The following is a 53,537-nucleotide window of genomic DNA, read 5'->3' as shown; positions in this document are numbered from 1 at the left end:
GCGAACAGTTGCAGGAAGGTCCGGTGGGCCTGCAGGAGCGTGAACTCGGTCGACACGTCGCCACCGTCGGAGAGTCGCTGCTTGGCGATTTCGAGGTAGTCGTCACAGAACGTGTTCCAGAAAAAGGACCGGAGTTCGTTCCGGGCCTTCGAGAACTCGTAGTCCTCGAACTTCGTGGTGACTGACTCGACAGTCGCATCCAGTTCGGCCAGCAACCACTCGTCGACAGCGGCCAAATCCTCAGGCTCGTCGGGCTGACTCGCGGGCGTGAGTTGGTCGACCAGCCGCGAGGCGTTCCAGAGCTTCTGGAGGAGTCGCTCACCGGCTTCGAGGTCCCCCTCCTTGTACGGGAAGTCGTCGCCGATGGAGGTACCGGCGGCCCAGTAGCGGGTGGCGTCGACCGGGAACTTCTCTAAGACCTCGCTGGGCGGGATGACGTTGCCCTTGGACTTGGACATCGCCTCGCGGTTCTCGTCTAGCACCATCCCGTTTATCATCACGTTCTCGAATGGCACCTCGCCGGTGTGCTCGTAGCACTTGACGACGGTGTGGAACAGCCAGAAGGAGATGATGTCGTGACCCTGCGGACGCAGGTCGAAGGGGTACAGCTCCGGCAGTTCCATCGTGAATGACTCGCTGTCGGCGTCCCAGTCCCAGCCGGCATTCACCAGCGGGGTCAGCGACGAAGTCGCCCACGTGTCGAAGACGTCCTCCTCGGGCGTCAGCGAGTCGTGGCCACACTCGGGACAGCTATCGACCGGCGGGTCGTCCGACAGAGGGTCGACCGGGAGCTGCTCGCGCTCGGCCATCACGGGCTCGCCGCAGTCGTCGCAGTACCACACCGGGATCGGGATGCCCGAATCGCGCTGGCGGGAGATACACCAGTCCCATTCGAGCCCCTCGATCCAGTGCTCGTAGCGGGTTGCCATCTTCTCGGGATACCACTCCATCTGGCGGCCAGCCTCGATGTACTCCTCTTTCTTGTCGAGCAGTTCGATGTACCACTGCTCGGTGACGAGGTACTCGACTTCCTCTTCACAGCGCTCGTGGACCTGCACGGTGTGGTTGTGGTCGCGGCTCTCGAGCAGCGAGCCCTCCTCGCGCAGGTCCTCGATGATGGCCTCGCGGGCCTCGGTGGTGTGCATCCCCTGATACTCGCCGGCCACGTCCGTCATCGTCGCCGACTCGTCGATGGCGAGCCGCAGCGGTAGGTCGTGGGCCTGGTACCACTCGATGTCGTTCTGGTCGCCAAACGTACAGCACATCACGATGCCGCTGCCGGTCTCCATGTCGACGCGCTCGTCGGCGATAATGGGGACCTCCTGCTCGAAAAGAGGCACGCGCGCACTGCCACCGACGAGGTGCTGGTTCTCGTCGTCGTCGGGATGGACGAAGACGGCGACACACGCCGGCAGTAGCTCGGGCCGGGTCGTCGAGATGGTGAACGTCGCGTCCTCGTCAGCCGGCCCGTCGCCCGTCTCGACGAGGTCGAAGGCGATGTCGTTGAACAGCGTCGACTTGTCCTTGTCTTCCTGCTCGACCTGTGAGATGGCCGTTTCACAGTCCGGACACCAGATGGTCGGCGCGCGCTGGCGGTACTCCCGGCCCTGCTCGTAGAGGTCGAGGAACGACAGCTGGGAGACCCGCTGGACATCCGGCGCGATGGTCTTGTAGGTGTTGTCCCAGTCGATGGAGATCGCAAGCGACTGCACGTCCTCGGTGAACTCGTCCTCGAACTGCGTACACACGTCGCGGCACTTCTCCTGGAACTCCCGTCGCGGGTAATCCTGGTGTCGGATGTCGAGTTCGCGCTCGGTCAGTCGCTCCGAGGCGATGCCGTTGTCGTCGTAGCCGAATGGGAAGTAGACGGTGTCGTCGCGCATCCGGTGGAAGCGGGCGACGAAGTCCTGTAGCGTGAACTGGTAGAGGTGGCCCATGTGGAGGTTCCCCGACACCGTCGGCGGCGGCGTGTCGATGGTGAAGCGGGTATCAGCGTCCTCGTCGTAGGCGTAGGTCTTGTCCGCGACCCACTGGTCCTGCCACTCCGGCTCTACCTCGCGGGGGTCGTACTCCCCGTCGAGGGCGTTCTCTGATTCGTCTGCGGTCGGTTCGTCCTGCGGTGGGTCCTGTGTATCACTCATATTCAAGCGGTGGGTGTAACACCCGGATAGCATCTGACTGCGGCGTAGTTATCAGCGGTGCGTGCGTCGAGTGGTAGGGGTGATGTGGGGCGTGGGGGCCCCTACACCGACGGGCGCGAGAACCAGCGTTCGGGAGAGTCGACGCACCATCTGTACAATACTCGACCAACGGCAGGATTAATGACTTCGGTTTTCGCTGGCGTTCCAGCAGGCTCAGGACACCGCCACTCTTTACGGCAGGTCGGACTTGCGATGCTCGCGGTCCTCGGCGGAGTGGGCACGAACCCACAACTGCCCGATGCGCGAGAGCGTTGTCCGGTAGGATTTCCCGTGTTCCTCCTGCTCGATGTATCCTTTTCCGCCGGGACCAAGCCGGTCGACGTTGTAGATGACCTTCGAGCGGAAGGAGTCGGTGTACTCCTCACCCAGATCTCGGGCCAGCTGCTGTGCGAGTTCGGAGACGGACTCGAATTCACCGTGTTCGCCGAGGGTAAAGAGGATGACTTCCTCGAAGGGCTTGACATTCGAGAAGGAGGCGACGGGGAGCTCGACCACGTGGGAGCCGTCGATCTCCTTCGCGCCGATGGTCGTCCCGCGTTCGTCGAACTCCGCCAGCAGGTCCCGTGCGGTTTCGAGTCTGTCGTCGACACGTTCGTCGACATCCTCGCCCGTGCGCATGTCCTCCAGCATGTCGATCTGCTTGCGCAGTTCTTCGGCGAGTTCTGTCTCCAAGTACTTCTCGGGGACTGTGTAGTAGGTGTGGATGCGATCCCGGTCGCCCTCGCGCTCGACCATAATCGAGTGAGCCGCAGTCGCAAAGGCAAAGGAGACAGTCCGGGGCATCGCGGAGACGTTGACCCACACCTCGCTACCCGCGTCGAGTTCGGCGTTGATGAGTTCGAACGCCTGCTCGAAGGCCTCGTCGTAGTCGTACACGTCGGCGACGACGAATCGCTCGGTTTCGGCCCCGAGCAGGTTCTGGTAGTCCTTTTCCAGCTTCTCGGCGAGGTTGCGCGAGTACTCGACGTTGGCTTCGCTGCCGACCGCCCCCTCAAGGAGGATGACGCGGTCAACGTCGAGTTGCTCGCGCACCAGCGGCGCGATGAGCCGGTCGTAGTCGAACCCGACCGGGACGATGTGGGTCTGCATACGTGAATGACTGGGACGGTGATTATAAAAAGAACCAGACTCGGGCCGCTGAGCGGTCGGGGCCGACGTTACTCGCAGGTCTCGTGGACGATAGCGCCGTCGTCGTTCGGCCCACGGCGCTCACCGGGAACAATAGGGTCCTCACAGACGGCACAGGTCAGCTCGCCGCTGGCGTGACCGTTCGCGGCCTCGGTGTCGTCAGCGGAGGTAAAGTCGACACTCACGTCCGTCGACTGGTCGGCTGCCGACTCGTCGTCCATATCCGGCGCGAACACGTCGTCGTCGTCTTCACTGGCCGTCGTATCGATATCGAAGGTGTCGTTGAATCCACAGTAGCCCGTAGAAGCGTTGAATCCCAGGCCAAGCGCGCCGATGCCGGCGAGCAGGCCGCGCTTGCGCTTCCCGCTCCGAAGCCAGCGCAGGGAGACGATTGTCAGGACAGCTGCCAGCACCGCACGGATGAGGCGGTCGCGACCGCCGACGTTCTTATCGGAGTCCATACCTGCATATTGGGCTGGATGCTTTTGTAGGTTTACATGTCCGCCGGTGGCCGCTGTCCGGTGGTTGTCGCGGTGAACGGTCAGCACCTCTCAGTCGCTTTCGATGCCGGTGACGGCGTAGGCGGTGCGGTTCTCGGTCGCAGCGGGGGCAGTCACCAGCGAGACGCCGACCGTCAGCACGAGACCAACTAGGATGCCGACGATGCCGGGCGTCCAGCCCAGGTACGCCGTCGGCAGGGCGACATCAAGGCCGACAAGTCCGCCAAGTGTCGAGAGCACCGGGAAGACGTGCAGGCCATAGAACACTTGGCTGCCGATCACGCCGGCGTACATCCCCGAGCGCGTCGTTCCCTGCCAGTACAGCGCAAGTGCGACAGGAACCGTAAGCTGTGCGAAGCCGCTGAAGGCCGTGTCGCCGATCTGGACCAGTGTTCCCGGCGTGTAGAGACTCGAAACGAACGAGAGGGTAGCAAAGATGACGACGCCGATGCGGGCGACGAGCGCCTCGCGGCGGTCGGTCGCTTCGTCGCTAGCATCGCTGCGGCCAGTGAGCGGCCGGTAGAGGTCCCGCGTGAGGTACGACGAACCCGACAGCAGCATCGAGTCGCTGGAGGACATCATCGCGGCCATCGCGCCGGCAATGACCAGCGCGGTGAACCACGTCGGCGTGTACTCGCCAAGCAGCGCCGGGATGACGTTGCCGCCCTCCGGGACAGTGATGCCGAGCCCGGCCGCCCACGCTCCCAGCATGAACGCCGGAACGAACAGGAGCAGGACCAGCACCGGCCAGAGTGCAAACGTGCGCTTGAGCACTTTCTTCGAGCCGGCGGCGAAGAAGCGCTGATTGATCTGTGGGAACATCGTCACGCCGAAGGCGATGCTGACCGCGGTCGAGATGATGTACTGGGGCGTGTAGAGTCCGCCACCAAGGCCGACGAAGGCGGGCTCTTCGGACGCCAACAGGGCCGTTGCCTCGCCAGCGCCGCCAACGGCAGAGAGGACCCAGGCGACGGCGACCCAGATCAGCGAGAGCATGAACAGGCCCTGGAGCGTGTCGGTCCAGGCGACGCCGCGCATCCCCGAGAGCGCGACGTAGAGAATCATAAACAGCGTGATGCCGCCGGCTCCGACCCAGAACGGGACCGCGCCATTCGTGAGGCCGACGATGGCCTGGCCGGCCCCCTTCTGCTGGAGCATCACGTACGGGAACAGCCAGACCAGGCTCACGCCGGCGACGACGACCCGCAGCGCCGTCGACCCGAATCGGTCGCCCAGCATCTCACCAAGCGTCACGTAGCCGTGGCGCTTGCCGACCAGCCACTGCTTGTAGCCCAGTACGTACCAGAGGACAGCGAAGATAATGCCGTCCATGAGCCCCATCACGAGAATCCATTCGGGGCCGGCGCTGAACGCGAGATTCGGGCCGCCGAAGAACGTAAACGCCGACAGTAGCGTCGCGAAGGTCGTAAACAGCAGGACGACTGTGCCAAGCGTTCGGCTCGCGAGATAGTAGTCCTCGGCGGTCCGGTCGGTGAGGCGATAGGCGACTGCCCCCACCGCGAGTGCGACGATCATGTACGCGCCGACGATACCCAGTTGGAGTGCGGTGTCAGCCATCTCACCGCACCTCCTCGACGCCGAGGCCCCAGTCGGTACGCGCGAAGACCGCGAAGACGACGCTCGCAAGCACCATCCACCCGATATGCCACCACAGCCACACAGGCAGTCCGGCCGCGATCGTGCTGGTGTCCCAGAGGAACCATGGCACTGCCAACGCCATCAACACGAGCGCGACGACTGTCCACCCAGCGGCCCTGACCGTACTCATATTACGACAGTCTAGCCGCTGGCGGTACTAATGGGTAACGAACCTTCACTATCTCTTGTTGAAGAACAATCGCCTTCAATACGTCCACGTCACAGAATCATCTTCAATACACCCGCGTCCCCGGCTCGACCTCCCGTTCGGGCGTCAGGTGGACGACGCCGTCCTCGCTGTCGACGCCGGTCACCAGACACTCGCTCTCGAAGCCGGCGATAGAGACCGTCCCGAGGTTGACGACGGCGACGACCTGTGAACCGAGGAGGTCCTCGGGGTCGTACACGTCTGTCAGTCCCGCGGCGGATTGGCGTGTCTCGTCACCGAAATCTACGTCGAGCTTGTACACATCCTTGCGTGCTTCGGGAAACGGTTCGACGTCGACGATTTCGCCGATACGCATCTCTACGTCTTCGAGGAACCGTGCGGGGTCGATCTCGGTTTCAGTGAATCCCATGCCCCCCGATTGTCCGTCCAGTTATTTTATGACAGCGTTCGCAGCAACGGTATGCAGACAGCGATCCAGCTCTGGACGCTCCGTGAACTCCGGGAACCGCTCTCGGACGTGCTCGACCGCATCAGCGCCGCGGGCTACGACGGCGTGGAGTTCGCCGGTATCGGCGACCCGGGTGCGTCCCGGCGCGCGCTCGATGAAGCGGGACTCGGCATCGCCGGCGTCCACGTCCAACTGGAAGACCTGCAGTCCGACCCGCGCACCGTTGGCAATCAGGCCCGAACACTCGATGCGCCGTACATCGTCCTCCCGTATCTCGACGACGACCACTTCGCTAGTGAGCGGGCAGTCGAGTCCACGACGACCCTGCTCGAAATGCTTGCGGCGGACTTTGACCGACCGCTCCTGTACCATAACCACGACCACGAGTTCGTCCCGCTTGGCGACGGGACCGCCTTCGACGCGCTCGTCGACCAGACGACCATCGGCTTCGAGTTCGACGCCGGGTGGGCCCACGCTGCGGGGCAGGACCCCGTCGAACTGATCCGGCGACTCGACGGGCGTGTCCCCGTCGTCCACCTCAAGGATATGACAGCGGACGGGGAACCGACGGCGCTCGGCGACGGCGTGGTGCCGCTCCAGGCGGTAGTTGATGCGGCCCGCGAGGCCGGAACTGACTGGCTCGTCTTCGAACACGACGACCCAGAAGACCCGGTCAACGCCATCCGGGCCGGTGTCGACGGCATGAGTTCGTTACTAAACTGAGTGGCCGATCTGTCGGGAATGGAACGTTTCACAGAAGCGGTGTCGGGTCGCTGCGTCCCTGCGAGAAGGTTTGATCATCGAGTCGGGTGCGCAAGGTTATTCCGCTGTACTTCCCAACATCAATATAGTGACAGCAGTCCGTCGAAACACCGGGTGACGGGCTGGAAAACAGGACAATCATGCAAGATACGGCGAAATATCTAATACATGCCGACATCACGGCGGCGGGAGTCGTCGAGCGGAGCGACGTCGTCGGCGCGGTGTTCGGCCAGACGGAAGGATTACTCGGCGACGAACTGGACCTGCGGGACCTGCAGGACTCGAAAAAGGTCGGCCGCATCGACGTGGAGATACGCTCGGAGGGTGGACAGTCCTTCGGCGAGATTACCGTCGCGAGCGGGCTCGATAGGGTCGAAACGGCAATTCTCGCCGCGGCACTGGAGACCATCGAACAGGTGGGGCCGTGCCGCGCCGAGATCGAGGTCGCCGAGATCGAGGACGTGCGCAGCGCCAAGCGGCGCGAGGTCGTCGAGCGCGCGACGGAGTTGCTGAACGACTTCGAGGAAAAGTCCATTCAGACGGAGGATATCGTCGAAACGGTCAGACAGCAGGTCCGGGTCGCCGACGTGACCGACTACGAGGGGCTCCCGGCCGGGCCGCGGGTGGCCGACTCCGATGCGATTGTCGTCGTCGAAGGGCGTTCTGACGTGATGCAACTGCTGAAATACGGCATCAAGAACGCCGTAGCCGTCGAAGGCACGGATGTCCCGGATGCTATCGCGGACCTGACGGCTGGCCGGACAGTGACGTCGTTCCTCGACGGCGACCGCGGCGGGGACCTCATCCTGAAGGAACTCGCGCAGGTCGGCGACGTGGATTACGTCGCCGTCACGCCAAGCGGCAAGTCCGTCGAGGACCTCTCCCGGAGCGAGGTGATGTCGGCGCTCCGTGATAAGGTGCCCTACGAGACGGTCGCAAGCGCGAAGAGTCTCGACAGCATCCGCGAGGAGATGTCCCACGCTGGGGAGTCGACGACCGCCGACGGCGGTGCGGTGACCGCTGCGATATCGGACGACACCGCTGACAGCCAGCCTGCGCCCGATGCACAGACCAAGTCGGCGCAGACAGAGACAGCCGACGGAGCGACGAACGGCACGGACAGTCCGAACGCGGCCGCCGCGACGGATGCCGCGTCTGAAACGGAGTCGACGATGAGCGACGATGGAACGACCATCCCGTCGCTCTCGGACCACATCGAAGCCGTCATTCAGAACCACAGCGGGACGGCCAGACTGGTCGACGAGGACGCGACACTGCTCGCTGAGGGCGACGCCGACGACGTTGTCTCGTTGCTTGAATCCACCGAGGACGTTCCCAAAACTGTCGTCATCGATACCGACTGCTCGCAGAAGCTCCTCGACGTTGCCGCCCAGCGCGGCGTCGATGTCGTCGTCGCGGCCGGCCACGGCGAGTACGTCAAACAGCCGACGGCTGTGCAGGTCCGTATCGAGGGTTAGAGGTCCCGGACGAGCAATACCCCATCGCCGTCGTCGTAGTGATCGGGTAGCTCGTCAGCGACCGAGAATCCGAACCCGTCGTAGAAGCCGCGTGCCCGCTCGTCGTCCACGCGCGCCGTGAGTCTGATTGTCTCGAACCCGCCAGCCCGAAGCCTGTCCAGCAGCCCGTCCATCAGTGCTGTCCCGAGGCCCTGCCCCTGTTTCCCGGGTGCGATGGCGAACTCTGCTAAGTACGCGATCGGATGGTCCGGCACGACCAGCGCGTAGCCGAGCGGTTCGCCAATATCGAGCACCAGCACGAGCGGCGGGCCGTCGATTCCGACACTGAGTAGGTCCGGCCACGGCTCGTCAAGCGCGTTCGTCTGAATAGCCCGGAGCCGGGATTCATCCGCGGGACGGGCCTCGCGAATCATAGAAGACCAGCGACCAGCACGACGCCGACCCCGGCCAGTGCGGCCGCCAGGGTTGCGAGCATATTGACGCCCTGATTGCCGACGACTGAGCCCTCGACGGTCGCGCCAAGCAGGCTGTCGACGATCATCCCGACCAGCCCACACAGGAGGATGACGCCACTGCCCACTGTGGTGATGTCTTGCGTGAGCGCGGCGATACCGGCGATGATGCCTGCGCCGACGGCCCCAGCGGCCACACCCTGCCAGGTGACGCCGCCGTCAGTGCCCGGCTCGACGGGCTTGAGCGTCGTAATGAGCCGTGGGTTGTCGTAGAGCCCGCCGAACTCACTGGAGAACGTGTCGGTCATCGCGGCGGCGACAGCCCCGGCGAAGGCATAGAAGAACAAGAGCGGGTTGACAGCGATGTGGCTCGGACTCGCCGCCGCCGCGACGACGGCGAACAGCGCGACGATGGAGTTTGCGAGCACGTTCCCGCTTCCGCGTGCGCCCTCGTTCTCCTCGGCGATGCCGCGGTCCAGTTTCTCCTCGTAGCGGAACTTCGTCGAGAGGCCACCGAGCGCGAAAAAGGAAATCAGCATAGCGAACCAGCCGAAGCCGCCGAGTACGATGGTCAAAAAGGAGAGGAGAACGCCGGTGAGCATCCCCGGAAGGGATGCGGTGTCGAGCGCGTAGGAGAGATAGCCAAGCAGGACTGTCACGGCGAGCGCGATGACGACGCGCTGTGCCGTCACCGACGGGTCGAGTTCGAAAAACAGCCACAGTAGCAGTCCCACAGTGAGCATCACCAGCGGGTCGTCCCGTTCGAACAGTACCGACCGAAGCAGTGCGGCGACGAACGCGCCGCTGGCGGCGAGAAACAGCACGAGTGGAATATCGACAGCGGCCGCTCCTTCGCCGACAGCGGCCTGAATCTGCGTCCCGAGAACCTGCCCCGCGACGCCGGCGACGAAGCCGACGAGAACGAAGCCCGCAGTTGCGACGACTTCGTCTGAGCGGACGGTGTATGCGAGCCGCTGGCCGAGGTTGCCGTAGGCGACGATGACAACGACACCGACGAACACCGGCACCGGTAGACTGAAGCGGACGGCAAGCAGTGCGAGCCCGGCGGCGGCAAGCGAGAAGGCCGCTAGCCCGTACAGTTTCCCGTCCTCGTAGTCACCGGGGCGCGCGAACAGGTCGAACAACCGCGAGTCCTGCCCGATGACTGTGACGCCGAGCGCGGCGACGAGGACGAAGGGTGCGATAGCGGCGACAGTCGCGAGTTCGAGCGAGCGAAAGCCCGTTGCGGCCGGGACGGCGACCGCGAGGGTCCCCACGGCGGCAAACGCACCTGCCCGACGGACTGTGCCAGTCACGTCCCACCGGTATCCCCGAGAGGCACTTACCCTTTCCGAACTGTGGAGGCGACGGTACCGTGAGATTTACTGGGGCTGTCAGCATACCGGCGGACGTGGGACTATACGACCGATATCTCGCGACGCGCGTTCGGCGCAGCGACGCCGACCTGCCCGAGACGGTCGCGCTGGTGATTACGGAGCGGGATCTGCTGGGAGACGGTGCATACCGGACCTTGGAGCGATTTTTCGACTGGGCGGTCCAGTACGGAACCGATACCGTCGTCGTCTACGTGAGTGTTCTCGACGAGGAAGCGATTCCGACGCTGCAGCGCGAACTCGAAAGCGTCACCGCGCCACGGGAGATAGCGGTCAGAGTACCGGACGACGAGACGACGGCTGATGCCCCGATTCAGATTTCGATCGGCCTCGGCGGACAGTCTGAGTTCGCAACGGCCGTCCAGAAACTGGCAAAAGATGTCGATGCGGGCTCGCTCGACCCGAGCGACATCGACGAGGCCGCAGTAGAGGAGCATCTCGTCTTCCCGGCCGACCCGGATCTGGTCATCAAGACTGGAGCCGAACGGCTCTCCGATTTCATGATCTGGCAGTCCGTGTATTCGGAACTGTACTTCACAGACGTGAACTGGCAGAACTTCAGACTGCGGGATTACCTGCGAGCGTTACGGGATTATCAGGAGCGACAGCGCCGGTTCGGGCGGTAATCAGTCCGCGAGGTCGTACTCCTCGTCGAGTTGCTCGCGTTCGGTACTCGGGAGCGCGTCCCGGAACCGTCCGAGCATCCGTTTAGCCGTCGGGAGTTCCGACTGCTCAATAGCACGAACCAGTGCGAGCGAGCGCTCAGCGCGGGTCGTCCGCCAGGACTGCTCGCGGTTCTGGTACGTCCGGATCGCTCGCAGGAAGTCGACTTTCCGGAACTCGGGCCAGTAGGGGGTACAGAAGAACGTAGCGGCCTCGTTGCCGTTGGCGTGCCACGGCAAGAAGTTCGAGGTGCGTTCGTCGCCGCCGGTTCGGACGATGAGGTCGACATCGCGGGTCGGCCCCTCGTAGAGCCGTTCTTCGATGGTTTCCGCGGAGACATCCGTCGGGTCGAGGGCCCCGTCCTCGACGGCAGTAGCGACCTCGCGGGCCGCGCCGAGTAACTCGGCCCGGCCGCCGTAGGCTAGCGCGATGTTGAGGTTGAGCTGGTCGTACTGGGCGGTTCGCCCTTCAGCGTAGTCGATAGCGTCTCGAACCCGCTCGGGAAGCATCTCCGTCTCGCCGATGGCGCGGATACACACGCCGGCTTCGTGGACCCGGTCGGCGTCGGCAAACGTCCGGAGCTTCCGTTCGACGAGGTCGAAGATGTGTTCGCGTTCCTCGGGGTCGCGGTCGAAGTTCTCCGTCGAGAACGTGTACAGCGTCACCTCACGAACGTCGAGTTCGTCGCACCAGTTCAACAGCGCCTCCGTCGTTTGGGCCCCTTCTCTGTGGCCCTCCTGCTTTTTCGCGCCCTGCTTTTCAGCGTATCGTCGGTTCCCGTCCATAATGACTGCGACGTGGTCGGGCGTCCCTGACAGTTCCCACTGGAGCAATCGCTCGTAGGCTGCATATCCCAGTCGCTTCCCCCTCGATAGCATCGTTGTGTACATTTCAACCACTCAATAAGGGCTTTGTGGAAAGGATCGGGTACAGTTATTTCCCACCTAATCTATCGAAATATATGCGCATAGTTTTAATATACCCCGGCTTAACGTTCAAATTGCAATGGCGACCGGTACGGTAGACTTCTTCAACGACACAGGCGGTTACGGTTTCATCGATACCGAAGACTCCGACGAGGACGTCTTCTTCCACATGGAGGACATCGAAGGTCCTGACCTCGAGGAGGGGCAAGAAGTGGAATTCGAGATCGAGCAGGCCGACAAAGGCCCGCGCGCGAAAAACCTCACGCGGCTGTAACCATGGCGACAGGCACTGTCGACTTCTTCAACGATACGGGTGGCTACGGTTTCATCGAAACCGACGACGCCGACGAAGACGTGTTCTTCCACATGGAAGACGTCGGCGGCCCGGACTTAGAAGAAGGGCAAGAAGTCGAATTCGACATCGAACAGGCAGATAAAGGCCCGCGGGCGAAGAACCTCGAGCGACTGTAAGCGAGAACGGCTCGCTTTTCAACGGGTTCGCTACTGACCGAGCGGCGCGACTCGGCAGCGCGTGGGTTCCCACCGCTGTGGCCGCGCCGTCTCTCGATCCGAATATCTTCGGGTAGACGGATCAGCGCTCTGAATCCGAAGCGTCTTAGGGACAGCGACACCGACCGCAAGGTATGAGCGAGGCCGACGCACTCGACGATGACCTTTACCGGCGGACCAAGCAACTGCTCGAACCGGGCGAGATTCAGCTCAACGGCGCTGTCGTCCATACGGAGTACGACGGCAGCGACGAGATCGAGATGATGCAGGCCACCATCGAGGTCGGCGAACTCATCGCCGAGGGCGCTGGTCTGGACCCGACGGACACATTCGTCTACTCAGGGAGCGACGATTCCGAGTTCGCGTCGAACCAGCATCAGGGCCTCACGCTTGACGACGAAGAGTTCGTCTGGGAGTGCCAGCAACTCCTGCGAAACGGCTCCTTCGATCTGGTGTTCTACTACAAGGCGAGTGCCGACCACGACGGGATTCTCGACGCTATCGAGGACGCTGGCTACGCGGTCACTGGCGTCGAAGGCGAGTAAACGCATCAGTCGCTGGTGGCCAGCCGTTCTTGACAATTATGACAATACGTGTAGTCGGGGCCGTTCGCCGCGCCACAGATACGACAGTTTCTCGCCTCAACCGCGGCCTGTTCGAAGTAGGCGTTGAGCTGGCCGGTGTCGCGACCGTTGCGTCGGCCGCTGAACTGGTCGACGAGCGTGTTGTGTGCGGCGTAGTCCATGAGCCGGAACATCAGCACGAACCACAGCGGCACCCCTATCAGGACGAACAGGTAGACCAGCAGCCGGACTGTCAGTTCGGCTGTCGAGATTGCCACACGTGAACTAGGGGCGCAAGGGAATAAAACGCTCCGGCGACCCGGACATGCGGGCCGCGTTCGCTCGCCTGTCCCGGGCTGTTTTTATTCGCAGAACCCCCAGCTTTCCGTATGAGCGAAGACCTCGGGACGGTAGACCGGGCGGTGTTGAACGCCTTCCAGGGCGGCTTCCCGGTCGTCGAACGGCCGTTCGAACCGGCCGCGGCGGCCCTCGCCGACCACGGCGTCGACATCGACGCGGACGAGCTGCTAACGCGCGTACAGGACCTCGACGACGCGGGCGTGCTCACGCGGTTCGGGGCACTCATCAACGCCGAAGCGATCGGCGGCACTGCCACGCTCGTCGCAACCCACGCCCCCGAGGACAGCTACGACGAACACGCCGAGATGATAAACGCGTACCCGGAGGTCGCGCACAATTACGAGCGCGAACACCCGCATCTGAACATGTGGTTCGTTCTCTCGGTGGCCGAGGAAGGACGGGTCGAGGAGGTTCTGGCCGAAATCGAGGCCGAAACCGGCGAGGAGACATACAACCTCCCGAAACAGCAGGAGTTCCACGTCGGCGCGAAGTTCCCCGTCGAGGGGCCACAGACTCAGGACATCGACTGTTCGGATCTGGGTCCGGACGTGACGCCGACGGACAGCCAGTCCCTGACCGCCGACGAACTGGACCTCGTGCTGGAAATCCAGGACGGTCTCCCGGTCACTGCCACACCGTACGCCGACGTGGCCGACGAAATCGACGCTGACGTTGGTTGGGTACTGGAGACGATCAAGCGCTTCAACGCGGAGGGGAAAGTCCGCCGCGTCGGCGTCATCCCGAACCACTACGCGCTTGGCTACAGCGAGAACGGGATGACTGTCTGGGACGTGCCCGACGAGGTCATCGACGAGGTCGGCCCGGCCATCGCCGAGTTCGACTTCGTAACCCACTGTTACGAGCGGCCCCGTCACGACGGTGTCTGGCCGTACAACTTCTTCGCGATGACCCATGGGCGAAGTGAAGCGGAGAGTCAGGAGCGCATCCAGCAGGTCCGTGACCGGATGACCGACCACTGGGACGTCTCTGAGGACGACTGGGACACGCTGTTCTCGACGCGCATCCTGAAAAAAACAGGCATCAGGCTGGATGAACGAGCGCGGCAGAACACAGAGACGGCGTGATCGTGCGTATGCAGGACCGTAGTGCCGAATCAGGGAGTGCCAACCGATGATTCCGCTTATGCACGATTTCGAGGGCGAGACGGTGCTCGTCGTCGGTGGCGGCCCAGTCGGTGCGCGCAAGGCCCGAACGTTCGCCGCGGAGGCGAGCGTCGTCGTCCTCAGTCCCGAGTTCGGCGACCGAACGTTCGCTGACGCTGAAAAGGTCCGGGCCGCACCGGCCCCCGAGGACGCCACGGAGTGGGTCGAGCAGACCGACCCGGCGCTGGTCGTCGCCGCGACGGATGACTCGGACCTGAACGACGCCTTCAGCACAGCCGCTGAGGAGCACGGCGCGCTCGTCAACCGCGCCGACGACCACGGCGACCAGTCGTTCGGCAACGTCGTCGTGCCGGCCACTGTACGGGACGACCCGGTGACGCTCGCGATTGCGACCGGCGGGCGCGCGCCGGCGCTATCGAAACACCTTCGCGAGCGGTTCGAAGACGAGTTCGGAAACGCTGGTCTGATGGCTGAGGTCGTCGGCGACTTCCGTGAGGACCTGCGCGACCGGGGGGTCCCGGCGGCCGAACGGCGCGACGCCGTCAGGTTCGTTGTCAGGTCACGGGAAGTTTGGAAGGCTTTAGATAGTGGCAGGTACAAGGGAGAGCAAGTAGCTAGAGACGTGATCGGAGAGTTACCTGGTGATCAAACGTGAGAGGGGACACTGGTGCAATCGTTGGGGTCTGTATCTCCCATGAGCGCGCAAGCGTCGACCAATTAGAAACCGCTGCGGCGGACAGCGAGCGCCACGCCGTCGAATCCCTGCTCGCCAACCCAGAGGTTGAAGAGGCGATTGCGCTGCAGACGTGCAACCGTACTGAAGGGTACGTCGTCGTCTCTGATCACGAGGACGGGCTTGACGCGCTCGAACTGTTCACCCGTGCCGTGCCCGATGACGTCGTCGTCGAGATGGGTCACGAGGAGAGCCTCCGTCACTTGCTTCGAGTAGCCGCCGGGCTCGAATCGATTGTGCTGGGTGAGGATCAGATCCTTGGCCAGCTCCGGACCGCCTACGAGACCGCACGCGGCGTTGGCGGCATCGGACCGATGCTGGAAGACGGTGTCACGAAAGCGATTCACGTGGGCGAGCGCGCTCGCACGGAGACGAAAATCAACGAGGGTGTCGTCTCGATTGCCTCCGCCGCGGTTCGCCTTCTCAAACAGGAGAGTTCGCTAGCGGATGGGACAGCGCTCGTTGTCGGGGCCGGCGAGATGGGCCAACTCGCTGCGGAGGCGCTTAGCGAGGAAGTAGACCGGCTGCTCGTGGCCAACCGGACGGTCCCACACGCAGAGCACATTGCTGAATCGGTCGATATCGACGCCAGCGCACTCGCACTCGACGGTATCGAAGCCGCCGTCTCCGAGGCCAGTGCCGTCATTTCGGCAACGGGAAGCGGCGATCAGGTGTTCGATATCGGGACCTTCAGCGATTCCGGCGATGTATCCATTGTCGATATTGCCCAACCGCGTGACGTCCCGGCGGGCGCGGACCGCCTCCCGTCGGTGACGGTGTATGACCTTGATGCGCTGGAGTCGGTGACCGCTGAAACGCGGAACAAGCGACAGCGAGCCGCCGAAGCGGTCGAGCGTATCGTTGATCAGGAGTTCGACCGCCTGCTCACGCAGTACAAGCGCAAACGCGCAGACAGAGTTATTTCGACGATGTACGAGAGCGCTGAACAGGTCAAGGCCGCAGAGATCAACAGCGCACTTTCGGCAGCTGACTTCGACGATGAGCAGGCGGAGGTCGTCGAAGCAATGGCCGACGCCATCGTCTCGCAGATCCTCGCCGCGCCGACCAAGAGCCTGCGCGACGCCGCGGAGGAGGACGACTGGTCGACGATCCATACGGCGCTCCAGTTGTTCGATCCGGACTTCGGCGGCCCGGATCAAGCCACGCCGCCTGAGTTCACCCAGGGTATGTCGGTCGACGACATCCCCGACGGCATGCGCGACGAGATCCCGAACGCGATGCTCGACCGGCTCTCTGACGACTGATCACGCCCACCTTTTTGCCCACGCCGCCCGACGTAGCCGATATGGCAGACTTGCTCTCTGACGACGAGATTAGCGACCGACTACCCGAGCAATGGACCCGCGAGGGCGATGAAATCGTCCGCGCCTTCGAGTTCGACGGCTATTTGGACGCGTCGGGCTTTCTGAGCGCCGCGGCGGGCCTCGCAGAGGACGCGTGGCATCACCCGGAAATGACCATCCGCTGGGGCGAGGTCGAAGTCCGGCTCACAACCCACGATGCCGGTGGCATCACCGAGAACGATATCGACCTCGCCGAACGGCTGAACGGCATCCACGACTGACGGTGTGACCGTGGACACGCCCGACGGACTCGCGTCGCTCCAGCCGACTGACCCCGACGGCGCGACCGCACAGTATGTTTTCCGGGTAGAAATTCGGCTGGAGCCGGACGCAGATGGGCTGTGGACTGACCCCGATCGGTTCGAAACGACGCTGTACCGGACGGCTGACGACCCGGGCAAAAGCGGCTGGCTGTTCTTCCGGAACACGCTCTGGCGGGGCGAACTCGCTGACGAACCGCATTTCCGTCGGCTCGTCGAGGACGAACTCGGCTGTCCAGTCGTCTCGGCGTCGTTCAGTGAACTCCGGACCGACGAGGCGCATTTCGACGCGCTGAAAGCCCAAATCGCCGACGATCTGTCCCTGTTCAACGCTGACTCGGTCAGCGAGGTGCTCACCAAGTATCTCGGCAGTTCGATACGGGTGACATAGGCCGAGCCGCTGCTGTGTAGTCAGTGACTACAGATGTGTTATACACCTCAAAACTGACAGTAGGGCCCGAAAGACTTTATTAGAAAATCCCCAATAAATCTACCTCTCATGACCACCGACTACGACTTCTGGCTGTTCGACCTCGACGGGACCCTCGTCGACATCGAGCCAGCGTACCCCCGGAAGGTAATGGGCGCCGTCGGCGACCGCCTCGGCGTCGAGTTCACCGACCGGGAACGGGATGCACTCTGGTACGGATTCGGTGGGACACGGTCGCGGACGCTTGCGGAGCGTGGCATCGACCAGCAGGAGTTCTGGCGGCTGTTCCACGAGGAGGAAGACCCTGTCGCCCGGGCCGAGGCGACGTATCTCTACGACGACGCCGAGGCGTTCCTCGCCACCCTTGATACACCGGTCGGACTGGTCACACACTGCCAGCAGTACCTCACCGAGCCGGTGCTCGATCACCTCGACATCGCCGACTGGTTCGAGACGGTCGTCTGCTGTGACGACGACATCGGCTGGAAGCCCGACCCGAAGCCGGTCGAACTGGCGATGCGGGAGATGGATGTCTGGTACAACGGCCACAGCGGTGTGCTGGCGGGAGATAATCCGTCAGACATCGGTGCGGCGTGGAACGCGGGCCTCGATGGCGTCCACGTCGGCCGGCGGTCCCCGGCAGAGACAGGTCGGTGCGTGCGTGGTGACAAACGCGTCGCTACGTTACTCGACCTGGCGTCGTCTCAGGGCAGGTAGTCCCAGTTTTCCACAGTGACGGTCGTTCCGGCATCGATACCAGTCTCGTCAGCAGCCACGGATACCCAGCCGTCGGCCCGGGTCGCGGTCGCGAGGTCAACGCCGGGCAGCGGCGTTGCTGTCCCGTCGCTCACAGCGACTGGCGTAAACGTCTTGACGCCGTGCTGACTGTCGATGTCCGCCGCCAGCGTCGCTCGTGACTCCGGGTGTGCAGACAGCGGTGCATCGGCAAACGCCTTCAGTAGCGGACGAAGGAGGTGTACCGCGCCGACGCGGGCTGCACTCGGCGACTTCGGCAACAGCAGGACCGGGCGGTCCTCGACGACGGCGACGCCCGTCCGCTGGCCCGGGTCGATATCGACGTAGTCGGTGAACACCTCACCGAGATCTGCAACGACCTCTCGAAGCGTATCCCCCGGCTCGGTCCCTGTGATGACGAGCGCATCTCGGGTGAGGTCACGCTGGACGGCCATCCGGAGCGCCGGCGCGTCGTCAGCGACGGGGTCCCGGTAGGTCACCTTCCCGCCCCACCGGTCGACGTACTGCGCCAGCGTGAACCCCGCCGTCTCGACCTCGCGGGCTGGGCTGGCATCCGCTCGGAGTTTGTCGCCAGTCGGTACGATGCCGACCTGCGGTCGCTGGCGGACGAGCAGTTCGGAGACGCCGGTCGCCCGCAGCAGTCCCACGTCGCCGGGCCGTACCTGATGCCCTTGGTCGAAGACGGTGTCATCGACCGAGATATCTGCCTCTTCGACGGGTTTATTGGCCGTTGTATCTGTCGCCAGCACTCGTCCGACAGCGACGGAAAGCGGAATTCTGTCTGTTCGGTCGACAGGGACAGCGAAACTACCGAGCTGTCTGCGGGCAGTCTCCAGCGCGAGCGACTCAGCCTCCGACGGCGGGGAGCCAGCCATACCCCTGCTAGTGGGTACTGTGGCAAAAACACCCCGAGTGGCCACGCCCCAGCCGTCGCTTGTCCACATGGACTGGGAACGTTTTTCCTCGGTCGGGTCGGCATCGACGTATGGTCCTCCCGCAACTGGTCGGCATCGTGTTCCTGATCATCGGCAGTTTCGTCCTCCTTCGCGGTGGCCGGGAATTCAAAACGGTGTTCCACATTCTTCGAAACGATCCCGTTCCGGTGCGCTCGCTCGACGGGCACACTGGTCCCGTCGAAATTACCGGCACAGCCGTTGCCCACGAGGATGCCGGGACCGTCACGTCCCCCTTCACCGGCAGCGAGTGTCTGGCCTACACCTACGAGGTCGAGGAGTACCGGTCGTCGGGCAAACACTCGAACTGGGAGACGCTGGACGAGGGGCAGGACGGCGTCGACTTCATCGTCGACGACGGGAACGCGCGCGTTCGCGTGAACCCGGACGGAGCGGACGTGCGGTTCGAGTCTCAGTCGGTGACGGTGTCCCCCGGGACTGAACTCCCCGAGCGTCTGGCCGACTACGTCGAGCGAACGGAGGGCGTCGAGGCCCAAGATGGGTCGGTGAACCTGCTCGTGACGGAAATCAGCTTGGGGAACAAACAGCGCTTTACCGAGCGTCGGCTGGACGTTGGCGAGGACGTGTACGTCTACGGCCAGGCGATGCGTGGCCCCGCAACGGCGTGGGGGAGCAATCTGGTCGACGCTATCGTCGGGGACGGCGACGGGACGCCGGTGTTCGTCATCTCCGATACCAGCGAGCGTGGCACTGCGCGGCGGATTGTTCGGGGTGCTATCGCTGAGACTGTGTTCGGTCTTATCGCGGTTATCATCGGCAGCGTTGCCGTCTTGTCCGGGCTTCTGTAGTGGCCGAGACCGTCGGGTTTACCACTGCGTACCACTTAGATGGGCGCATGTCTGCCCTGCGTGAAGCGCTTCGGGACCTTCCCGACGCCGTGTTCGCGGACGTGCTCGAATCCGAGGACGAATACCTGCTCGTGCTCGATCTGCCGGGCGTGACCGCGGAGACAATCGACGTAACCGTTGAAGGGGGCCGCCTTCGCATCGACGGGCAACGGACCAAGGACGTGCCCGGCGAGTTCACGTTCGTCCGCGAGGACCGCTCCGTGTTCCTCGACGCCGAGCTCCCGCTCCCGCCGGACACGACCGGGCAGGGCGGGGAGGGGATCGTGGAAAACGGCGTCCTCGAACTCCGCCTGCCGAAGGCGACAGCGGCACCGAGCACTACCATCCCGATCGACGGGGACTGACCCAGAGGTGGCAAGCCGGTGAATCTTCGCGCGTACTGGCGGTTCCTCGTCGTTGCACGCCACTTCCTGCCCCTGTTGGTCGCGTACGCACGAGACCGAAAGCGGTTCTTCGTGGTCGGCTCATCGCGCCGCGTCACGGCTGAACAGCGTCGCAAACGTGCACAGCAGCTGCTTGACTCGTTGCTAACGCTCGGCCCGACGTTCATCAAACTCGGTCAGATCCTCTCGACGCGGCCGGACGTCCTGCCCCCGGAGTACATCGAGGAGTTCTCGAAGTTACAGGACCGCGTGCCGCCGGCCGACTGGGACGAGGCACGGATTGTCATTGAGGACGAACTGGGGTCCGTCGACGACCGATTCGACGAGTTCGAGACGGAGGCGATAAGCGGCGCGTCGCTCGGTCAGGTGTATCTGGCAGAGATCGACGGCGAGAAGGTCGCCGTCAAGATTCGTCGCCCCGGCATCGAAGCGCTCGTCGAGGCCGACCTGCGGGTCGTCCGCTGGTCGCTCCCGCTGTTGATGTACTTCATCGACGATTCCCGGTCGTTCTCGCTCGAGACACTGGCCGACGAGTTCTCGAAGACCATCCGCGAGGAGATGGACTACCAGCGAGAGGGCCGGATGCTCACCGAGATCCGGGAGAACTTCAGGGACAACGACCGCATCTGCATCCCCAAGGTCAAGGAGTCCCACTCCACGCGGCGCGTCCTGACGATGGAGTACGTTCCCGGCACGAAGATCAACGACATCGACAGCCTCGATGCGGGCGGGATCAATCGAACGGAACTGGCCGAGACGCTCCAGCGGGCGTACCTCCAGATGATTATCGACGACGGCGTGTTCCACGCCGACCCGCATCCCGGCAACCTCGCCGTGCAGGACGACGGGACGCTCGTCTTCTACGACTTCGGGATGTCCGGCCGAGTCGACCCGTTCGTTCAGGACAAGATCATCGACTTCTACGCCGCCGTCGCCGACCAAGACATCGACGCCATCCTCGACGCCCTCATCGAGATGGGGACGCTCTCGCCGGAGGCCGACCGACAGGTGATGGGCGACGTGATGGAACTGGCCATCGCTGACGCTCGTGGCGAGGACATCGAGCAATACCGCGTCCAGCAGATCATCCAGCAGGTCGAGGACACCATCTACGAGTTCCCGCTTCGCCTGCCGGCAAACCTGGCGCTCGTGTTGCGCGTCGCTACGGTCGTCGAAGGCGTCTGTGTCACGCTCGACGAGGACTTCGACTTCATCGGTGTCGCGACTGACTACCTCCGCGAGGAGGGGTATATCGCCGAGGGCGTGCGGAACTTCGTCGAGGACCGGGCGACCGAAGTGTCCGATGCCGCCCGGTCAGCTGTCCGAATCCCGCCGAAACTGGAGTCCGCTCTCGACCGGGTCGAGCGAGAGGACTTCCGCGTGCAGGCCGACATCGAGGACTCCGATGGTCTGCTCGCGACGATGACCAAGCGACTCATCCTCGGGATGTTGCTCGCGAGCACGCTGTTCTCGACAGCGTTCCTGTACACGCAGGCGTCGCTGCCGGCCACCGGTGTCGGCATCGCTGGAACCGTCGGCCTGTCACTGGCGCTGTGGTGGTCGTTCCGCTCGAAGAAGGCCGTCCGCGCCAAGCCGCAGTTCACGCGACAGAGCATGCGCGAGCAGGACCGGGAGAGCCCGGGCGGTCTCAACACCTCCTTCGGCGAGGACACTGACGACGCCTACAGCGGCGACTGAACGCCGACCCGGCGCTACAGTCAGAGCCGCTTTTCGAAATGAACGAGTTCGTACTCGCCCTGTGTTGACCGGTCTACCTCCTGATACCCTTCGTCACGGTAGAACGCGACTGCGGCGGGCTGGCTCTGTGATGTCGTCGCAAGCAGGACGTCGTATCCCTGCTCGGCCACTTGCTGTTCGAGCTTGTGGAGGAGGTTGCGACCGTAGCCGCGCCGCTGCCGGGAGGGAGCGACCCGCATCCGGTGGAGTTCGGCCGCGCCGGGGACGGTGCGCTCGTCCGCGTGGCCGACGTCATTCGGGAGGAACCCGCCCATCGCGGCCAGGCCGCCGTCGAACGTTTCCGGGAGTTCGTCGTTGTCGTCGGGAACGACACCGACGAGAAACGCGCCGCCGCTGTCAAAATACCGCGTCTTGATGTTTTCCAGGTCCGACGTTCCGGGGATGTCGCTGGGGTCGTTGCCAGTCGCTCGTATCGCCCATTTGTGGAGACGCCAGACAGCGTCGGCGTCCCGGTCGTTGTAGGACCGAAATTGAATCTGGTCGGTCATCGAATACGTCCAAGATTGTCATTGTCGGAGAGGGGGTTTAATTGGCTCTGTTGAAACTCTCAAGCGGTGATACAAACGGCGCGGTGAATAGAGAGCTTGTAGTCAGCAATCATCCAGACGATCACACGTAAACATTGTACACCCCCTACAGAAGTCGGTTCATACGTTCACTCTGCAACTGCCCAGAAGCGAACGCTCCCCGGCACCTTCCACAGTAGTTCGGGGAGATCGCTATCGCTTCGCTCATTGAGTGTGGTCTGGTGGTGCCGTGGTTCGAGAAGACGCTTGACGGTGAATCCGGCATCAACGAGAGAATTGTGAAGATCGGCAACCGTGCGATCAAAGGCGATCAAGTTCGCTTCGTAGTCGTCGTTAATCGTGATTTCCCGCCGACCGGTGTCGTAGTAGCTGCGTTCGAAAATCTCTTTTTCGACATCCAGACTCTCGTGTATGGGATGTGGCACGCTGAGGACGAAGATGCCGTCATCTCGGAGAACGCGGTGAACTTCTCGAAACGCCTCATCGAGATGCTTGACCATCTGGTAGACTGTCTCGGAAGACGCTACATCGAAGCTGTCGTCGGGGAGCGAGAGGTTCGTGATATCTCCTTTGAGAAACTGTGCATCAACGTCGTAGAAATCTCGCAACTGCCGTGCGTGCTGCAGTTGTTCGCCTGATATATCCACTCCGACGACAGTTTCGGCACCAAGCTCAGCGGTCCCGACACTTGCTTGGCCGCCTCCACATCCTAGTTCGACGTAGTCCTTCTCTGCAACTGAATCAAGAATATCGGGTTGAGGCTCGCCCGGACCATCCGAACCGAATGGCGATGGCGCCGGCGGAAGCTCCCCATCCACGGTATTTGCGTTCCATAACGCTTGGAAATCATCGCTCCATTCGTTCCAGAGTTGCTGGTTTTCGTGTTTGTGTTCGGTCATCAGCCCTGTGTCTGGGTCATTCTAGTCGGCTTGTATCAATTGTTTCGTTAATTTCACTTTTCAGTCATTCTCTCATAGAACACTGCACGAAATATACTCCCTGTATTCAGCCGCTTGCTGAGATCTATCGGCGTTTGAGGGTTTCACAAGACCGCTTAATTCTACCGTATCAGTGTATGGTTCTATTATAACTACCTGAATTTATCCGGAACGTTCAGTATTCAGTGTCTGGTATAGGGGGGTATGAAAAAATACGGTGGCACGTGCTGGGTGCAACCCCCAGTCTGCGGACGCGATACGTCGGTAACATTGCGAGTGAGGGGGAAGGTGGGTCGGTTATGACGGCTTCAGCAACCCAGAACGTGGTGCTAGTCACGATTGACTCGCTGCGGGCCGACGCGCTGGGTGGCGTTGACAGTGTCTCACCCGTGATGGACTCGCTGGCCGATTCGGGCGTCGTCTTCGAAAACGCCGTGGCACAGGGGAACTGGACGCCGTTCTCGTTCCCTAGCATTCACGGATCACGCCCAGTATTCTCGGAAAGCGAGGACATCGGTCTGGCGTCGACGCCGACGCTGGCCGAGCAGGTGTCCGATGCCGGTATCGAGACGGCTGGGTTCAACGCCGCAAACGGCTTTCTCACCGATCACTGGGGATACGACCGCGGATTCGACGAGTTCGAGCCGTTCGTCGACAGCGGCGGCTACAGCAAGTACCTGGCAGCTCACCCGACGATTCAGGCATGGGTCCAGCTCGGCACTTCACCGTTCCGTCGTGCCGCGACCGTCCTCAGCGGGGGGTCCGACGAGCGCCCCTTCGCCGACGTGTCTCGTATGGGGGACCTCGAAGACCACGCCACCGAGTTCCTAGAGACGACCGACGGACCGTTCTTCCTGTGGGTCCACTACATGGACACGCACACGCCGTACGTTCCGGCCCCGCGGCATATCCGCGAGGTATCAGACAACCACTTCGGCGTCCTCCGGATGCTCAGCTCCCACCTCCGAACCGGGCTGGGCTGGGAGGTCGACGACCGGACGCTGGAGACGCTCCGGACGCTGTACGAGGCGACAGTCCGGCAGGTCGACGCCAGCGTCGGTCGGCTTCTCGACACTCTCGAAACCGAGGGGCACCGCGACGACACAGCCGTCATCGTCGCCGGCGACCACGGCGAGGAGTTCCTCGAACACGGTCACCTTGCTCACTATCCCAAGCTCTACCGGGAGCTCATCGATGTTCCCTACATCGTCTCAACGCCGGAGAGCGAGGGCCAATCGGTCGAGACGCCGGTCGGCCTCGACACGATCGCACCGACGGTGTGTGATCTGCTGTCGCTCACGCCGGCGGCGGAGTGGGACGGGGCGTCCGTCGCTCCAGCGATACACGGCGAGACCATTGAAGATCGCGGCCCCATCGTCTCCGCGGCGGTCCGGGGCGAGAGCGTGACCAGTCAGCCGATTCCGCGGAGCCGTGCGGACGGCGAACTCCTCCTCAGTGCGCGCGACGAGCGGTACACGTACATCGAGTTCACGGAATCAGGGCGCCAGGAACTGTACGACCGGACGAACGACTCTGAGGAACAAGTCAACCTCTGCTCGGACACGACGGACGCCGACCCGCCCGCGACCGTCCTCGACCGGTTGTCGGAGGCTGTCGCCGATCACCTCGCCGAACTCGACAGCGACGGGAATGGGGCTGGAAACACTGAAGCGTCCGACGAAATAACAGCACGGTTAAAAGCGCTCGGTTATCAGTAAGGCTGTATGGCGTCCGCTGTCGTCACACCGGCCCGGCGACAGCAACTCATCCGGTTTTTCCTCGTCGGTGTGTTTGCCGCGTCGATTCAGCAAGCGCTACTATGGTTGTTCAACGATATCGGTGGCCTGAATTACATTTTCGCAGCCGCTATCGCAATTGAGTGTACGATTTTGCTCCAGTACGTCCTCAACAACGCCTGGACGTTCCACCGGTCACAGCATTCGGATTTCCGGGAGTACGTAGTCGGGTTAGGGAAGACAAATCTCGTTCGTGGGACGGCGATCCCGCTCCAGTTAGGCCTCCTCTATGCCTTTGTCACCTGGGGTGGTGTCGTGCCGCTAGTCGGCAATGGTGGGGCTATCGTCATCACCGGCGTGTACCGATACGCGCTGGACGCCCACTGGACGTGGGGTTAGACCGTCGGAACGGGGACCTCGTCGAGCACACTCTGGATGACTGTTCCCTTGTCGACTTGCTCGACGCGGGCATCAGGTGTCAACACCAGCCTGTGGGCCAGCACCGGCTGTGCGACCCGCTTGATGTCGTCCGGCGCAACGTACTCCCGACCAGCAATCGTCGCCATCGCTCGCGTCGCCTCGAACAGTCGCTGGGTCCCGCGCGGTGAGACCCCGACGTCCACGCGGTAGTCGTCCCTAGTCGCCCGGACGAGGTCAGCCATGTACTGCAGCAGGTCGTCGTCGACGGTAACCGTCTCCGGTACGCTCCGGAGTTCTTTGACTGATTCCGCGTCGAGTATCGGTTTCACCGTTGGACTCTGTGTCGTCCGGCCGGCACGCCGCCGGAGGAGTTCGACCTCGCCTTCGTCGTCAGGATAGCCGAGTGATGTCTTTGCCAGGAACCGGTCGACCTGCGCCTCTGGTAACTCGAAGGTCCCCTCCATGTCGACTGGGTTCTGCGTGGCGATGACGAAGAACGGTTCGGGCAGGTCGTACGTGTCCCCGTCGACAGTGACCTGTCCCTCCTCCATTGCTTCGAGCAGCGCGGACTGGGTCTTTGGCGGTGCGCGGTTGATCTCGTCGGCCAACAGGACGTTGGCAAACACCGGCCCCTCAGTGAATTCGAAGCTCCGGGATTCCTCGTTGAAGATGTGTGTCCCAGTGATATCGGCCGGCAGGAGGTCCGGCGTGAACTGGATACGGGAGAACGACAGTCCCAGCGCGGTCGCGACGCTGCGGGCGGTCAGCGTCTTTCCCGTGCCGGGCACGTCCTCAAGCAGGACGTGGCCCTTCGCGACGACTCCCAGCAGCACCGTCTCGAAGAAGCCACGGTCAGCGATGACGGCACTCCCGATCTCGTCGAGGATCTGACTCGACACTTCGCTTGCCTCGGTAGCGTCCATAGCCTGTCATGTTACGGGTTCGATAAAGGGGTGTCGAGTCCGAAATCGAAACCCCTAAAGAGCAAACGGCGGTACTGATGGGTGAGCCGAGGTAGCCTAGCCTGGCCAAGGCGGTTGCTTCGAGAGCAACTGTCCTCACGGACTCAGGAGTTCAAATCTCCTCCTCGGCGCTTTCTGACGGCACAACTCGCCGAGCGACAGTGCTGGGTCTCAGATGAAGCGTATCCGGTCGAGCCGTCAGGTCAGCAGGAAAATCAATACGCTGATCGTCATTACGGCGAGAATAAACGCGCCAGCCAGCGCGCCACCCATCGAGACCATCGCGTTGGCAGTCGAGGCCAGCGTCTCGGTCCGGTCGTTGCCGAACACCGTCACGGTCGCCTGTTCGCTCGCCATCCCGGCCTCGACGGGTTCGAGGTCGGCGACAGCTCTGTCGACGAGGTCGCCGATGAGCGCAACGATCTCCTTCTCGGGGATCGCCTGTCCGACCTGGTTCTCGGCCTCGACAGTATTGACGATATGGGTGTCACTGGTCATTACCTCCACCATGTCCACGCCTTCGGTGGCGTCGATGATGCGCTGGCGGAGGCCCGGTTCCATGTTGTTGCCGTCGATGAGTACGTACGCCGTTCGCTGGTCGTTGACCTCGAAGACACAGACGCGGATCCCGAGCGGGCCGATGCCCTCTTTGGGTTCCCAGGGGGTTTCGTCCCAGGCGACGCCACAGCGGAGGTGGCCAGTTTCGGCGTCCGTGAGCAGGCTTCCAAGCTGTCCGGCTCCGTGGAGCATATCGAAGGACCGCTGACTGCCGGGCACGACGTGGCCGAGGTCGTCACCTTCGAGCCCGTCGTTGCAGTTGTGTGCGTCGACCAGCAGCACGTCGTCGAGCCCGTCGGCCCGCGCTTCCGACATCGCCGAGAGTCCGACGGCGTACTCAACGTCGTCGGCACAGCCCGGCGCGTACGTGTTCACGACGAGCGCGTCGTCGCCGAAGGCCTGGCCGGTCAGCGTGGCTTCCCCTTCGGTGACGCGAGTCCCTGCCGTCGCCTGGTCGTCGTATTCGAGGTTCTGGTACGCCGTCTCGGCCGTCGACAGGATGGTGTCGACCTCCCGTTCCGTGACGAGGTTGAAGTCGTGGCCGGCGGTCGCGTGTGGCGGGAAGGCCAGACCCTCAGCCGACTCGGCGACGCGTCTGGGGAGGTTCCCACCGCCGATTTCGCCCATCGGGCCGGGGTGAATCATCGGCAGGACGAATCGGGCTTTCTCCTCGCCGCCCGGCCGGCGGACCGACAATACGGTGACCGGGACGACGGCTTCTTCGCCGATGTCCTCGAAGAACTCCTCCAGTTCTCGCGTGCCTTCGGCGATGTGCCCAATGAAACCACGGAGGAAATCCAGCGCGGAAACGCCGAGCGAGGAGCGCCACGGTTGGTCGATGACGACGAGGAACAGCCAGACCGCCAGCGCGTAGATGACACAGATAACCGCGAGAATGATGAAATCCTGTGGAATAAACCCCTGTACCTGTGGCGGAACCTCCTCCGGGCGGGAAAGGTACTCCCGGAGCATCGGGTTATCGAGGATGAACGCGGTTGCCCCGCTGTATATCGCCAGCAACACGGCGGCAGTGACTGTCTGGACGCTCGCCGGAATCGCCGCTTTCGGGAGTGAATGCCGCGAGACAGCCATCAGTATCAGCAGCCGGAAGGCGAATATCGACGCCAGCGCGACTAACAATACGTCGAAGACGAAGTTCTGGCCGAGGCGGACAGTAAAGACGGCGATAACGCCAGCAATGGTCAGCATCGCGATAGTGATAAGCTCACAGATGACTGCAAGCAGGGTAGCCCGGTTCGGGGTGAGTTGTCCGCCCAACTGCCGGTCGACCCACGGTGTCACGGCACTGGCGATTGAGGTCGGCAGACCGATGAGAAACACGCCCTGCCAGGCGTCATCGAGAATGAATCGTGAATCAAACGCAACAATGCCAGTCATCGCGGCGATGACCAGCGCGAAGGCTAGGCTCGTATACCAGGTCGGAGCCCTGAAAATAAATCGCGAAAGGCTAGCAAGATTGCCCTGTGTCGCCGTCATTTTTGTATCACACCCTACGAGCGAATATAAAACCAGTTACATTCTTCCCCGACGGTTACTGGCGAGCGACAGACTGCTTGTCACAGACCGACAGGAAGTTCTCGAACACTTCCTCGCCCTCTTCAGTGTGGGCGACCTCCGGATGCCACTGGACGCCGTATATCGATTCGTCCGTGTTGCTCATCGCCTCGACGCCACAGACGTCGGAGGTCGCGGTCCGCTCGAATCCGGGCGGGACTTCCTTCACTTCGTCGGCGTGGCTGGCCCACACGCGCGTTTCGGGATACAGCGAGCCCAGAAGCGGGTCGTCCTCGTCGAGGATGTCGACCGTCACGTCCGCGTAGCCGCCGTACTCGCCGCCGCCGACCCGGCCGCCGAGTTCGTCGGCGATGAGTTGCATCCCCAGACAGATACCGAGTACGGGAACGTCGAGGTCGAGGTACTCGGGGCAGTTCCCGATATCGTCCATGTCCGGGCCGCCCGATAGGACGATGCCGTCGGCGTCGATTTCCTCCGGGGGTGTCGTGTTGTCCCTGAGCGAGACGTCGACACCCATGTCACGGAGCGCGCGTTGCTCCAGATGTGTGAACTGTCCGTGATTGTCGATAACGTCGATTCGGGTCATTACTGACGCGAAGGCTACGAAGGCGTATATATCTCCTGATGCGGTCGACGGATGGCTTCGTGTCCGGCTTCAGGGCCACTCTCGAAGGGTTTGGCGAATCTCGTCGATCACTGTTGGGCCACACAGTTCTAACGTCACGACATTGCCGTCGTCTGAGGTCGTGAGGTGTACCGCCCCGCCGTAACTCTCGACGATCCACGTCGTCAGCCACAGCCCGACACCCTTTGAGTGGCGCAGTTGCGTCTCCGCGCCGCTGTCGAGGACCTCCTGTTCGTGCTGTGGAATCGACGGACAGTTATCGCCGATATGCACGAACACGGTTCGGCCGTGCTCCTCAACGGAGATATACAGCGTCGGGGTTGCCTCACAGTGGACGACCCCGTTCTCGATGACGTTCTGTAACACCACGTCGAGCATCCAGTCGGCATACACTTTCGACTGGTCCGGGAGATCGAGATCAACAGTCGTCTCCGGATACGATTGTGTGATCTTTTTCGCCTGTTCCCTGACGCATGGCACGAGGTCGATCGGTTGCTGTGCGCGACGGTCCGCGTCGAACGCGAACTCTATCTGTCTCGCCTTCTCCGTAGTGTCGATGATATCGTCGATGGTGTCGTTCAACTGCTCGACGTGTGCACGCGACTTGGGGTCATCACGCTCTGCCGTTTCCCGCTGCAGTTCGCCGAGGTGGCCGAGCGCGACGTTGAGATCGTTCCGGAGGTCGTGTCGAAGCACCCGAAACAACACCTCGTTGCTCTGGGCGAGTCGGCGTCGGGACCGCCGGAGTTCGAGCAGCCACCCAAACAAAACCCCGCCGAACCCGCCGACCGCAACCCCGCTTGCGAGTATCGACGGGACCATCGAGGACTGCGGTACCGGGGCGAGCAACACGACGATTTTGATGAGCGTAAACAGTGCGATACCGAGTCCACACCACTCCGCAGCGGTCCATATCTGGTCGCCGGACAGCCCACTCACCGGGAGCCAGTAGTTCGCCGCTACCAAGGCTAGCGCCGGTGTCAACCCCACGCTGAGGATGACCACGTCTATCGGGGACGGCCGGACGAGAGACATGCCGTGGGCGAGTAATGCGCCGGAAATCACGACGCCCGTCGCGACGACATATCCCGTCCCCAGCGACTGTTTCGTGAGCGCCGGAGAGGTCACTTTAGTAACTGGTTACGACGTGCCTACTTATCTGTGCGGCAGTAATTATCAAATAAGATATTCAGAGCGCCTACGAGTCGTCGTAGCGGTCGGCCGCCGATTCGAAGCCCAGTTCGGATTGCTCCTTAGAGCGGCGCTGCTCCCGCTGTGCGATGGCTTCCGGGTCCGGATTCACGTCGTCGTCGAGCCGCGCCCACGACTGGTGGATCTTCGCGTGACACCACCGACAGAGAAAGACCGTTATTTCGTGTGATAGCTCGTCACCGCCTTCGCGGTACGAGAGGTGGTGTTCCTCTAATAGTGGCTGCTCGTCGGAGTGGGCCATCCGCCGCTCTTCGAGTCCGCAGCGAACACACTCCCGGTCGTGGTTCCGGGAACGGAAATGCGGGCAGTCGGCCCAGTCCCACTCCGGCTCCGCGTCTGCGTCCGTGTCGTCGGGCGCAATCGCCGCCGGACAGCGAAAGTCATCGGCACTCCGGGTATTGGCGAATTCAGGGTCGTGATGGCCGTGTTCGCGCGCCCAGCGGCACTTCCCTTCGCTGGTAACGAAGTCACACCGCTTCACGTGGTCGTACGGGTCGTCGACGCCGACGGACGTTCCCCCGGGAGCCTTCTCCATATCATGTAGCCCGTGCCGTGCCCCCTCAAACCCTCCGTTCCGACAGAAGCCTTTTTGCCCACCTACGACTTCCGCGGTGGTATGCGGCTCGTTCACGACCCCGATGGCGCGGCTCGCCCCCTCGCGACGGAGGTAGAGTACGCCGAGTCGATGCTCGAACAGGGCCGGGGGTTGATGTTCCGGTCATCGATTCCCGACGACTACGCGCTCGTCTTTCCCTTCGACCACGCGAGCCGACAGTTCATCCATATGCTGTTCGTCCGGTTCCCGCTCGACGTGCTCTGGCTCGTCGACGAGGAGGTCCAGGCCGTCGAAACCTTGCACCCCTGGCGCTCGGTCGGCTACGCGAACGCGGACACTGTCATTGAGTTGCCCGGTGGCGCGGCGTCGGCTGTTTCTGAAGGTGACACGGTCCGTTTGGAATCCGGAATGCGACAGGCATGAGGTGTGGTAGTCAGTTCCGTCACCTTTTAGACCGTGAAGAGTAGAGTAGACACCACTATGTCGGAACACCCGACGGAGGATAGAGGAAGTCGCCGCGAGGCGGCTGGCCGCGAAATTCGTGGCGCGTGATGGAGCATCTTCTGTGAGTCAGAACACATTGTTCGAGGGGCACCCAGCGATGCGTGCGCTCTCAGATGTCGGTGAGGTACAGTTTCTCGACACGACACTGCGCGACGGTGAGCAAGCCCCCGGCGTCTCGCTGACGCCGGACGACAAGGCCGATATCGCCCGCTCGCTCAATGCGGCGCGTATCGATGTCATCGAGGCCGGAAGCGCCTGTACCGGGCCCGGCGAGCGCGAGACGATCTCTCGCGTCGCGGGGCTCGACCTCGACAGCACTGTCACCAGCTTCTGTCGTGGTATCCAGAACGATATCGACCTCGCGCTCGACTGTGGTGTCGACGGCATCAACCTCGTCGTTCCGGCCAGTGACAAGCACGTGGAACAGAAGGTCGGCACCTCCAAGAGCGAAAACGTCGACAACACCGTCGAACTGGTGGAGTACGCCGTCGATCACGGGCTTTGGGTCGAGGTCATCGGCGAGGACGGCTCGCGAGCCGATCTGGACTACCTCGAAGAACTGCTCGGCGCTGCCGTCGAGGCCGGCGCGGACCGCATCTGCTGGGCCGACACTGTCGGCCACGCGACGCCGGACCGTGCGCTCGAATGCGTCTCACGGCTCTCTGATCTGGGTCCAGTCAGCACTCACACCCACGATGACCTGGGGCTGGCGGTGACCAACGCGCTGGTCTCCATCGCGGCGGGCGCGGACCTCGTCCATGGGACGATAAACGGCATCGGCGAGCGCGCCGGTAACGTCGCCCTCGAAGAGGTCGCCATCGCGCTCGACCACGGTTACGGCGTCGAATCGATGGACCTCACCGAGGTGTACGACCTCGCCCAACTCATCGCCAACCGGACCGGCATTCCGCTGGCTCCAAACAAGGCAGTTGTCGGCGAGAACGCCTTCACCCACGAGTCCGGTATCCACACCGACGGCACGCTCAAGGACGACTCGATGTACGAGCCGTACCCGCCGGAGAAGGTGGGCCGCGAACGCCGCCTGGCGCTCGGCAAGCACGCGGGCCGGGCCGGTGTCGAGGCCGCACTCGACGAGCACGACGTCGAGGTCACCGATGATCAGCTCTCGGAGATCGTCAGCCGCGTCAAGGAGATCGGCGACCGTGGCAAGCGCGTCACCGACGCCGACCTGTTGACCATCGCTGACGAGGTGACCGGCGACGCGCGCGACCGACGGGTCGAACTGCGCGGCCTGACTGCCGTTTCCGGCTCCGATACCCCGACTGCGAGCGTCCGGCTCGCGGTCGACGGCGAGGAACGCAAGGAGGCAGCGGTCGGCTCCGGGCCGGTCGACGCCGCGATGAACGCCGCCGAGGTGGCACTGTCACACACCGCCGATGCAACGCTCGAAGACTACCACGTCGACGCCATCACCGGCGGGACGGACGCGCTCGTGACGGTCGAAATCGAGATGTCACGCGGCGACGACCACGTCGTCGTCTCGGCCAGTGATTCCGACATCACCCGGGCGTCCGTGCGCGCGATGGTTGACGCGATGGACCGCCTCGTCGCCGACGACGAGGAACCGCTCGTCGCTGACGACTGACGGCACAGCATCCGTTTCAACTGATATTCCGTAGAATTAGACGCCAGTGTTCCCGTGGACGGGGGACGTTACTTGTATCCGCGGCTGGCTTCGTGGTACTGAAACACGGTTTCCATGCCCTGCACTAGCGCGTCCAGATCGACACTGTCCGTGTCGAACTTGCGATCACGAACGGATTGATAAATCTCGGCCCACCGGTCTCGGAACCTAGCCTCGAACTGCTCGGCTTTGATTTTGTCGATGAGTTCGGCTTTCCCGTCGGGGTTTTCCAGTTCTTCGGGAGTGACGAACCCCTCTTGGAGGGCCAGCACGACGATTCCCGCGGTGTAGTCCCCTTCTTTGACCTCCCGTTCCCAGGTGGTGAGCCAGTTGCCGATGCGGGCCATCTCCTGCAGGTCCCAGATCAGGTCCCGGACCGTGCCGTAATCGGCGAGTTCGAACTCCGGCGAATACATGAGGTCAACGGCCGCGTAGGGAAACATTACCATGTTATGTGCCCCATAGGTTTCGGCCCCGCTGAGGTTCGCAATCCGTGGGTTCTCGTTGACGACGGCGCTGTAGTCCATCGCGTTTAGCGTCTGTCGCATATCGTAGGTGAACACGTCGTAGAACTCGTCGACGCGCGGTGCGTCAGTCAGGCCGCCCTCGAACTCCCGCCACACACGCTGGATAAAGGAGAAAAAGTCATCGCTTACCGCCGCACGGTTCGGGTCAACGGACGACGGGTCCTGCACGAGTCGTCGGGCCTCTTCGAAGGTGTCTCGGTCCCCGTCGTTCTCGACGATGTCGTCCAGAATCGTGACGTACATCGTGAGTATCGTCTTCTGTGTCCGGACGTGGTCGGCGTGATCCGGGTGGACAGAGGAGAGCGTGAACTCGGGGAACAGCGAGTAGATCCACTGCCAGAGGAACCGGTCACGCTCGCCACAGACCCGCTCGTACTCGTCTGCCAATTCTGTAACCCGTTCCGGAAGGCTGGTCGTCCGAACCTCTTCGAGGAGGTCCTGTGTCTCGACTGGGGGCGACTCAACGCTCATTGTGACTGCCCCCCAACGCTTGCACCCCGAACCTCGGCACAGCCGGCGGAATAATGTTCGATTAACTGAAGTTTGGGTGTTTCTACTTCTTCAGATTGATTGGTCGCTGCCGCGATGCTCTTGCCCGACTGCGAGCCGGTTTCGATCAGTTGGTGTCCACGGTCCATACATTCGAGAGGCGAAGTTGCGCTTATAGTGGTACTGACGTGTGGGATGCTAGTAGTATACTATTAACAATGTATTTGGTCGACTTTTACTCCAATTTACGTACCAGTTTTTCAATTGCTCCGCAAAAGAAATATCTACTTACTGAAAAATATCGGCAGCATGTGAGATGAAGAGGAAAATAAGGTGACATTAATAGCTCTGTCATCGGCACTACTACTCACAATAGAGAGTGCCAGCAGAACAGCCGCACGCAGAGCGCAGTTACGCTTCGAGTCCAGTTGCCGCCGAGCCGTCGCGGGATGGTGTCACCAGCACCGAACGATTCCCTTCGACTTCGATACGACAGCCAGCCATACTGAACACGACTAGCCCGTCAGGACTTGGAGTGCCATCCGTATCGGGACGGAACAGCCGGTCCAGGGCATCAGGGTCGATACAGTCACTGATTCGGTCATCGAGGTCGATGGGGTCGACACCCAGTGTGTCGGCTACTGCGTGGACGATGGTTTCGCTCAGCGGTTCGTTGGGTGTCGGTCTGTAGACCAGTTTTGCCTGGGACATGGTTCGTCGCTGTTTATCCCTTAATGAGTGATTGAAAAGCCGATTGTGGCTATACAGATACAGTCCGCCGGACTAGTCACTAACACTATAGCGACGGTCTCAGCTATCGCCGAACACGAGTTCGAGGAGCTTTCGCTCGCTGACGCGGAGGTGGCGGTTGACCGTCGGCTGTGACACGTCCAGGCTGGACGCGATTTCCTGGCCAGTCGTCTCCCGGGGCCAGTCGAAGAAGCCACTCAGATACGCCGTCTGGAGTACTTCGAGCTGTCTATCGGTGAGTTGCTCCTCCAGTGCCGACCGGGCTGTACTGTCCCGCTGGCCATTGGACTGTGTGCCGTCACGGCGCGCGATCAGCGTGACGTCCGCATAGCGCTCGCCGAGTTGTTCGACGAACTGGCGAATATCGGTTTCGCCCGAAACGACAACTGTCACCGTGAGTCCGCCCGTCGACGTTCGGATCGTTTTCAACCGCCCGCCCTGTTCCAGTAGCGTCTCCGCGACGGTCTGGCCCGTCACGACGATCTCGTAAAGCCCGTCCAACTGGTCGGTCGAGATCGCTCGTGCGGTGTCGACACGAGCCATCGACAGCATCCGTTCCTCGACGACAGCCGGGTCACAGTCCGAGATAGCGAGGAAGAGACGGATCGCACCGTCGCTCCGCTGTACGGCCCCCTCACAGATGACCGGGACGCCGACCCGGTCTGAGAGGTGCGTCAGGAACGACTGCGGGGCCGACAGCGACAGTTCGAGTTCGACAGTCCCGTCGCCGGCCCGCCGCTGTCGGGACTCGACCTCCCGTATCGCGTTCGCGATGGTTTCACCGAGTTCGGTAAACACTTCCTGGAGCATCTTGTCGAACCCGTCTTCCTGCCCGGCGTACACCGTCAGGACGCCGTAGACGAAGTCGTCGTATTCAAGCGGGATGCTGAGCGCCGACTGGAACTCGCGGGAGAGCGCTTCCGTCCGCCAGTGATCTCCCCGAAGGTTGTCAGCCACCGACGGGACGATAGTCATCGCTTCGGACTGTGCAGTCTGGACGGCCGGCGGCCCGCCCTCGCGCTCAAGCGACAGCGAGATAGCGTCCAGATAGCTGGCGGTGTCGCCCGCCCAGGCTCTGGGAACGAGTTCCGTCGCGTCCTGTCGGCCGATCCAGGCGAAGGAGAACCACTGGGATTCGGCCAACTGATCACACACCGCCTGTTCAATCTCCTCGGTGGTCTCCGCTTCGACGAGCACCTGATCGATCCGACGGATGATCGCGTTGACCTGCTTGAGCCGTCGCAGTTCGCGGTTCTGTTCGCGGCGCTCGGCCTCGCGTTTGCGGAGCGTCGTCTCGCGGTCGACTCGCGCGAGCGCGGCTTCCGCGCTGGCGGCGAGCAGGTCCACCATCTCTCGGGTCCTGGCGTCGCTGTGTTGCTCGCCCAGTTCGATGTAGAACACGCCATGGTCTTCGAGCGGGAGGCAGAGCCGTTTCGCGTCGGCTGTGACCGGTCCCGCCCCAAGGTCGATGCGCTCGCCGGGGGCGATCTCGACGGCACTGTCCTGCACGAACACGTCCCACACTGTGCCCTCGCCCGGCCCGACTGACGCGCTTCGGTCCGCCTCGGCATCGCCGACGCTACGAAGGGTGTTGTCGCTTCGGTCGAACAGGTAGATCTCTACGTCGGGGAGTTCCAGCACGTCGACGGCCGTCTCGAGTATCTGTTCGGCTACGGCTGTCTTGGTTTCCGTATGCAGCAGTTTTCTGGTCGACTCGTGCAGCGCCGCGAGCGTCTCCTCGAACCGCTTCCGGTCCGAGATGTCCCGAACGACACCGACCTGCCGGTAGCTCCCGTCTTTGCGGTCGTATGTCGTGAACTTGGTCTCTATAGGGAGCGTGTCCCCGTCAGCGGTTCTGAGGTCCGTCGTCAGCGTCCCGACGTCGCGCTCGCCCTCGATGAACTGCCGCGACATCTCCGCTGCCTCCTCGATAACGGATTCGTCCGCCAGCAGCGTCGCGTTCGATCCGATCAGCGTGTCCTTGTCGTAGCCGGTCATCGACTCGACAGCGCTGTTGACCGTCTGCATCGTGAACCCTTCGTCGAGCGTGTAGATACCGTCCTCGATCGTCTCGACGATCCGCTCGTACTGCTCGAGCATCTCCGTCCGCTCGTGGCGCTCTGTGATGTCGTGGACGATTCCCAGATACAACTCCTCGCCGTCCCACTGCTGGGGCTCGAAGGCGATCTCGACCCACCGTTCCGTGTCGCCGACCGAACACGACGACGTCAGCGGTGATTCCGGTGACTGACTGCAGTGGGTTCCGAAGTCAATGTCACGGAGGTCCGGGAAGGGCTCAGCTATCTGGCTTCCAAACACGTCCGACGGGTCCGAGTCGAGGAGGTCACAGAGGTGATCGTTCCCGGTCTGTATCTCCCCGTCTGCGGCGGTGACGACCACCGGTTCGGGCATTCGTGCGGCGAGGGTCTCCAACAGCACAGGGGGGGACTGCTGTGCCGGTGTGTCACGTGCCGCTTGTTCGTTCTCATCCGTTCCACCGACCGGCTTCTCCATACCGTTTCACGGCACTTGCCATGGGAAAGGTTGCTTTCAGTATACGTACCAGAACGTGATGGCTGTGTATCCGTTAGATCCGGATACGGATCAGTCGCTCCCGCTGCGTCGGCCAGCGATCCGAACTACGTCTTCGAGCCCGGAAACGTCGTGGTCCGGTGTCACGTCGAGTCGGGTGTCGGTCCGATGCGGACGACGGATGAACGCCGAGTCGATTCCAGCCCGGTGTGCTGCCTCGATGTCGGATTCGTTGTCGCCGACGAACAGGGCGTCGCTGACACCGAGGTCCTCCATCGCCCGCTCGATGTAGTACGGCTGCGGTTTCTTCCGGCGGAGGCTCTCGACTGTCGGCTCGCGCGCCCAGACGGTGTCGAAGTAGTGGCCGATGTCGAAATGCTCGAAGGCGAAGGCGACGGTATCACGTTGGTTCGAGGACACCACGCCCAGCGGACAGTCCAGTCGGTCAAGCATGGACACGTCGCCGTAGGGCTGTTTCTTGCCAGCTCGGATAAGCGCCTGCTGGACCGCGGTCAAGGCCTCGTCACGAGCCCGGAAGAACCGCTCGGGGTCGATATCGTACTGCGTACAGACCTCGGTGAGTTCGGGCACTGTCACACCGATACTCATCGCCTCGACGTGGGCTGTCGACGGTGACGGCACGCCGAGTTCCTCGAAGGCCCGGCGTGCGCCGACGTAGTGTGCGTCCATGTCAGTCAGCGTCAGCAACACGCCGTCGTTGTCGAAAATGACCGATTCGTACCCCATCAGATACGCTCAGGGTGGACAGATGCAGAAAGGTTTCGTGTTCTCACAGGCCCAGATCCTCGCTTCCGCTCCCTCCTTGATCGAACTGCTCCGGCGGGCGCCCGGCCTCGTCGATAACGTCATCTGTTACCACGACCGGGCAATCTACTCGGAGGGCAATCGCGATAGCGTCCGAGGGGCGGGCGTCGAACACCATGTCTTTACGCCGGTCGTCAGTGTACTGCTCCGCGTCGATCTTCCCGTAGAAGGTTCCGTCTGCTAGGTCGTCGATACGGACCCGGTCGATGGCACCCCCGAACTCCGTCACCATCTCGACCAGCAGGTCGTGGGTGAGCGGTCGCTCGAAGGGCTCGCCGGCAATCGCCAGTTGCATCGATTGGGCCTGATCCTTACTGACGAAGATGGGGACGATCTCCTCGCGTGCACGGAGCAAGACGACCGGCGTGCCGCCCCCCTCCTCGTTGACCCCGACGCCGACCCCTTCGACCGTGGCATCGTGTTCCATGGACCAGTGTTGGGTTCGCGGGTATGAAAAGTTACCCCGGGGCGGTTTCAGCGGTCTGTCCTGTCCGCTATGCTTCGCCGACTCCGGATACGCTATCGCGACCGGACCGATCGTGCGACGCGCACGCCAGCTATCCCGCCCAGCAGTCCCGTCTAGACGCGACGGAGTGGCGAGCGCCCGCTGAAGCGGAATTAAACCGAATTAAAACGGGCGGTAGATCGGCTAATTCGGATAAATTCGAGTTAAATCGCCTTTTGGGCTCGCCCCCTTCATATGCCACTGGGCCAGAGAGACGAGCGGAGGCAACGATCAGAATGAAACTCACTACGATCGCCGGCGGCCTGCTTGCCGTGCTCGTCATCACGGGCTCGGCGGCGGCACTCCCCGGCGCAGCAGGCGCACAGGCCGACGACCATGCGGACAACGCACAGGCGAACAACGCTGCCGAGCAGGCGGCGAACGAAACAGCGGACACAGACGAGAACGGATCCGACGGCGCTACCGAGGCGGCTGACCGCCGCGGCCCGCCCGCTGATGCCGGTCAGGCAGGCGACCAGCGCGGCCCGCCGTCGGATCTCCCCGAACAGGTCCCTGACTTCGTCAGCGAGATCCACACGCTCATCGGGCAGAAGCAGGCCGGCGAACTCACGGGCGATCTGGGCGCACAGATCAGCGACCTGACCCCTGGTGACGATGCTAACGACGAATCGGCGTCCGAGGACGCTGGTTCAGATGACGCTGATGCGGACGACGAGCAGTCCACTGTGGATGACGACGCGACCGAAGACGCGGACGACGACAGCGACGCATAACCCCCTGACTGACCGGCTCTCCACCGACGACTGACCAAGCGCGGTTTTTTTGCTTGCTGAACTCTGAGGGACGGGTATGGATGACACCGCCGAGTCCAGCGTCCACGCTGACGACGGAGCCCGTGACCGCACGACGGCAGATCTCCTTGCGGGTGATGAGGACTCGTCGGCGTCGGAATCGTCGGGCGAGATGAACCGGAAGCGGGCCCTCCTGTTTGTCTCGCCATTTCTCGCTATCGGGCTGTTTGACCTGGCCCTCCTACTTGGCTGGGGACTGGACCCCCTATGGGGGTTCATGATTCTCCCGCCGATACTGTTCGTCTCAGTGCTCGGCTGGATCGCCTTCCGAACCGGGTTTGCGAGCGACCGGACCGGGGACCCAGCCGTCGATAGCCACGACTGACGGTTCGCGGCGTCGATAGAACACCGAGTGACTGCCCGCTCCGATGCGGGTCCCTATTCTTCGAACAGGTCGTCGACGGCGGCCCGAGCGGCGAGGGCGGCGTCGTCCGCGACCTGTGCCTCGTCCTGCCGACTGTCGGGCGCGTTGACGTACACGTCGACGTCCAGTACGCCGTCTTCGAAGGTGACAGTCACGTCAAGGTCCTCGACCGCGCCGACATCGTATCGCGAGAAGACAACGTCTTCGGCGGCGGCTGAGGCTGTCTCGACGACCTCATCGTCTGTCGGCATCGCCTTATGCGCCGCCAGCGCCGGGACCGCCGGCCGGACCCGCGCCACCTGCGCCGCCGAGCATCTGCTGGAGCTCGCTCTGGAGCTCTTCGAACTGCTCCTGCACGCGCTCTTCCTGCTTTTCGAGCGTTTCCACGCGGACTTCGAGGCTGTTGACCTTCTCTTCGAGGTCGTCCTGCGCCTCGTCGAACTCGGTCTTCACGAGGAGTTCGCCGACCTCGCGGTACATGGTCGAGTCCTCGTCGATGTCGTCGAGCTCGTCCAGCGCCGTCTGGGACTCCTGGAGCTCCGTCTCGGCCTGCTGTTTCTGTGCGGCGACCTGCTGTGCTGTCTCTTGAAGATCCTGCAGTTCCTCGAGCTTCTCCTGTGCTTCAGGCGGAAGATTACCCTGCATACCTCCAGAGTTGGGAGCCGGAGTGTTAAACCCATGCATCTAGCTCCGAACGATGGTGGCGGCATCCCGGCTCGCTCAGGGTCCGAAACGTCTGAAACCGGCGTATATCGTCGGAATTGGCGGGCAGAGTCAGTACACGCACCGATAGCGGAATGACATGGCCCTGGGCCAATTTCTGATACCACGGCATTATAGCGGTGTCGGGACACAGCACCCGAGTCGGCGTAACACGTTTGGGTCTCACAGCCTTTACTACGGTATGTCCCACCCGTCACCGGAGACAGCCGCTGACCCGGAGGAGTTGGTCGCTGCACTGCCGACTCCGCCGACACTGTGGCAGCGAAGTGACGCCAACGGCGGCATCGTCGAATATCGGATTCCGGACGACGATGGCGTCTGTGCTGCGGCCAAACTCGTCGTTCGCCCCGAACTTTTCGACGACAGCGCGGTCCGGGTCGATAGAAAACAGGGGTGCAAAGACGTCGGAACGGGGCGACATCCAGATATCGAGAGCGCCGTCGACGCCGTTACCGCGGAACTGGCCGCCGCGGTCGGCGAATAGCTGTCGCGGCTATCTACGCTGGCCCGTCGGTCAGCCCGGCGACCGTGACGTACAGTCCGAACGTCGAGATGACTGTTCCGGCGAGCTGTGTCCCGGCGGTGGCGAGAAACCCGACGTCTGTGTACAACAGCGGGGCGAGCATGAACCAGCCGCCGAAGATCGTCGTCAGGACGGCCGGTGGTAAACTCGGATCGCCGGTCGCACGGAGCAGTTGGAGGTTTCGCACCGTAAAAACGAGTCCGAGAAGCCCGCTCGAAGTCACGCTCCCGGTAAACGCGGCGGTCGACCCGACGACAATCGGGAGCAGCGCACCGACGAGACAGCCCAGCACGCAGACGATAGCTGAAGCCACGAGAAACTGAGGCGCGGGTTGTTCTGACACAGCAAAGAATACGGACCGTGTTTATTAGTCCCTTATCCCAGCATAGATGGGCTGAATCCGCCGCTTTCTCAATCGGCGCTATGCGACCTCACCGACTGCCCGCTCCCGCAGTTCCCCGGTCAGATGCATCCCGTGTTGATCGATGCGCCTGACGATCCGCTTCGCCTGGGTCGGTTTGAGGTACTTGTCCTCGATAGCGGCCCGGACCACGACGCCGAAACTGCTCGTCACCTCTGCGCCGAGACCCTGCGCCATCCGGCGGACAGTGCGGTCCTCGGAGACGACAGCTACGGCAGAGCGGTCGTCGCTGTCACGGTAGGCTAACACGCCAGCGAGCACCGTCACGGCGGGTCCGAGGTCGGCGTCGCCCAGCAGGGACCTGGCCTGGTCGATGTGGTCCTCGTCGACGCCGGTTTCGATACCGCTCTCGCGGTACTCTGCTAGGTTCGTCGCGGTCGGTTCGATCTGGACCTCGTCGATGACGGGTTCGGGAATGACGATGTCGCCGTCGAACGCGTCCAGCAGCGACAGCTCCCCAACCTGCCCCAGCGAGTACAGCGCCGTCGGCCCGACATAGATGCGAGTCATAGCTCCGCGGCCGTGTCGGCATCGAGCTCCAGATCGGACAGCTCAAGCTGTGTCGTCAGATTTCGCTCGCGGGCCACGTCGAGCCACTCCGCGATAGAGAGATCAGCGAGCTGTGCGGCTTCGGCCGCCGACACGTCACCGGACTGGTACTGCTCGACGGCGACGCGGAGTCGAAGCGTCTCCAGTCCCTCCCGGAGGGCCTTTCGAATCGTGGTCGACCGGTCCTCGGAGAGCAACTCAGCGACGTCGTCCAGTTCATCTTTCTCTTCGCTCGGGAGTCGCGCGCTTATCGTCGGCATGTTTGCACAGTCATCCGCCGTAAACACACATCAAACTACGGGTCGGAGAACCGCCTGTCGGTCGTCTGAAACTCTGTACGGAGAGAACGTCCAACAGCCTGTGTGGCCGGAGCGGCCGATCACCAATCCTTAACGCCACCGGGTCCCACGGAGAGGCAATGAGCGACGAAGCACACGCGTTCGTTCCCGGCCACATTACGGGCTTTTTTACCGTTGACCGGGGCGATGACCCGATCGAGACCGGCTCTCGCGGGGGCGGACTGGCCCTGTCTGACGGCGTCTCCGTTACTGTCAGCCGCGGGGCTGAAACCGAGATAACGCTGAACGGCGAGTCGATTCAGGTCGAGGCCGTCGAGCGAGTGCTGGATGCCCTGCGAACAACGGCGACTGTCACTGCCGAAACGCCGCTCCCGCTCGGGTCCGGCTTCGGCGTCTCCGGCGGACTGGCGCTTGGCACTGCGCTGGCGGCCAACGCCGTCTTCGGCCACGGGCTCTCGTACAACGAACTGGTGACCATCGCCCACGGCGCGGAAGTTCAGGCTGGCTCGGGCCTCGGCGATGTCGTCGCGCAGGCTCGCGGCGGCGTGCCGCTCCGCCTCGAACCCGGCGGGCCACAGTTTAATTACCTCGACGCCATCCCGGCGCGCAGCCGCGTCGAATACCTCACGCTCGGCGAGCTATCGACGGCGGACGTTGTCGGCGGCGATACGGAGACACTGACGGCCGCCGGCGAACGTGCACTCTCTACCGTCGTCAAAGAGCCGAAGCTCTCGACGTTTATGCAGGCCGCCCGGCAGTTCTCTCGTGAAGCGGACCTGCTGACGCCGGAGGTCAAGGCGGTCATCGATGACGTGGCCGAAGCCGGCGGTGACGCCGCGATGGCAATGCTCGGTGAGACGGTGGTCGCGCTCGGGACCGGACTCTCCGACGCCGGCTACGACGCCACAGTCTGTGCCATCTATCCGCCCGGTGCGACCATCGAAGATGAGGGCTGAATCTGTCGTGCGTAAGATGTGAACCGTCTCGCTTATCAGCACGGGCCCGTAGCCACAGCTATGGACTGTCGGCAGTGTGCCACGCCGCTCGACCGACCGGGCGACTACTGCCTGGTCTGTCACACTGCCAATACGGACGCCGTCGTCCTCGAACTCGATCGTGAGCGGGCGACAGTGACCTCGCTGCTGGACGGGTCGGTCGTCGGCCAGCGGACGGTGACGACGACGCCGGAGGGCGAGGGGAGCGACGAAACGGTCGTCGTCGAACTGCGGAACTTCGCCGGCCTCGTCGCAGACGAGGTCCGACGCAAACGACCCGAAGAGGTGTACGTCACGGGCGACCGCGATGTTATCGCCGCCGTCCGCCCACAACTTCACTACGAGTTCTTCCGCGTTGAGGGCGAGGACCCGGTCCAGCGGGTCATCGACCGCCAGGGCGAGCCTGCGCTCGAAGTGGTCGACGCCGCGCCGGCGGAGAAACTGGGCGGGAGCCACTCGACGCTCATCGGCGGCCGGTCGGGCCAGCGGGTCATCCAGACCGTTGCCGGCCACCCCCACGTGAAGAAGGTTATTCCCGGTCCCATCGACGCTGGCGGTGCGAGCTCGCCGACGGGCGTCCGAGCGAAGGCGACCCGCGCCGACGCCAACGGCAACGTCCGGGTGCTCATCCGCGACGGCTCCAGCGTGCAGGAGAACCGCGTCGTCACGACGGCTGGCGACCGCGAACTCGGCGAACACGTCCGAGCCGACCTGAACGAAGCGCTCAAGGAAGCCGAACTGCAGGAGTAGCCGGCCAGTGGCTCGGCCGCTATGTCTCGGTCCCGGCGGCTCAGACTTGTACTGGCTGGCCCCGCGTATACCACCAAGCGACGACCGCGATGAAACCGTTCAACACCATGGAAGCGGCGAGCAGCAACCGATTAGCGAAGAGGAACCAGCCGCCACTGAGCAACAGAAACACCGCTGCAATCCCCCAGAACACGTCTTGATGTGAAATATCCACACAGGAACCTGTTGCCAGTGAATTAAGAGTCGGTCGGTCCCGGCGTTAGGCAATTATAACGCCGGCAACGAGTACCGCGGCCACCGCGACTCCGACGACACCAGTCCGGTGAACAGCCGGTAACGCCGTTCGCACGTCGAGAACCATGGGGAGCGCATGGAGTGCGGCGAGCGCCAGATAACCGACTGGGGAGACAAGCGGAAACGCTACCGCCCCGACGGTCAACAGACCGAGTCCGACGACGCCCGCACCCAGATAGCCACGTCCGCGCACGGGCTGCCCGCCCCCTTCGAGGACACCGCCGGTCCAGCAGTAGCCGATAGCCGTCGCACCGACCCACGCGTGCCAGAACGCCAGCGACTCGGGCACGGCACCGAGGAGGCCGCCGACGGTCAACGCCATCGCAGTGGTGTTGACCGTCCCCCAAGCGAGCATCGCGTCGGAGAAGCGGACGGAGTCCGGCGCGTGCAGGACTGTCAGGCCGATGAAGCCGCCGATCAGGACGACCCACAGCGCCGTGGCGAGCAGCGCGCCGACAGCGCGGTCCGACCACGTAATCGCTTGCGTGCCACCCCAGCCGAATAGACCCGCCGCCGCGCCCGAAAGCAAGAACTCCGAGGCGGTAAGCCGCCCGCTCGTGGCCGGCGCGACCCGCTGGAGGCGATTGCGAACTCCGTCGAACGCTGCCATCGAGCGACGGTTTGCCCGCCTCCCCCTTGAGTTATGTCGCCGTGGGGCCACCGGGAACCGAATCTCGAAGGCCTTATGTGGCCGCTCGGCGGACAAGAGACCACTATGGCTAGCAAGAGCGGAAAGACCGGCAGTTCGGGCCGTTTCGGCGCTCGCTACGGTCGCGTGTCCCGACGCCGCGTTGCGGAGATCGAATCGGAGATGAACGAGGACCACGCCTGTCCGAACTGCGGCGAAGACCGCGTCGACCGTCAGGGGACGGGCATCTGGCAGTGCAGCTACTGTGACTACAAGTTCACCGGCGGCAGCTACAAGCCGGAGACGCCTGGCGGCAAGACTGTTCGACGCTCCATTCGGGCCGCACTGTCCGAAGACGAGGAGTAAAGGACCTCCATCCCTATCTCTCAGCTATGAGCTACAAGTGTTCACGCTGTAAGCGCGACGTGACGCTGGACGAGTACGGCGGCGTTCGCTGCCCGTACTGCGGACACCGCGTCCTGCTGAAGGAGCGGTCGCCCGACGTCAAAGAGATCAACGTCAACTGAGGCAGTCGGGACGCGGCCGACAGTCGACGGCCGACTGCGCCACGTTGCACACGGCTTTTCTGGGGCAGTCCGGCGACCGATGCGATACCCCGAACAGTATGACTGCACCACATCGGACCTACCTCACCGCCGAATACGATAGCGCCGACCGGGCTCGCGCCATCGAGCGAAGCATCCGTCCCGAAATCGACGATATCGAGGGTGACCGGACGACGGCGCGGCTCAGCCGGAATGGACGGCAAGTCGAACTCGCTGTCGAGGCGGCCGACCTCGTCGCACTACGGGCCGGCATCAACACGTGGCTGACGCTGCGTGGTGTTGCTGAGGACGCTCTCGCAGGACATTCGTGAAGACAGCGGCGCGGCAGTCGAGCGTTACTTCCGGTAGCGGTCCGGGACGTGGGCCGCAATCGATTCGGGAACGTTGCCGAACACCACCGGTGCTAGAGTTGCCAGTCGACGACGCAGGAGCCCGTAGGTCGCGCCGGTGAGGAGGGCCGCGGCGACGGCCCACCGGAACGGCCCGTCCAGAATGACGAACAGCGGCGCACCGACGAGTACCATCAGGCCCACGTCCGCAGGCGACCCGTCGTACAGTATCCAGCGCTTCGGCGACCGCCATCGGCCGCGGACGTGGTCGTACACGGCGCGCTCGGACGTGGCCTCCCACGGACGGAGTTCGAGACCGCCGCCGTACCGGTCCATCCGGCAGTGAAGGGCAGCGCCCAGCAGAACGAAGGTAAGCGCAACGAGCAGTGGTGTCTGGAGGATGGCGGCGAACCCAGCAGCCGGGACAACCGCGAGCGTGTACCCGCTGGGGTAATGTAGCGTACGCCGGTGGCCCGAGTACAGGTCGAGGTCGGGCAGGACGCCACCGACGAGGCCGCCAGCGAGCGCTACCGCGGCGTGGTCTGGCGCAAGGACGAGCAGCGGTGTCGCAATGGCGAGCCCCGCTATCGCGTGCGTCGGCAGCATCATATACCTGTATAAGGGCCTGTCGGTAGTATAAACACGTCGCTGGGTTTATTCGCTGTCGTATCCCAGTTGGACGCAATGACGGATGGGTCCGAGCGTCCCGAGAGCAGCCTCGGGAACATCGACCTCGACGACACGTTCGAGAAGCTCTTCCGCGATGGGCGAACAAACGCACTCATCGCGTGGCTGTTCGTCGCGATTCTCACGGCTGTGTTCGTCGAAAGCGTCCTCGATATCGACTATCAGTGGATACTGCTCGTCGGTGTCGTGGGCGCTGTCGTGCTTGTCCCCCCAGTCGCCTACCGCGAGTGGCGCGTCATGTCGCCCTGGGAACTGCTCTTTCTCGCCTGCCTGCCGATCCTGGTCCGCGGCCTCGTCGGCGGAACGGTCGGAACATTTGCCACGTATCTCTCGTTGGCAGCGCTGTCGCTACTCGTTATCGTGGAACTGCATATGTTCACTGAACTGGAAGTCACACACTGGTTTGCCGTCTGTCTCGTCGTCCTGACGACGCTCGCCGCCGTGGCGGCCTGGACAGTGTTCCGGTGGAACGCCGACCGGTTTCTCGGAACGTCGTATCTCACGACCAACGAGGCGCTGATGACCGAGTGGCTGTATGTCACCCTCGCCGGACTCGTCGCGGGTGTGTTGTTCGATGGCTACTTCAGACGACGGGACCGCCGCCTCTGGCGCGTCATCAGACGGATGGTGCGACGATGAGGCTGCCCCGGCCGTCGATGCGGAACCAGCGGCGAATCACCCGCGCGATGCAACTCGTCTTGCTCGGGCTGGTCGGCTACGGAATCGTCACCGGCCGGCCGAAGCCGATTACGAACGGCAGTGTCGGCTTGCTGGTGACGTTTCTCCCCGCAGTGACGCGGCGAAACTACAATCTGGCGCTGGACCCGTGGCTCGCCCTCTGGATCACGACCGCGGTGTTCCTGCACACGCTCGGGTCCGCCGGACTCTACGGACAGATCGGCTGGTGGGACCACCTCACCCACGCGATGTCAGCCTCGCTCATCGCCGCGTTCGGGTACACGACGGCCCGGACTATCGACCTCCACAGCGATTCGATTCACATTCCCAACCGCGTCTTCTTCGTGTACATCTTCGTCGTCGTGCTCTCCTTCGGGGTGATCTGGGAACTGTTCGAGTTCGCACTCGATATCGTCGCCACCGAAACGGGTGTCACAATGCCGCTGGCGCAACACGGTCTCGACGACACAGTTCGGGACACGATGTTCAATTCGCTCGGGGCGCTGCTGGTCGCGGCGTTCGGACAGGCCCACCTCACTGATGTCGCCGAAACCCTCCGGGAGCGGCTGCTCGTTGTCGACTGATATCAGGTGTTTCGCTGGGTTCGATGGCCGAGATGCCAGCTAGCGAGGATCTGTGGCTGAGCACAGTACACAATCAACCCAAGCGTTTTGTGTCCGATAGGCCACGACAGGAGCCGTGGGACTCCCAACCGTCTGGCCACTGTGACTGCCGAACGTGTGATCTGACCGTCCGGACATAACTGTCGCCGCCGAACAGTTATTACGTCTCAGCAAAGTGATTGAACAGCATACCAGGGTGATGATTGGAAACGACCTCGACAACATCGCGTTTGCGGGAGCGAGACAGACCGACGCTGCCAGCCGAGAGATCGAAGTCGTGTATCTCGATTCCGACCCGACGGCACGAGAGCAAATACACGAGGGGCTGGCGGACCACGACGCTGAGATAACGGTGACGAGCGTGGCAACAACAGATGCCGCCTTGGAGGCCGCCGCGTCGACGGATGTCTCCTGTCTCGTCCTCGACCCGACCGGGATGGGCGATATCCCGGCTGCACTGGTGTCGAACGACCGCTACCCGGTCGTCCTCTACACCGACGCCACTGCGCCAAACAGCGTTGCGACTGTCTTCGACGACGCAGAGACAATCGTCACAAAACAGGGGGACGGACAGCTGCGGCTGCTGGCGGAGAAGGTCGTCGGCGTCGCATCAGCCTCAGTCGATCGGACCGAGTCCGCCCTCCGAGATGCAGTGTCCGGAATCGAATCGCGTGCAGAAGCGAACGAAATTGCCATCTTACTGTCGGATGACGGGGCGGTACAGTGGTCGAGCGAAGCGGTGTCGGCGTTCGTCTCCGGTCTCGACGACACTGTCGAGGTCGAGGATTTTTACGACGCCATGGCTGGGGCACTTCCTGATACGCCCAGCGGCCGTCGGCAGCTACAGCGACTCCGGGACTCTCCGACCGAATCGGTTGCTGTCCGGGTTTCAGGAAACGACCGCGATCAGTGTCTTCTTCGACGTGGGTACGAGCTACCGGACGTAGCTGGAGGGCTCACGCTCGTCCTGCTGCGAGACATCACCGAAACTGCTCGGCGTGACGCTCGCATGGCGCTGCTTGATCTCCTCGTCGAGCGAGCACAGGACGGGCTCTACACGCTTGACGAACGCGGCGTCCTCGGTTTCTGTAACGATTCGTTCGCGGCGACCCTCGGGTACGAGGCAGACGAACTGTGCGGTAAACACATCTCGGCAGTCCTTGCACCCGGTGAACTTCCGAAGGGACAGGCGGCTGTCGAAGAGCTACTCGAAGCACCTGAACAGGGGAGCACGACCGTCGACCTGACGTTTCGCCGGAAAGACGGTACCGAACGGGAGTTCTCATTCAACCACACACTGACTCGCGACGACGCCGGCAACTACAACGGGGTCATCGGCGTCGCACGGGATGTTACGGAGCGAAATCGTCGTGAGCGAGAGTACCAAGAGATGATGGAGCGGTTTAATTTTGCACTTGAGGGTGCGGAACTCGGCGTCTGGGACTGGAACCCGAAAACCAACGATGTCACCTTCGACGAGCGCTGGACTGGAATGCTCGGTTACACTACGGCCGAACTGGAGCCACACTACGAGACGTGGGCTGACCTCGTCCATCCAGATGACCTTGACCGAGCGGAACAGGCGCTCGAGGAACTGAAAGACGGAGAGACCGACCTGTATCAGTGCGAGTTCCGAATGCGGACGAAAGACGGGGACTGGCGGTGGATTCGCGATCTCGGCAAGGTGTTCGAGTGGAACGACGACGGCGAAGCGATCAGGGCAGTCGGAATCCATCAGGACATCACTGAAGAACGGAAACGCCAGAACGAAATCGAACGACAGCGTGACGAGCTGGTAACGCTTGACCGGGTTAATGTTCTCGTTCAGGATCTCATCCGTGCGCTGGGAACGACGACAACGCAGGACGAACTCGCCGTGACAGTATGCGACCGGATCGTCGAGTCTGAGCTGTGGGATCTGGCCTGGATCGGTGAGCGATCCGGGGTCAACGACAACCTCACTCCAACGGCGGTCGCCGGCGGCGATGAAGGGTGTTTTGATAGCATTACCAGTGACAACCAGACCGACTCCAGTCCGGGTGAAACGGCGCTTCGGACGGGAACAATTCAGACAACGACAATTAAACGCGGGTCCGAAGTCACGTCAGGCGAAGGCACTGGGAGTGACCGAGAAACCCGCTCTATTGCGGCGATTCCAATCGTTCACAGCGATATAGTCCACGGAGTCCTGTGTGTGTGTACCGACCAGCCAGATGCGTTCACCACACGTGTCGAGGAGAGTTTCGCCGTCCTTGGCGAGATGCTCGGCTTCGCGTTCACCGCTGTCCAGAACCGGCGGCTGCTTTCCCACGACAAGATCCTCGAACTGACCTTCGAATCGCAAAACGCTGATACGCCCCTCGTCTCGGCAGCGAACGCATACGGTTGCCGAATCGAGGCCGTCGGATCAGTCGATATCGGCCCGGCCCATCTGCTGTATCTCGCTGTCGATGGGGGACCAATCGATGCAGTCTCGGAACAACTTCGCTCTCACGAGGACGTTCTCGACTCGCGGGTCGTTTGTACAGATGACGACGGTGGTGTTCTTGAACTGCAGGTGACGGAAACCATCCAGTCCCTCCTGCTGGATGTCGGCGCTCGCCGCCAAACGCTGGTCGCAGAGGAAGGGAAGCTTTCGATAACGGTTGAAGCACCACTCGACGCTGATTCCCGAACGATACAGGAGGCACTCGCTGTCTGTACGTCTGACTTTACGCTGACGGCGAAACAGGAGCGTGAACAGGCAAACGACGTACTCGACGCCGAATCGGACCCGCGTGATCACCTGACTGATCGCCAGCAAGAAGTCCTTCGCACGGCGTTTCTAGCCGGGTACTACGCGTGGCCACGAGATACGAACGCCGAGCAACTCGCGGCCACGCTTGACATCGCCTCGTCGACACTCCTCCAGCATCTCCGGCGGGCAGAACGGAACCTCATCGATGCCATTTTTGACATCTAGTCGTGTAGCATAGTTGTATTGTTGGGTGATTCACACCTGTGTCTCGGACACTACCTAGTAATCTAGGCGTGTGATTGATGATTACTGCGGCAGTTAACTTACTGCGCACAAATGAGTAACCAAAGGAATGCTGGGCCACGAAGTGACCAGTGGTGTGGGATGAGGCCGTCAGACAGGACACTGTCTACGGCAGATGTAGATAACGTGTTCGAGGTTTTGGCTGACTGGCGGCGCCGTGCCGTCTGTCACTACTTTACGAGCGCTGACCAGACGGCCGCTGACGTTGGGGCGCTCGCATCGGCAATCTCGGAGCTGGGGGGCACGAGCGCGGTCGATGCAGCAGATACGTCACCCTCGACTATCCAAACACAACTCGAAGAGGAGCACCTGCCGGTGCTCCATCGGATCGGACTCATCGACTACGACGAGCGAAGCGGCGCAGTGAAGTACTGGGGGTCCCCCACCGTTGAAAAGTGGGCTGACCACGCGGCGGCTGTCACGCAGCAGACCGATTTCTAACCGATCGACGGGCCGCATCTGGGGGGATGCGGGCCGGCGAAGCCACTACTGCTTTTTAACGGTGGTCCGAACGCTGGAGCATGGACCTCCCGCCAGTCGGGCTCGGCACGATGGGTATCGAAGACGAGGCTGTCGTTCGGACAGCGATCGACTGTGGTTACCGCCATCTCGACACCGCGCAGATCTACGAGAACGAGAGCACTGTCGGTGCGGGTATCGCCTCCGCCGAAACCGACCGGGCCGACTTAATCGTCGCGACGAAGCTCTGGATCGACGCACTCGGGGCGACTGCCGTCCGTCCAGCGACAGAGGCGAGCCTCGACCGACTCGGCCTCGACGCCATCGATCTGCTGTACATCCACCGCCCACGTGGCGACTACGACCCAGAAACGGCGCTACCCGCCGTCGAGGCCCTGCGCGAGGCAGGGCTGACTGAGCACGTCGGGCTCTCGAACTTCGACCCGGACCAGTTGGCTGTCGCGCGCGACCACCTCGATGGGATTGCTGCACATCAGGTCGAGTTCCATCCGCTGTTCTGGCGTGAACCACTGCTCGCTGACGCCCAGAAACACGGCTACCCGCTGGTCGCGTACGCACCGCTGGCCGGCGGTCGCGTCTTCGAGAACCCGACCATCGTCGACATCGCTGACCAGCACAACACGTCGCCGGCCGCTGTCAGCATCGCCTGGGTAACCAGCTACGAAAACGTCGTCACGATTCCAAAAGCCTCCTCCCGATCCCATCTCGAAGCCAACATCGCTGCTGCCGACCTAGAGCTGACCGACGCCGAAATTGCGCGCATCGAGGCCATCGAGCGTGAAGAAGAGCTGTTCCCGGAGTGAGTCGCCCGCTCGCTAGCGAGCAGTCAGGCGTGTCTGAGGCTGTTTAGCACGGTGATTCCACCATCGTGTCCGGGACTGGCCCTGCCCTTCCGAAACCCGAATCCAACATCGGATACCGATACCGTTTGGCTACGCGTCTTTAAGTGCTCTCTTCGTAGTTAGCACACATGACAGCTGCCAGTACCACTGCAACGACAGTGCTTCAGGCGACACAAGCAGACGTACTTCAGGAGATACAGTCGAATTTTCTCCTGAACTCATCACTCTGGGTGAACATCGCGCTGGCGGGCGTCGTCATCCTCCTGTTCGTCGCGATGGGTCGGGACATCGAATCTCCGCGCGCGAAACTCATCTGGGTCGCAACGATGCTGGTACCGCTGGTCTCGATTTCCAGCTACGCCGGGCTGGCCTCCGGGCTGACGGTCGGGTTTCTGCAGATGCCGCCGGGCCACGCCCTCGCCGGCCAGGAGGTCCTGTCACCGTGGGGCCGCTATCTGACGTGGACGTTCTCGACACCGATGATTCTCCTGGCGCTGGGCCTGCTGGCTGACACCGACATCGCGTCGCTGTTCACCGCCATCACGATGGATATCGGGATGTGTGTGACCGGCCTCGCCGCCGCACTGATCACCTCGTCACACCTGCTGCGCTGGGTGTTCTACGGCATCAGTTGCGCGTTCTTCGTCGCGGTGCTGTACGTCCTGCTCGTCCAGTGGCCGGCCGACGCAGAGGCTGCCGGGACGAGCGAGATATTCGGGACGCTCAAGATTCTCACCGTGGTGCTGTGGCTCGGCTACCCGATCCTGTGGGCGCTGGGTTCCGAGGGCGTTGCCCTCCTGAGTGTCGGCGTCACCTCATGGGGCTACTCCGGGCTGGACATCCTCGCGAAGTACGTCTTCGCCTTCCTGCTCCTGCGCTGGGTTGCCGCCAACGAAGGCGCTGTCTCGGGCTCCGGAATGAGTATCGGCTCCGGCGGCGCTGCGCCTGCAGACGACTGAGAGACACGTCGGGACGCGAACCGTCCGTTTTATTTTCGCCCGTTTCTCCCAGCCGCGCTCACTCAGTTCTATTCGCGGCGACGCCCTGATCGCCGGCTAGTGGTTGTCGTAGTCGGAACTAACCGAAGCTCGTCGGATCGGTCCGAATCCACTGCAGTCAGTAACGAATATGGTACGTCGCTCAATTGACTAGTCTGTATGCCCGGCACTGTCTAGTTCTGAATCTCCTCAGCTGGCGTTCGTCCGTCGAGTGCTTGGTTCGGTCGTTCGTGGTTGTAGTGGTGT

64 protein-coding genes, 1 tRNA gene and 1 pseudogene (1 of these 66 running past the window's edge) are annotated in these 53,537 nt (G+C 62.7%); 34 read left to right on the top strand and 32 right to left on the bottom strand.

All coding sequences use genetic code 11. The annotated features are described in order from the left end of the window. The 6 genes from IEY38_RS00330 to IEY38_RS00305 all read right to left on the bottom strand — a co-directional run. On the bottom strand, window positions 1-2,141 hold the 5' portion of the coding sequence (locus IEY38_RS00330) for a valine--tRNA ligase (protein WP_188974476.1). Its footprint begins 532 nt before the window's first position; 2,141 of the gene's 2,673 nt are visible here — the first part of the coding sequence; it begins with the start codon at window positions 2,139-2,141; the stop codon falls past the left edge of the window. A gap of 231 nt (window positions 2,142-2,372) precedes the next feature. Further along, on the bottom strand, window positions 2,373-3,290 hold the full coding sequence (locus IEY38_RS00325; RefSeq protein ID WP_188974475.1) for an HFX_2341 family transcriptional regulator: 918 nt from the start codon (window positions 3,288-3,290) through the stop codon (window positions 2,373-2,375). A 68-nt stretch (window positions 3,291-3,358) separates the two neighbouring features. Next, window positions 3,359-3,790, bottom strand: coding sequence for a YgaP family membrane protein (locus IEY38_RS00320; protein WP_188974474.1), 432 nt, complete (start codon window positions 3,788-3,790; stop codon window positions 3,359-3,361). A gap of 90 nt (window positions 3,791-3,880) precedes the next feature. Beyond that, a complete protein-coding gene (locus IEY38_RS00315; RefSeq protein ID WP_188974473.1) occupies window positions 3,881-5,407 on the bottom strand; it encodes a sodium:solute symporter family protein in 1,527 nt (508 codons plus the stop codon). Between the two features lies 1 nt (window position 5,408). After that, entirely contained in the window at window positions 5,409-5,618 is a 210-nt protein-coding gene (locus IEY38_RS00310) for a DUF3311 domain-containing protein (RefSeq protein WP_188974472.1), read from the bottom strand. A gap of 103 nt (window positions 5,619-5,721) precedes the next feature. Continuing rightward, on the bottom strand, window positions 5,722-6,066 hold the full coding sequence (locus IEY38_RS00305; RefSeq protein ID WP_008312635.1) for a tRNA-binding protein: 345 nt from the start codon (window positions 6,064-6,066) through the stop codon (window positions 5,722-5,724). A gap of 51 nt (window positions 6,067-6,117) precedes the next feature. On the opposite strand from IEY38_RS00305, the gene IEY38_RS00300 reads away from it, so the two are divergent. After that, complete coding sequence (locus tag IEY38_RS00300; RefSeq protein WP_188974471.1) at window positions 6,118-6,828, top strand: sugar phosphate isomerase/epimerase family protein; 711 nt, start codon at window positions 6,118-6,120, stop codon at window positions 6,826-6,828. A 179-nt stretch (window positions 6,829-7,007) separates the two neighbouring features. Next, window positions 7,008-8,345, top strand: coding sequence for a DNA primase DnaG (dnaG, locus tag IEY38_RS00295; RefSeq protein ID WP_188974470.1), 1,338 nt, complete (start codon window positions 7,008-7,010; stop codon window positions 8,343-8,345). On the opposite strand, the gene IEY38_RS00290 is transcribed toward dnaG, so the two are convergent. Together IEY38_RS00290 and IEY38_RS00285 are read right to left on the bottom strand one after the other, a co-directional pair. After that, window positions 8,342-8,758, bottom strand: coding sequence for a GNAT family N-acetyltransferase (locus tag IEY38_RS00290; protein ID WP_188974469.1), 417 nt, complete (start codon window positions 8,756-8,758; stop codon window positions 8,342-8,344). The two genes, dnaG and IEY38_RS00290, sit on opposite strands and share 4 nt — an antisense overlap. Beyond that, entirely contained in the window at window positions 8,755-10,113 is a 1,359-nt protein-coding gene (locus tag IEY38_RS00285; RefSeq protein WP_188974468.1) for a DUF92 domain-containing protein, read from the bottom strand. Before IEY38_RS00285 ends, IEY38_RS00290 begins: the two co-directional genes overlap by 4 nt. Window positions 10,114-10,208: 95 nt before the next feature. Between IEY38_RS00285 and IEY38_RS00280 the strand changes: the two genes are divergently transcribed. Beyond that, window positions 10,209-10,817 carry an undecaprenyl diphosphate synthase family protein gene (locus IEY38_RS00280; RefSeq protein ID WP_170097301.1) on the top strand — a complete coding sequence of 203 codons (609 nt, stop codon included), beginning with the start codon at window positions 10,209-10,211 and terminating at the stop codon, window positions 10,815-10,817. On the opposite strand, the gene uppS is transcribed toward IEY38_RS00280, so the two are convergent. Beyond that, on the bottom strand, window positions 10,818-11,744 hold the full coding sequence (gene uppS, locus IEY38_RS00275) for a polyprenyl diphosphate synthase (RefSeq protein ID WP_188974467.1): 927 nt from the start codon (window positions 11,742-11,744) through the stop codon (window positions 10,818-10,820). 115 nt (window positions 11,745-11,859) lie between these two features. Between uppS and IEY38_RS00270 the strand changes: the two genes are divergently transcribed. The 3 genes from IEY38_RS00270 to IEY38_RS00260 all read left to right on the top strand — a co-directional run bounded on the left by IEY38_RS00270 (window position 11,860) and on the right by IEY38_RS00260 (window position 12,835). Then, a complete protein-coding gene (locus IEY38_RS00270) occupies window positions 11,860-12,054 on the top strand; it encodes a cold-shock protein (RefSeq protein WP_008312646.1) in 195 nt (64 codons plus the stop codon). Window positions 12,055-12,056: 2 nt separating this feature from the next. Continuing rightward, window positions 12,057-12,251 (top strand): cold-shock protein, encoded by a 195-nt coding sequence (locus IEY38_RS00265; RefSeq protein WP_004957702.1) that lies wholly within the window; start codon window positions 12,057-12,059, stop codon window positions 12,249-12,251. Window positions 12,252-12,424: 173 nt separating this feature from the next. Then, a complete protein-coding gene (locus IEY38_RS00260) occupies window positions 12,425-12,835 on the top strand; it encodes a DUF5778 family protein (RefSeq protein ID WP_170097303.1) in 411 nt (136 codons plus the stop codon). 5 nt (window positions 12,836-12,840) lie between these two features. Here the strand turns inward: IEY38_RS00260 and IEY38_RS00255 are convergent, their stop codons facing one another. Continuing rightward, window positions 12,841-13,131: a DUF7577 domain-containing protein gene (locus IEY38_RS00255; protein WP_188974466.1), complete on the bottom strand. Its 291-nt coding sequence runs from the start codon at window positions 13,129-13,131 to the stop codon at window positions 12,841-12,843. Window positions 13,132-13,242: 111 nt separating this feature from the next. Between IEY38_RS00255 and ahbB the strand changes: the two genes are divergently transcribed. From ahbB to IEY38_RS00225, 6 genes are all read left to right on the top strand, one after another. Beyond that, window positions 13,243-14,298, top strand: a complete 1,056-nt coding sequence (gene ahbB, locus IEY38_RS00250; RefSeq protein WP_188974465.1) for a siroheme decarboxylase subunit beta — start codon at window positions 13,243-13,245, stop codon at window positions 14,296-14,298. 46 nt (window positions 14,299-14,344) lie between these two features. Continuing rightward, window positions 14,345-14,992: a precorrin-2 dehydrogenase/sirohydrochlorin ferrochelatase family protein gene (locus IEY38_RS00245; RefSeq protein ID WP_188974464.1), complete on the top strand. Its 648-nt coding sequence runs from the start codon at window positions 14,345-14,347 to the stop codon at window positions 14,990-14,992. After that, complete coding sequence (gene hemA / locus IEY38_RS00240; protein ID WP_188974463.1) at window positions 14,989-16,335, top strand: glutamyl-tRNA reductase; 1,347 nt, start codon at window positions 14,989-14,991, stop codon at window positions 16,333-16,335. The genes IEY38_RS00245 and hemA overlap by 4 nt, the downstream gene beginning before the upstream one ends. Window positions 16,336-16,376: 41 nt before the next feature. Beyond that, the gene (locus IEY38_RS00235; RefSeq protein ID WP_005537935.1) at window positions 16,377-16,655 is read left to right on the top strand and encodes a 4a-hydroxytetrahydrobiopterin dehydratase; all 279 of its coding nucleotides are present in this window, start codon (window positions 16,377-16,379) and stop codon (window positions 16,653-16,655) included. A 10-nt stretch (window positions 16,656-16,665) separates the two neighbouring features. Continuing rightward, window positions 16,666-17,085, top strand: coding sequence for an LWR-salt protein (lwrS, locus tag IEY38_RS00230; protein WP_188976093.1), 420 nt, complete (start codon window positions 16,666-16,668; stop codon window positions 17,083-17,085). A gap of 108 nt (window positions 17,086-17,193) precedes the next feature. Then, window positions 17,194-17,841, top strand: coding sequence for an HAD family hydrolase (locus IEY38_RS00225; RefSeq protein WP_188974462.1), 648 nt, complete (start codon window positions 17,194-17,196; stop codon window positions 17,839-17,841). Here the strand turns inward: IEY38_RS00225 and IEY38_RS00220 are convergent. Beyond that, on the bottom strand, window positions 17,829-18,755 hold the full coding sequence (locus IEY38_RS00220; protein ID WP_188974461.1) for a molybdopterin-binding protein: 927 nt from the start codon (window positions 18,753-18,755) through the stop codon (window positions 17,829-17,831). The two genes, IEY38_RS00225 and IEY38_RS00220, sit on opposite strands and share 13 nt — an antisense overlap. A 110-nt stretch (window positions 18,756-18,865) precedes the next feature. Here IEY38_RS00220 and IEY38_RS00215 point away from each other — a divergent pair, with 110 nt between their 5' ends. From IEY38_RS00215 to IEY38_RS00205, 3 genes are read left to right on the top strand one after another with little or no spacing between them, the layout of a single operon-like run. Further along, window positions 18,866-19,642 carry a GIDE domain-containing protein gene (locus IEY38_RS00215; RefSeq protein WP_188974460.1) on the top strand — a complete coding sequence of 259 codons (777 nt, stop codon included), beginning with the start codon at window positions 18,866-18,868 and terminating at the stop codon, window positions 19,640-19,642. 47 nt (window positions 19,643-19,689) lie between these two features. Further along, the gene (locus IEY38_RS00210) at window positions 19,690-20,046 is read left to right on the top strand and encodes an Hsp20/alpha crystallin family protein (RefSeq protein ID WP_188974459.1); all 357 of its coding nucleotides are present in this window, start codon (window positions 19,690-19,692) and stop codon (window positions 20,044-20,046) included. 18 nt (window positions 20,047-20,064) lie between these two features. Further along, window positions 20,065-21,783 carry an ABC1 kinase family protein gene (locus tag IEY38_RS00205; protein WP_188974458.1) on the top strand — a complete coding sequence of 573 codons (1,719 nt, stop codon included), beginning with the start codon at window positions 20,065-20,067 and terminating at the stop codon, window positions 21,781-21,783. 20 nt (window positions 21,784-21,803) lie between these two features. Here IEY38_RS00205 and IEY38_RS00200 read toward each other — a convergent pair whose 3' ends face one another. Together IEY38_RS00200 and IEY38_RS00195 are read right to left on the bottom strand one after the other, a co-directional pair. Then, a complete protein-coding gene (locus IEY38_RS00200) occupies window positions 21,804-22,331 on the bottom strand; it encodes a GNAT family N-acetyltransferase (RefSeq protein WP_188974457.1) in 528 nt (175 codons plus the stop codon). 167 nt (window positions 22,332-22,498) lie between these two features. Next, window positions 22,499-23,269 (bottom strand): class I SAM-dependent methyltransferase, encoded by a 771-nt coding sequence (locus tag IEY38_RS00195; protein WP_188974456.1) that lies wholly within the window; start codon window positions 23,267-23,269, stop codon window positions 22,499-22,501. Window positions 23,270-23,607: 338 nt separating this feature from the next. Between IEY38_RS00195 and IEY38_RS00190 the strand changes: the two genes are divergently transcribed. Both IEY38_RS00190 and IEY38_RS00185 read left to right on the top strand, forming a co-directional pair. Then, entirely contained in the window at window positions 23,608-25,026 is a 1,419-nt protein-coding gene (locus IEY38_RS00190) for a sulfatase (protein WP_188974455.1), read from the top strand. 6 nt (window positions 25,027-25,032) lie between these two features. Then, window positions 25,033-25,443, top strand: coding sequence for a GtrA family protein (locus tag IEY38_RS00185; protein ID WP_188974454.1), 411 nt, complete (start codon window positions 25,033-25,035; stop codon window positions 25,441-25,443). On the opposite strand, the gene IEY38_RS00180 is transcribed toward IEY38_RS00185, so the two are convergent. Continuing rightward, a complete protein-coding gene (locus IEY38_RS00180) occupies window positions 25,440-26,387 on the bottom strand; it encodes an AAA family ATPase (RefSeq protein WP_004591469.1) in 948 nt (315 codons plus the stop codon). The genes IEY38_RS00185 and IEY38_RS00180 overlap by 4 nt on opposite strands. A gap of 85 nt (window positions 26,388-26,472) precedes the next feature. Here IEY38_RS00180 and IEY38_RS00175 point away from each other — a divergent pair. Beyond that, window positions 26,473-26,557, top strand: a tRNA-Ser gene (locus IEY38_RS00175). Window positions 26,558-26,624: 67 nt separating this feature from the next. On the opposite strand, the gene IEY38_RS00170 is transcribed toward IEY38_RS00175, so the two are convergent. The 4 genes from IEY38_RS00170 to IEY38_RS00155 form a co-directional block, all read right to left on the bottom strand. Further along, window positions 26,625-28,481 (bottom strand): DUF2070 family protein, encoded by a 1,857-nt coding sequence (locus tag IEY38_RS00170; RefSeq protein ID WP_188974453.1) that lies wholly within the window; start codon window positions 28,479-28,481, stop codon window positions 26,625-26,627. 55 nt (window positions 28,482-28,536) lie between these two features. Next, entirely contained in the window at window positions 28,537-29,106 is a 570-nt protein-coding gene (locus tag IEY38_RS00165; protein WP_170097319.1) for a GMP synthase subunit A, read from the bottom strand. 69 nt (window positions 29,107-29,175) lie between these two features. Continuing rightward, entirely contained in the window at window positions 29,176-30,273 is a 1,098-nt protein-coding gene (locus tag IEY38_RS00160) for an ATP-binding protein (protein ID WP_188974452.1), read from the bottom strand. Window positions 30,274-30,343: 70 nt separating this feature from the next. Continuing rightward, on the bottom strand, window positions 30,344-30,892 hold the full coding sequence (locus tag IEY38_RS00155) for a DUF7097 family protein (RefSeq protein ID WP_188974451.1): 549 nt from the start codon (window positions 30,890-30,892) through the stop codon (window positions 30,344-30,346). 81 nt (window positions 30,893-30,973) lie between these two features. On the opposite strand from IEY38_RS00155, the gene IEY38_RS00150 reads away from it, so the two are divergent. Both IEY38_RS00150 and IEY38_RS00145 read left to right on the top strand, forming a co-directional pair. After that, window positions 30,974-31,336, top strand: coding sequence for a DUF192 domain-containing protein (locus tag IEY38_RS00150; RefSeq protein WP_188974450.1), 363 nt, complete (start codon window positions 30,974-30,976; stop codon window positions 31,334-31,336). A 178-nt stretch (window positions 31,337-31,514) separates the two neighbouring features. Continuing rightward, window positions 31,515-33,023, top strand: coding sequence for a (R)-citramalate synthase (locus IEY38_RS00145; RefSeq protein WP_188976091.1), 1,509 nt, complete (start codon window positions 31,515-31,517; stop codon window positions 33,021-33,023). A 68-nt stretch (window positions 33,024-33,091) separates the two neighbouring features. Here the strand turns inward: IEY38_RS00145 and IEY38_RS00140 are convergent, their stop codons facing one another. The 6 genes from IEY38_RS00140 to IEY38_RS00115 form a co-directional block, all read right to left on the bottom strand. After that, window positions 33,092-34,060: a terpene synthase family protein gene (locus IEY38_RS00140; RefSeq protein ID WP_188974449.1), complete on the bottom strand. Its 969-nt coding sequence runs from the start codon at window positions 34,058-34,060 to the stop codon at window positions 33,092-33,094. Beyond that, window positions 34,057-34,227, bottom strand: a complete 171-nt coding sequence (locus tag IEY38_RS00135; protein ID WP_188974448.1) for a hypothetical protein — start codon at window positions 34,225-34,227, stop codon at window positions 34,057-34,059. Before IEY38_RS00135 ends, IEY38_RS00140 begins: the two co-directional genes overlap by 4 nt. Window positions 34,228-34,489: 262 nt before the next feature. Continuing rightward, complete coding sequence (locus IEY38_RS00130; protein ID WP_188974447.1) at window positions 34,490-34,789, bottom strand: HalOD1 output domain-containing protein; 300 nt, start codon at window positions 34,787-34,789, stop codon at window positions 34,490-34,492. 99 nt (window positions 34,790-34,888) lie between these two features. After that, window positions 34,889-37,342 (bottom strand): bacterio-opsin activator domain-containing protein, encoded by a 2,454-nt coding sequence (locus tag IEY38_RS00125; protein ID WP_188974446.1) that lies wholly within the window; start codon window positions 37,340-37,342, stop codon window positions 34,889-34,891. A gap of 90 nt (window positions 37,343-37,432) precedes the next feature. Then, window positions 37,433-38,107, bottom strand: a complete 675-nt coding sequence (locus IEY38_RS00120) for an HAD family hydrolase (RefSeq protein WP_188974445.1) — start codon at window positions 38,105-38,107, stop codon at window positions 37,433-37,435. 43 nt (window positions 38,108-38,150) lie between these two features. Further along, window positions 38,151-38,612 (bottom strand): bifunctional nuclease family protein, encoded by a 462-nt coding sequence (locus IEY38_RS00115; protein ID WP_170097327.1) that lies wholly within the window; start codon window positions 38,610-38,612, stop codon window positions 38,151-38,153. 314 nt (window positions 38,613-38,926) lie between these two features. Between IEY38_RS00115 and IEY38_RS00110 the strand changes: the two genes are divergently transcribed. Both IEY38_RS00110 and IEY38_RS00105 read left to right on the top strand, forming a co-directional pair. Further along, the gene (locus tag IEY38_RS00110) at window positions 38,927-39,424 is read left to right on the top strand and encodes a hypothetical protein (RefSeq protein ID WP_188974444.1); all 498 of its coding nucleotides are present in this window, start codon (window positions 38,927-38,929) and stop codon (window positions 39,422-39,424) included. A gap of 76 nt (window positions 39,425-39,500) precedes the next feature. After that, a complete protein-coding gene (locus tag IEY38_RS00105; RefSeq protein WP_170097329.1) occupies window positions 39,501-39,827 on the top strand; it encodes a hypothetical protein in 327 nt (108 codons plus the stop codon). 53 nt (window positions 39,828-39,880) lie between these two features. On the opposite strand, the gene IEY38_RS00100 is transcribed toward IEY38_RS00105, so the two are convergent. Continuing rightward, window positions 39,881-40,117, bottom strand: a complete 237-nt coding sequence (locus tag IEY38_RS00100) for a hypothetical protein (RefSeq protein ID WP_004957622.1) — start codon at window positions 40,115-40,117, stop codon at window positions 39,881-39,883. A 4-nt stretch (window positions 40,118-40,121) separates the two neighbouring features. Next, the gene (locus tag IEY38_RS00095; protein ID WP_170097331.1) at window positions 40,122-40,511 is read right to left on the bottom strand and encodes a prefoldin subunit beta; all 390 of its coding nucleotides are present in this window, start codon (window positions 40,509-40,511) and stop codon (window positions 40,122-40,124) included. A 259-nt stretch (window positions 40,512-40,770) separates the two neighbouring features. Here IEY38_RS00095 and IEY38_RS00090 point away from each other — a divergent pair, with 259 nt between their 5' ends. Beyond that, window positions 40,771-41,073: a hypothetical protein gene (locus IEY38_RS00090; RefSeq protein ID WP_188974443.1), complete on the top strand. Its 303-nt coding sequence runs from the start codon at window positions 40,771-40,773 to the stop codon at window positions 41,071-41,073. A gap of 13 nt (window positions 41,074-41,086) precedes the next feature. On the opposite strand, the gene IEY38_RS00085 is transcribed toward IEY38_RS00090, so the two are convergent. From IEY38_RS00085 to IEY38_RS00075, 3 genes are all read right to left on the bottom strand, one after another. Then, a complete protein-coding gene (locus IEY38_RS00085; RefSeq protein WP_188976089.1) occupies window positions 41,087-41,404 on the bottom strand; it encodes a hypothetical protein in 318 nt (105 codons plus the stop codon). Window positions 41,405-41,533: 129 nt separating this feature from the next. Next, complete coding sequence (locus tag IEY38_RS00080) at window positions 41,534-42,043, bottom strand: hypothetical protein (protein WP_188974442.1); 510 nt, start codon at window positions 42,041-42,043, stop codon at window positions 41,534-41,536. Continuing rightward, window positions 42,040-42,342 (bottom strand): UPF0175 family protein, encoded by a 303-nt coding sequence (locus IEY38_RS00075; RefSeq protein WP_004517029.1) that lies wholly within the window; start codon window positions 42,340-42,342, stop codon window positions 42,040-42,042. Before IEY38_RS00075 ends, IEY38_RS00080 begins: the two co-directional genes overlap by 4 nt. 158 nt (window positions 42,343-42,500) lie before the next feature. Between IEY38_RS00075 and IEY38_RS00070 the strand changes: the two genes are divergently transcribed. Continuing rightward, window positions 42,501-43,337, top strand: a complete 837-nt coding sequence (locus tag IEY38_RS00070; protein ID WP_188974441.1) for a pantoate kinase — start codon at window positions 42,501-42,503, stop codon at window positions 43,335-43,337. A 60-nt stretch (window positions 43,338-43,397) separates the two neighbouring features. Beyond that, on the top strand, window positions 43,398-44,126 hold the full coding sequence (locus IEY38_RS00065; protein WP_188974440.1) for a DUF2103 domain-containing protein: 729 nt from the start codon (window positions 43,398-43,400) through the stop codon (window positions 44,124-44,126). A gap of 259 nt (window positions 44,127-44,385) precedes the next feature. Here IEY38_RS00065 and IEY38_RS00060 read toward each other — a convergent pair whose 3' ends face one another. After that, the gene (locus tag IEY38_RS00060) at window positions 44,386-45,030 is read right to left on the bottom strand and encodes a hypothetical protein (protein ID WP_188974439.1); all 645 of its coding nucleotides are present in this window, start codon (window positions 45,028-45,030) and stop codon (window positions 44,386-44,388) included. Window positions 45,031-45,105: 75 nt separating this feature from the next. On the opposite strand from IEY38_RS00060, the gene IEY38_RS00055 reads away from it, so the two are divergent. The 3 genes from IEY38_RS00055 to IEY38_RS00045 all read left to right on the top strand — a co-directional run bounded on the left by IEY38_RS00055 (window position 45,106) and on the right by IEY38_RS00045 (window position 45,925). Further along, a complete protein-coding gene (locus IEY38_RS00055; protein WP_188974438.1) occupies window positions 45,106-45,414 on the top strand; it encodes a 50S ribosomal protein L37ae in 309 nt (102 codons plus the stop codon). Window positions 45,415-45,440: 26 nt separating this feature from the next. Further along, entirely contained in the window at window positions 45,441-45,575 is a 135-nt protein-coding gene (locus IEY38_RS00050) for a DNA-directed RNA polymerase subunit P (RefSeq protein ID WP_004517024.1), read from the top strand. A 98-nt stretch (window positions 45,576-45,673) separates the two neighbouring features. Continuing rightward, entirely contained in the window at window positions 45,674-45,925 is a 252-nt protein-coding gene (locus tag IEY38_RS00045; RefSeq protein WP_188974437.1) for a KEOPS complex subunit Pcc1, read from the top strand. A gap of 24 nt (window positions 45,926-45,949) precedes the next feature. Here the strand turns inward: IEY38_RS00045 and IEY38_RS00040 are convergent, their stop codons facing one another. Beyond that, window positions 45,950-46,552, bottom strand: coding sequence for a metal-dependent hydrolase (locus tag IEY38_RS00040; protein ID WP_188974436.1), 603 nt, complete (start codon window positions 46,550-46,552; stop codon window positions 45,950-45,952). 75 nt (window positions 46,553-46,627) lie between these two features. Between IEY38_RS00040 and IEY38_RS00035 the strand changes: the two genes are divergently transcribed. The 6 genes from IEY38_RS00035 (at window position 46,628) to hop (ending at window position 53,252) form a co-directional block, all read left to right on the top strand. Next, the gene (locus tag IEY38_RS00035; protein WP_188974435.1) at window positions 46,628-47,269 is read left to right on the top strand and encodes a hypothetical protein; all 642 of its coding nucleotides are present in this window, start codon (window positions 46,628-46,630) and stop codon (window positions 47,267-47,269) included. Window positions 47,270-47,286: 17 nt separating this feature from the next. After that, a complete protein-coding gene (locus tag IEY38_RS00030; RefSeq protein ID WP_170097436.1) occupies window positions 47,287-47,892 on the top strand; it encodes a hypothetical protein in 606 nt (201 codons plus the stop codon). A gap of 238 nt (window positions 47,893-48,130) precedes the next feature. Beyond that, complete coding sequence (locus tag IEY38_RS00025; protein ID WP_188974434.1) at window positions 48,131-50,893, top strand: PAS domain S-box protein; 2,763 nt, start codon at window positions 48,131-48,133, stop codon at window positions 50,891-50,893. Window positions 50,894-51,052: 159 nt separating this feature from the next. Continuing rightward, window positions 51,053-51,412 carry a DUF7344 domain-containing protein gene (locus IEY38_RS00020; protein ID WP_170097342.1) on the top strand — a complete coding sequence of 120 codons (360 nt, stop codon included), beginning with the start codon at window positions 51,053-51,055 and terminating at the stop codon, window positions 51,410-51,412. A gap of 80 nt (window positions 51,413-51,492) precedes the next feature. After that, window positions 51,493-52,254 carry an aldo/keto reductase gene (locus IEY38_RS00015; protein WP_188974433.1) on the top strand — a complete coding sequence of 254 codons (762 nt, stop codon included), beginning with the start codon at window positions 51,493-51,495 and terminating at the stop codon, window positions 52,252-52,254. Window positions 52,255-52,421: 167 nt separating this feature from the next. After that, on the top strand, window positions 52,422-53,252 hold the full coding sequence (hop, locus tag IEY38_RS00010; protein ID WP_188974432.1) for a halorhodopsin: 831 nt from the start codon (window positions 52,422-52,424) through the stop codon (window positions 53,250-53,252). Window positions 53,253-53,464: 212 nt separating this feature from the next. On the opposite strand, the pseudogene IEY38_RS00005 reads toward hop, so the two are convergent. Next, a pseudogene (locus IEY38_RS00005) lies at window positions 53,465-53,537 on the bottom strand (IS6 family transposase); the annotation flags it as partial.

The organism is Haloarcula sebkhae (genome assembly GCF_014647415.1).
Classification (GTDB): Archaea; Halobacteriota; Halobacteria; order Halobacteriales; family Haloarculaceae; genus Haloarcula; species Haloarcula sebkhae.
The sequence above is the reverse complement of the archived record's forward strand: the minus strand, read 5'-3'. Positions and strand labels throughout refer to the sequence as shown.

What these genes read in the sequence shown, in the direction of transcription:
- IEY38_RS00325 (WP_188974475.1), bottom strand. Translation starts at nt 3,290, where the DNA reads ATGCAGACCCACATCGTCCCGGTCGGGTTCGACTACGACCGGCTCATC.
- IEY38_RS00320 (WP_188974474.1), bottom strand. Translation starts at nt 3,790, where the DNA reads ATGGACTCCGATAAGAACGTCGGCGGTCGCGACCGCCTCATCCGTGCG.
- IEY38_RS00315 (WP_188974473.1), bottom strand. Translation starts at nt 5,407, where the DNA reads ATGGCTGACACCGCACTCCAACTGGGTATCGTCGGCGCGTACATGATC.
- IEY38_RS00310 (WP_188974472.1), bottom strand. Translation starts at nt 5,618, where the DNA reads ATGAGTACGGTCAGGGCCGCTGGGTGGACAGTCGTCGCGCTCGTGTTG.
- IEY38_RS00305 (WP_008312635.1), bottom strand. Translation starts at nt 6,066, where the DNA reads ATGGGATTCACTGAAACCGAGATCGACCCCGCACGGTTCCTCGAAGAC.
- IEY38_RS00300 (WP_188974471.1), top strand. Translation starts at nt 6,118, where the DNA reads ATGCAGACAGCGATCCAGCTCTGGACGCTCCGTGAACTCCGGGAACCG.
- dnaG (WP_188974470.1), top strand. Translation starts at nt 7,008, where the DNA reads ATGCAAGATACGGCGAAATATCTAATACATGCCGACATCACGGCGGCG.
- IEY38_RS00290 (WP_188974469.1), bottom strand. Translation starts at nt 8,758, where the DNA reads ATGATTCGCGAGGCCCGTCCCGCGGATGAATCCCGGCTCCGGGCTATT.
- uppS (WP_188974467.1), bottom strand. Translation starts at nt 11,744, where the DNA reads ATGTACACAACGATGCTATCGAGGGGGAAGCGACTGGGATATGCAGCC.
- IEY38_RS00270 (WP_008312646.1), top strand. Translation starts at nt 11,860, where the DNA reads ATGGCGACCGGTACGGTAGACTTCTTCAACGACACAGGCGGTTACGGT.
- IEY38_RS00265 (WP_004957702.1), top strand. Translation starts at nt 12,057, where the DNA reads ATGGCGACAGGCACTGTCGACTTCTTCAACGATACGGGTGGCTACGGT.
- IEY38_RS00260 (WP_170097303.1), top strand. Translation starts at nt 12,425, where the DNA reads ATGAGCGAGGCCGACGCACTCGACGATGACCTTTACCGGCGGACCAAG.
- ahbB (WP_188974465.1), top strand. Translation starts at nt 13,243, where the DNA reads ATGAGCGAAGACCTCGGGACGGTAGACCGGGCGGTGTTGAACGCCTTC.
- IEY38_RS00245 (WP_188974464.1), top strand. Translation starts at nt 14,345, where the DNA reads ATGATTCCGCTTATGCACGATTTCGAGGGCGAGACGGTGCTCGTCGTC.
- IEY38_RS00235 (WP_005537935.1), top strand. Translation starts at nt 16,377, where the DNA reads ATGGCAGACTTGCTCTCTGACGACGAGATTAGCGACCGACTACCCGAG.
- IEY38_RS00225 (WP_188974462.1), top strand. Translation starts at nt 17,194, where the DNA reads ATGACCACCGACTACGACTTCTGGCTGTTCGACCTCGACGGGACCCTC.
- IEY38_RS00220 (WP_188974461.1), bottom strand. Translation starts at nt 18,755, where the DNA reads ATGGCTGGCTCCCCGCCGTCGGAGGCTGAGTCGCTCGCGCTGGAGACT.
- IEY38_RS00215 (WP_188974460.1), top strand. Translation starts at nt 18,866, where the DNA reads ATGGTCCTCCCGCAACTGGTCGGCATCGTGTTCCTGATCATCGGCAGT.
- IEY38_RS00210 (WP_188974459.1), top strand. Translation starts at nt 19,690, where the DNA reads ATGTCTGCCCTGCGTGAAGCGCTTCGGGACCTTCCCGACGCCGTGTTC.
- IEY38_RS00200 (WP_188974457.1), bottom strand. Translation starts at nt 22,331, where the DNA reads ATGACCGACCAGATTCAATTTCGGTCCTACAACGACCGGGACGCCGAC.
- IEY38_RS00195 (WP_188974456.1), bottom strand. Translation starts at nt 23,269, where the DNA reads ATGACCGAACACAAACACGAAAACCAGCAACTCTGGAACGAATGGAGC.
- IEY38_RS00190 (WP_188974455.1), top strand. Translation starts at nt 23,608, where the DNA reads ATGACGGCTTCAGCAACCCAGAACGTGGTGCTAGTCACGATTGACTCG.
- IEY38_RS00185 (WP_188974454.1), top strand. Translation starts at nt 25,033, where the DNA reads ATGGCGTCCGCTGTCGTCACACCGGCCCGGCGACAGCAACTCATCCGG.
- IEY38_RS00180 (WP_004591469.1), bottom strand. Translation starts at nt 26,387, where the DNA reads ATGGACGCTACCGAGGCAAGCGAAGTGTCGAGTCAGATCCTCGACGAG.
- IEY38_RS00170 (WP_188974453.1), bottom strand. Translation starts at nt 28,481, where the DNA reads ATGACGGCGACACAGGGCAATCTTGCTAGCCTTTCGCGATTTATTTTC.
- IEY38_RS00165 (WP_170097319.1), bottom strand. Translation starts at nt 29,106, where the DNA reads ATGACCCGAATCGACGTTATCGACAATCACGGACAGTTCACACATCTG.
- IEY38_RS00155 (WP_188974451.1), bottom strand. Translation starts at nt 30,892, where the DNA reads ATGGAGAAGGCTCCCGGGGGAACGTCCGTCGGCGTCGACGACCCGTAC.
- IEY38_RS00150 (WP_188974450.1), top strand. Translation starts at nt 30,974, where the DNA reads ATGCGGCTCGTTCACGACCCCGATGGCGCGGCTCGCCCCCTCGCGACG.
- IEY38_RS00145 (WP_188976091.1), top strand. Translation starts at nt 31,515, where the DNA reads ATGCGTGCGCTCTCAGATGTCGGTGAGGTACAGTTTCTCGACACGACA.
- IEY38_RS00140 (WP_188974449.1), bottom strand. Translation starts at nt 34,060, where the DNA reads ATGAGCGTTGAGTCGCCCCCAGTCGAGACACAGGACCTCCTCGAAGAG.
- IEY38_RS00135 (WP_188974448.1), bottom strand. Translation starts at nt 34,227, where the DNA reads ATGGACCGTGGACACCAACTGATCGAAACCGGCTCGCAGTCGGGCAAG.
- IEY38_RS00130 (WP_188974447.1), bottom strand. Translation starts at nt 34,789, where the DNA reads ATGTCCCAGGCAAAACTGGTCTACAGACCGACACCCAACGAACCGCTG.
- IEY38_RS00125 (WP_188974446.1), bottom strand. Translation starts at nt 37,342, where the DNA reads ATGGAGAAGCCGGTCGGTGGAACGGATGAGAACGAACAAGCGGCACGT.
- IEY38_RS00120 (WP_188974445.1), bottom strand. Translation starts at nt 38,107, where the DNA reads ATGGGGTACGAATCGGTCATTTTCGACAACGACGGCGTGTTGCTGACG.
- IEY38_RS00115 (WP_170097327.1), bottom strand. Translation starts at nt 38,612, where the DNA reads ATGGAACACGATGCCACGGTCGAAGGGGTCGGCGTCGGGGTCAACGAG.
- IEY38_RS00110 (WP_188974444.1), top strand. Translation starts at nt 38,927, where the DNA reads ATGAAACTCACTACGATCGCCGGCGGCCTGCTTGCCGTGCTCGTCATC.
- IEY38_RS00105 (WP_170097329.1), top strand. Translation starts at nt 39,501, where the DNA reads ATGGATGACACCGCCGAGTCCAGCGTCCACGCTGACGACGGAGCCCGT.
- IEY38_RS00100 (WP_004957622.1), bottom strand. Translation starts at nt 40,117, where the DNA reads ATGCCGACAGACGATGAGGTCGTCGAGACAGCCTCAGCCGCCGCCGAA.
- IEY38_RS00095 (WP_170097331.1), bottom strand. Translation starts at nt 40,511, where the DNA reads ATGCAGGGTAATCTTCCGCCTGAAGCACAGGAGAAGCTCGAGGAACTG.
- IEY38_RS00090 (WP_188974443.1), top strand. Translation starts at nt 40,771, where the DNA reads ATGTCCCACCCGTCACCGGAGACAGCCGCTGACCCGGAGGAGTTGGTC.
- IEY38_RS00080 (WP_188974442.1), bottom strand. Translation starts at nt 42,043, where the DNA reads ATGACTCGCATCTATGTCGGGCCGACGGCGCTGTACTCGCTGGGGCAG.
- IEY38_RS00075 (WP_004517029.1), bottom strand. Translation starts at nt 42,342, where the DNA reads ATGCCGACGATAAGCGCGCGACTCCCGAGCGAAGAGAAAGATGAACTG.
- IEY38_RS00070 (WP_188974441.1), top strand. Translation starts at nt 42,501, where the DNA reads ATGAGCGACGAAGCACACGCGTTCGTTCCCGGCCACATTACGGGCTTT.
- IEY38_RS00065 (WP_188974440.1), top strand. Translation starts at nt 43,398, where the DNA reads ATGGACTGTCGGCAGTGTGCCACGCCGCTCGACCGACCGGGCGACTAC.
- IEY38_RS00060 (WP_188974439.1), bottom strand. Translation starts at nt 45,030, where the DNA reads ATGGCAGCGTTCGACGGAGTTCGCAATCGCCTCCAGCGGGTCGCGCCG.
- IEY38_RS00055 (WP_188974438.1), top strand. Translation starts at nt 45,106, where the DNA reads ATGTGGCCGCTCGGCGGACAAGAGACCACTATGGCTAGCAAGAGCGGA.
- IEY38_RS00050 (WP_004517024.1), top strand. Translation starts at nt 45,441, where the DNA reads ATGAGCTACAAGTGTTCACGCTGTAAGCGCGACGTGACGCTGGACGAG.
- IEY38_RS00045 (WP_188974437.1), top strand. Translation starts at nt 45,674, where the DNA reads ATGACTGCACCACATCGGACCTACCTCACCGCCGAATACGATAGCGCC.
- IEY38_RS00040 (WP_188974436.1), bottom strand. Translation starts at nt 46,552, where the DNA reads ATGATGCTGCCGACGCACGCGATAGCGGGGCTCGCCATTGCGACACCG.
- IEY38_RS00035 (WP_188974435.1), top strand. Translation starts at nt 46,628, where the DNA reads ATGACGGATGGGTCCGAGCGTCCCGAGAGCAGCCTCGGGAACATCGAC.
- IEY38_RS00030 (WP_170097436.1), top strand. Translation starts at nt 47,287, where the DNA reads ATGCGGAACCAGCGGCGAATCACCCGCGCGATGCAACTCGTCTTGCTC.
- IEY38_RS00025 (WP_188974434.1), top strand. Translation starts at nt 48,131, where the DNA reads ATGATTGGAAACGACCTCGACAACATCGCGTTTGCGGGAGCGAGACAG.
- IEY38_RS00020 (WP_170097342.1), top strand. Translation starts at nt 51,053, where the DNA reads ATGAGGCCGTCAGACAGGACACTGTCTACGGCAGATGTAGATAACGTG.
- IEY38_RS00015 (WP_188974433.1), top strand. Translation starts at nt 51,493, where the DNA reads ATGGACCTCCCGCCAGTCGGGCTCGGCACGATGGGTATCGAAGACGAG.
- hop (WP_188974432.1), top strand. Translation starts at nt 52,422, where the DNA reads ATGACAGCTGCCAGTACCACTGCAACGACAGTGCTTCAGGCGACACAA.